The sequence below is a fragment of the Streptomyces sp. NPDC006012 genome, from assembly GCF_042871185.1.
Classification (GTDB): Bacteria; Actinomycetota; Actinomycetes; order Streptomycetales; family Streptomycetaceae; genus Streptomyces.
Genome location: NZ_JBIAIE010000023.1, coordinates 1 through 56448, shown reverse-complemented (window position 1 = coordinate 56448; position 56448 = coordinate 1). Strand labels below are relative to the sequence as shown.

Below are 56448 nucleotides of genomic sequence, written 5' to 3'. Positions count from 1 at the left end.
GCCGCCAGCGCGTCCCGCATCGTCGTCGCCGCCACATGGGAGAGGTCGACGAGCATGCCCAGGCGGTTCATCTCCCGTACGACCTCGCGGCCGAAGGCGGTCAGGCCGCCCGCGTGCGGCTCGTCCGTCGCCGAGTCCGCCCAGGGCACGTTGTCGTTGTGGGTGAGCGTCATGTAGCGCACGCCCAGCCCGTACAGGCCGCGCAGGGTGCCCAGCGAGCAGGCGATGGAGTGGCCGCCCTCCGCGCCCATGAGCGAGGCGATACGGCCCTCCGCGCGCGCCGCCGTCATGTCGGCGGCGGTCAGCGCGGGCGCCAGGTCCTGCGGGTAGCGGGCCAGCAGCTGCCGTACGCAGTCGATCTGTTCCAGGGTCGCCGGGACCGCGTCGGGCAGGTCCGAGCGGACGTACACCGACCAGTACTGCGCGCCGACCCCGCCCGCGCGCAGCCGCGGCAGGTCGGTGTGCAGATGGGCGTCCTGGTGGCCGGCGATGTCGCGGGCGCCGAGGTCGTAGCGGACCTGCTCGCGCAGGGCCCAGGGCAGGTCGTTGTGCCCGTCGACGACGGGGAAGTCACGCAGCAGCGCCCTGGCTTCGTCCAGCGAGGTCATACCTGTCACGTCCCTTTCCTCACTTGCCGAAGCCGAAGCCGCCCGCCCCGTCCACCTTGGCGCGCAGCCGTTTGCCCTTCTCGGTGGCCTGGTCGTTCAGCTCCCGCTGGAAGTCCCGCATGCGGGTCAGCAGTTCCTCGTCGTGCGCGGCGAGGATGCGGGCCGCGAGGAGGCCGGCGTTGCGGGCGCCGCCGACGGAGACGGTCGCCACCGGGACACCGGCCGGCATCTGCACGATCGACAGCAGGCTGTCCATGCCGTCGAGGTACTTCAGCGGGACCGGGACGCCGATGACCGGCAGCGGGGTCACGGAGGCGAGCATGCCGGGCAGATGGGCGGCGCCGCCCGCACCCGCGATGATCACCTTCAGCCCGCGCTCCGCAGCCTGCTCGCCGTACGCGATCATCTCGCGGGGCATCCGGTGCGCGGAGACGACGTCGACCTCGTGGTCGATCTCGAACTCGTCGAGGGCCTTGGCCGCTGCCTCCATGACGGGCCAGTCGGAGTCCGACCCCATGACGATGCCGACAAGAGGACTCATTCGGTGATCGTGCCCCTCAGATAACCGGCTGCGTGACGGGCGCGCTCCAGCACCTCGTCCAGGTCGTCGCCGTAGGTGTTGACGTGGCCCACCTTGCGGCCGGGCTTCACGTCCTTGCCGTACATGTGGATCTTGAGCTGCGGGTCGCGGGCCATGCAGTGCAGGTACGCGGAGTACATGTCGGGGTAGTCGCCGCCGAGCACGTTGACCATGACGGTCCACTTCGCGCGCGGGCGGGGGTCGCCGAGCGGGAGGTCGAGGACCGCGCGGACGTGGTTGGCGAACTGCGAGGTGATCGCGCCGTCCTGGCTCCAGTGACCGGAGTTGTGCGGGCGCATCGCCAGTTCGTTGACGAGGATGCGGCCGTCGCGGGTCTGGAACAGTTCGACGGCGAGGTGGCCGACGACGCCGAGTTCCTTGGCTATGCGCAGGGCCAGCTCCTCGGCCCGCACCGCGAGCACCTCGTCCAGACCGGGTGCCGGGGCGATCACCGTGTCGCAGACGCCGTCGACCTGCCGGGACTCCACCACCGGGTAGGCGACGGCCTGGCCGTGCGGGGAGCGTACGACGTTGGCGGCCAGCTCGCGGACGTAGTCGACCTTCTCCTCCGCGAGAACCGGCACGCCGGCCCGGAACGGGTCGGTGGCCTCCTCGGCGGTCTCCACGACCCACACGCCCTTGCCGTCGTAGCCGCCGCGCACGGTCTTCAGGACGACCGGGAAGCCGTTCCCCTCGGCGGCGAAGCGGACCACGTCCTCCTGGTCGGCCACGATCCGGTGCCGCGGGCAGGGGATGCCGATGGCGTCGAGCCTGGCCCGCATCACCCCCTTGTCCTGGGCGTGCACCAGCGCGTCCGGGCCGGGGCGGACCGGGATGCCCTCCGCCTCCAGGACGCGCAGATGCTCGGTGGGGACGTGCTCGTGATCAAAGGTGATCACGTCACAGCCCCGCGCGAACGCACGCAGCGTGTCCAGGTCGCGGTAGTCGCCGATGACGACATCGCTCACGACCTGCGCCGCGGAGTCCTGGGGGGTGTCACTGAGAAGCTTGAACCTGATGCCGAGCGGGATGCCTGCTTCGTGCGTCATACGAGCGAGCTGGCCCCCGCCGACCATGCCGACTACCGGGAATGTCACATCCCTAGGGTATCCGCCGCGCCACGGCGGCCGGATTCCGCTCCTCTTCGCCCGCCTCTCACCCGCTTTTTCCCCATCTCTTGCCGACCCATGGGCCGATACGGAGGCGATGGAGGGAGGCGCTGGTTAGCATGGCTGGGTTGACGGAAACCTACGGACAGGAGCCTGCACGACCATGGAACCCGGTTCCTCGGGGCTGCGAAGGCTTGTGCACGAGGTCGCCAAGTTCGGCGCCGTGGGCGGTGCCGGACTTCTCGTCAATCTCGGCGTGTTCAATCTGGTACGGCACGTCACCGACCTTCCGGTCGTCCGCGCCAGCATCGTCGCCACCGTCGTCGCGATCGTCTTCAACTACATCGGCTTCCGCTACTTCGCGTACCGGGACCGCGACAAGGGCGGCCGTACCCGGGAACTCACCCTGTTCCTGCTGTTCAGCGTGGTCGGCCTGGTGATCGAGAACGGCGTCCTGTACGCGGCGACGTACGGGTTCGGCTGGGACACCCCGTTGCAGAGCAACGTCTTCAAGTTCCTCGGCATCGGCGTCGCGACCCTGTTCCGCTTCTGGTCGTACCGCACCTGGGTGTTCCGGGCGCTGCCCGCCCGGGAAGCGGTCACCGGCGCGGAGTCCTACCTCGCGACGGAACCCGATTCCCAGCGGCAACGGATCTCCTGAGTCAGGATCCGCCCTGAGCCCGGATCCGTCCGGCCCCGCGGGTTCCACCCAGCACGCCTCGTCCGGCACGCGCCACGCCGCGCACGCCTCGCCCAGCAGTTCCCGCTCAGCGCGCCTCGCTCAGCGCTTCCCGCTCAGCGGAGCGAAGCGTCACCGGACAGTGGGCTCGTCCGCCCCGTCCGGCTTCTTCAGCAGCGGCGTGCGGGACAGGAACAGGCCGAACACCGGCGGCTGGGACTGGAGCAGCTCCAGCCGGCCGCCGTCCGCCTCCGCGAGGTCCCGGGCCACGGCCAGGCCGATGCCCGTCGAGTTCCGCCCGCTGATCGCCCGCTCGAAGATCCGGGCGCCGAGGTCGGCCGGGACCCCGGGGCCCTCGTCGGTGACCTCGACCACGGCCTGGTTGCCGGTTACGCGGGTGCGCAGCGCGACCGTGCCGCCGCCGTGCATCAGCGAGTTCTCGATCAGCGCCGCCAGCACCTGGGCCACCGCGCCCGGTGTGCCCACCGCCCGCAGATGCCGTTTGCCGGAGCTGACGATCGCCCGGCCCGCGCTGCGGTAGGCGGGGCGCCATTCGGCGAGCTGCTGCTGGATGACCTCGTCGAGGTCGAAGCTGACCGCGGAGCCGGTGCGCGGGTCGCGGGCGTTCGTCAGCAGCCGCTCCACCACGTCCGTCAGCCGCTCGACCTGCGCCAGCGCCACGTTCGCCTCCTCCTTCACCGTGTCCGGGTCATCGGTGAGAGTGATCTCCTCCAGGCGCATCGACAGCGCGGTCAGGGGCGTGCGCAGTTGGTGGGAGGCGTCGGCGGCGAGCCGCCGTTCGGCGGTGAGCATCCGGGCGATGCGCTCGGCCGAGGAGTCCAGCACATCGGCGACCCGGTCCAGCTCGGGCACCCCGTACCGCTTGTGCCGGGGGCGCGGGTCACCGGAGCCGAGCCGTTCCGCGGTCTCCGCGAGATCGGTCAGCGGGGAGGCGAGGCGGTTCGCCTGGCGCACCGCGAGCAGTACCGCGGCGACCACCGCGAGCAGCGCCACCGCGCCGATGATCAGCAGCGTCCGGCCGACTTCCCGGGTCACCGCCGAACGCGGCTCCTGAACCGTGACCCGCTCGCCCTCCTCGCCGTCGGCGCTGGACTGGATCACGTCGCCCTCAGGCTTGCTGCCCACCATGATCGGCGCCCGGTCGGGCAGGCGGATGATCGCGTACTGCTCCTTGCCGACCTGGTTGCGCAGTATGTCGCCGGTGACGTCCTCCGCGCCGAGGATGCGGCTGTCCACGATGCTGGCCAGCCGCAGCGCCTCGGAGTCCACCCGCTCCTGCGCGCTGTCGCTGATCGTCCGGGTCTCGACGATGACGAGGGACAGGCCGAACACGGCGATCACGACGAGCACCACGGCGAGCGTGGACTGGATCAGTCGGCGGCGCATGTCCTCTTACCCGGAGCACCCTCGGCGGGGCTCAACTCTTCTCGAAACGGAAACCGACTCCGCGGACGGTCGCGATGTACCGGGGGTTCGCCGCGTCGTCACCGAGCTTCTTGCGCAGCCAGGAGATGTGCATGTCGAGCGTCTTGGTCGACGACCACCAGGTCGTGTCCCAGACCTCGCGCATCAACTGGTCGCGGGTGACGACCCGGCCGGCGTCCCGGACCAGGACCCGCAGCAGGTCGAACTCCTTGGCGGTGAGCTGGAGTTCCTCGTCGCCCATCCAGGCGCGGTGCGACTCGACGTCGATCCGCACGCCGTGGGTGGCCGGGGGCTGCTGCGGTTCGGCTGCGCCGCGGCGCAGCAGGGCACGGACGCGGGCGAGCAGTTCGGCGAGCCGGAAGGGCTTGGTGACGTAGTCGTCGGCGCCCGCGTCCAGGCCGACGACGGTGTCCACCTCGTCGGCGCGCGCGGTCAGGATGAGGATGGGAACGGTGTGGCCTTCGGCGCGCAGCCGGCGGGCGACCTCCAGGCCGTCCATGCCGGGCAGGCCCAGGTCCAGCACCACCAGGTCGACGCCGCCCTGCATTCCGGCGTCGAGCGCGGTGGGTCCGTCCTCGCGCACCTCGACCTCGTAACCTTCCCGGCGCAGGGCACGGGCCAGCGGCTCCGAGATGGACGCGTCGTCCTCGGCGAGCAGTACACGGGTCATGGGGTGATGGTAGTCCGCCCGGCCGTCGTGCCGGGGTGTGATCGCCACCCGGAATTCTTACCTTGGGTCACAGCGGCGCGAACCAGTGGGCGCAAGGCCCCTTCGGGGGCGGGGTCTTCGAAACAGGGCGCCTGGTTCCGCCGACACTTCTGATCCAATTCGCAAATCATCCCATATACGGCATCGTCATGCCGTATTGTCACTTGAGCACTCCTGTCGGTAATGGCGACCTTTGGCGCGTATTCAACGCTGAACGTCTCTTTTGTCGCGGGACGTGGATCCCGATGGTCGCGGTCCGCCGCCCCGCGGTCCGGGGCGGACGCCCCGTGAGCGGGGGGACAGGCACCCCGTGCTCATGGGGACAGGTCCCCCGTGGCTCGGGGTCAGGTCCTCCGTGGCATGGGGCCGGATACCCCGTGGCAGTGGCATGGGTCCGGATACCCCGTGGCATGGGGGCGGGCGGCCCCGCCGCCGGGGCCGGCCGCACCCCCCACCGGGCGCGCGACGCCGTACGGCGCGTCCCGACCAGCGAGGAACGACCATGGCGTCCAGCCTGACGAAGGACCCGGTGCAACCGGACACGCCCGGCACCGGGAAGACCTTCTTCGGCCACCCCCGCGGACTGGCCACCCTCTTCATGACCGAGACGTGGGAGCGCTTCTCCTACTACGGCATGCGGGCCCTGCTCCCGCTCTACCTGGTGGCCCCGGCCGGGCTGCACCTCGACGCGGCCACCGCGACCGCGATCTACTCGGTGTACCTGTCCCTGGTGTACCTGCTCGCCCTGCCCGGCGGCTGGGTCGCGGACCGCGTCCTCGGCCCGCGCAGAACGGTCGCCGTGGCCGGTGTGGTCATCATGCTCGGCCATCTCACCCTGGCACTGCCGAGCGCGGGCACCTTCTACACGGGGCTCGGGCTGGTCGCGATCGGCTCCGGTCTGCTGAAGGCCAACATCTCGACGATGGTCGGCCACCTCTACGACCGCCCGGACGACCCGCGCCGGGACGGCGGCTTCACGATCTTCTACATCGGCATCAACCTGGGTGCCTTCGCCGCCCCGCTGGTCATCGGCACCATCGGGCAGAAGGTGAACTGGCACCTGGGCTTCGCGCTCGCCGCGGTCGGCATGGCGCTGGGCCTGGCCCAGTTCCTGATCGGCGGCCACCGGCTGAGCCCGCGCTCCAGCGTGGTGCCGACGCCGCTGTCGGCCGCGGAGAAGGCCGCCACGCTGCGCAAGGCGGGCCTGTGGGCGGCCGTCGCGGTGGTCTTCTACGCCGTCGCCGGGTTCTCCGGCGCCTTCACCCTGAACTGGGTGATGGTCCCGATCATCGCCGCCGGCCTGGTCATCCCGGTGGTGGTGCTCGCCCGGATCAAACGGGACCGGGACCTGGACGGCGCCGAGCAGTCCCGGATGTCCGCCTACATCTGGTTCTTCGTCGCCGCGGCGCTGTTCTGGATGATCTACGACCAGGGCGGTTCGACGCTGTCGATCTTCGCCTACCACAGGGCCGAGAACAGCGTCTTCGGCTGGAGTTTCCCGGTCTCCTGGTACCAGTCGGTCAACCCGGTCATGATCATGGCGCTGGCGCCGGTCTTCGCGGTCCTGTGGACCGCGCTGGCCAGGCGCGGCAGGGAACCGAGCACGGCGGCCAAGTTCGGCCTGGGCCTGATCCTGGTCGGCGCGTCCTTCTTCGTCTTCCTCGCCCCGCTGGCCATCGCCGGGAACGGCCACAAGGCGGCCGCGCTGTGGCTGGTGGCGATCTACTTCGTGCAGACCATCGGTGAGCTGCTGCTCTCTCCGGTCGGTCTGTCGGTCACCACGAAGATGGCGCCCGCGAAGTACGCCTCCCAGATGATGGGCGTCTGGTTCCTGGCCGTCACCGCCGGTGACGCCACGACCGGGCTGCTCGGCGTGGCGGGCGTCAACCTCGACCGGATGGACATCGTGGTCGCGGAGGCGGTCCTCGCCGTGGTCGCCGGTACGGCGGTGTGGACGTACCGCGGCAAGGTACGGCGGCTGATGGGCGACGTGAACTGACGGGCGGCGTGCGGTGACGGGCGACGACTGTCTCCGCCGGGTGATGGGCGAGGTTCGCTGACGGGTGGCGGGTGACGGGTGACGTGCACTGACGGGTACCGGGCGGCGTGTACAGGGGCACATCGGCATCACGCCCTAGCGTCCTCGCGCCCTCGCACCGGAGGGCCGTCGCACGCTGTGGTGCGGCAGCCCTCCGGGCGTTCCGGTGGCCCTCCGTTCAGGGCCCTTCGTTCAGGCCCGTTCAGCCGGGCCTTCCGTTCAGCTGGTGCTCCGCGCGCTCACCGGGTCCTGCGGCGGGGCATGAAGGTGAAGACCGCCGCGCCCAGCAGGATCGCCGTGCCCGCCACCAGGCCCAGCGCCTTGACGGCGCCGTGGTCCCCGGAGCCCGTCGCCGCGAGGCCCCCGCTGGTGCCGCTGCCGCCGGCCGCCGAACCGCCCGAGGACGACGAGCCGCCCGCGGCGCCGCCCGGCTGCGCGGTGGTGTCGAGGGTGAGCGAGACCGCCGTCTTGGTGGGTGTGCAGGTCGTCGTCGTACCCAGGGCCTTGACCGTCAGGACGCCCGGCGACAGCGTGGCGGTGCCGCTCGCGCCCGGCTTGTAGGTGCCCTTCAGATCGGGGATCGCGATCGGCTCACCGGACTTGATCGCGGCGGAGTTCATCGGTCCCTCCACATGCACGGTTCCCTTGTCGGAACCGCCCAGGGCCACCTCCATCGACGGCTTGACCGAGTCCTTCGGGATGTCGGCGGGGCTGTCCATGACCGACTTCTTGAACTGCACGGTCAGGTCGTAGCTCCCGCCGTTCTTCTTGGCGTTGATCTGCACCGGCGAGGTCGCGTTCTTGTCCCCGATCGGCGTCTTGCAGGCGTAGGGCACCTGGATTTCCTTGCCGGTGAAGTCGGTCTGGCCGCCACCGGTGCCGTCGCTCGCCGAGTCGGACGGAGTGGCCGTGCCGCTGGGCGGCGCCGGCGGCGAGTCCGTGTCCGACGGTGTGGGTGACGTCGTCGGCGTACCGCCGCCACCCGCCGTGACCTGGATCGTCGCCGCCTTCTGCACGGTCTGGGACGGGGTGCACTTGGTGTCCGTCGACATCGCGTTGACCGTGTACGCGTCGGGCGTCAGCGTCACCTCGCCCGGCGCCGTCAGCTTCAGCGATCCCTTCATGTCGGACAGCACCATGGCGCCGCCCTTGGGAATCGCCGGGTTCTCTCGCGGCCCCTGCATCGCGATGTCCGCGCTCTGCGCACCGGCCGCCTTGAGGGTGCCGGACGGCTGCACCGAGTTGGCGGGCAGGTCGATGATGTCGGGGTTCTTCGAGGCGGCCTGTACGAACTTCCAGCCGACGTCGATCGTGTCGCCGACCTTCGCCGTGGCCGGCGCGGTGATCTCGATCTGGGTCGTGCCGTCCACCGGGTCGATGCCGGCGGGCGGTACGCAGTGGGTGGCGAACGACACCTGGGCGGCCATCGCGGGCGTCGAGGCCACCCCCAGCAGGACACCTGCCCCGCCGAGGACCAGCGCGGCCACCGCCGCGCCCGCTCTGCGTCCGCCGACCGGTACGACCGGTGTGACTCTCCTTCGCATGCTCACGTGGGTCCCTTCGGAGTGGGAGTCGTAGGACTCGTGGGGCTGTCGTCGTGCGGTGCGGAGAGCCGGCCGGCCGGGTCCGGAACGGAGTCCGGGGTGAACCACGGCAAGGTCGGAGTCGGGGTCGGGGCCGGTGCGGGGTCTTCGGCGGGCCGCAGGACGGGCCGCGGCAGGCGGAACGCGGGCCGGGACAGCCCGCGCCGGCGTACGCCGCCCGGCCTGCGCGGCCGTACCCGGTCCACCACGGCCAGCCCGATACGGAACACACCGACCGGTACGACCAGGCAGAGCAGGATCCAGAACAGCGTCACGCCCCAGGGCCGGCCCACTCCCCAGGGCTGCTCGGCGAGCACCTTGCCGCCGTACTTCAGGGAGACGGCGTAGTCGCCATGTGCCCCGGCCGTGAGTTCGACGGGCAGCTTGACCTGCGCCTTCTTGCCGGGTCCGAGGGTGCCGCGCCACTGCTGCTCGTCCCACTGCGGGGCGAAGACGCCGTGCGCGGTGCCGACTTGGAACACCGGGTTCTGCACGGTCGTCGTCCCTAGGTTGCCCACGGTGAAGACCAGCGTGCGGGAGGGGGGCGCACCGAACCAGGTGAGCACGCCGCTCGACCCGTCGAGCCGGGTGTCGGTGAGAACGGCGAGACGTCCCGCGGCGGACTCGGCGGGCAGCGGCTCGACGGCGTGCCCGGCGACCTGGAACTCCGCGTCCGCGTCGGCCTTCGCGCCGGTCACGGTGGCCACGTGCACCACGCACGGGCAGGGCACCGGCGGTTCGGCGACCGGCAGTTCCTTGCTGAAGCCGCCCTTGGCATCCGTGGTGACCGCCCGGCCGTCGCCGTTGGCGCAGGAGTTGGTGCCGCCGATCACGCCCCGCGCGGGTGTGGCCCGCCCGCAGATCAGCAGCATCAGCAGGGTGTCCGGCCGCCAGCCGCTGCCGCTGACGGTGATCGAGCCGCCGGTGCCCGCCTGGGACTCGGACAGTTCGACGGCGGGTTGCTGCGCCGCCGACGCCGGGCCCGCGAGCGGCAGCAGGAGCAGCGCGAACACCGCCGCCAGCACCGGAATCCGCAGCCTGCCGCTCACGTCATGACTCCCGTCAACTCGACCTCTGTAGCAGGGACTTCGTCCGGTGCGCCCAGCCTTCGGCGACGACGTCGGCGACGGCGTACCGCGAGCGCGACCGCCGCGACCGCCACCAGGAACGCCCCGGCGCCCAGCGCGCCCCAGGGCACGAACCGCACCGACGTGTCCGCGGTGGCGTGCGCCCCGCCCGACGCCGTCACGGTCAGCCGCACGTCGACCGCGTCCAGCGCGGGCGGGTCCGGCCACGGCTCGCTCAGCCGCAGGCGCTGCCCCGGGGCGAGGTGGACGGCCAGGGTGCGCGGGGCACGGTCCAGGACCCGGCCGAAGACACCGTCCGCGCGCACCGCCAGACGCGGTACGAGGACGGTCGTACCGCGGTTGACCAGCTCGTACGTGATGCGGCCCGCGTGCACGGCCGGCTTCTCCACGGTCAGGGCGGACAGCACGGGGCCGCCCACGCGCAGCCGGATCGGTACGGTCTCGGTCCGGCCGCCGGCGTCCTCGGCGACGATCGTGCCGGAGCTGTCACCGGGCGCGGCCCCGGCCGGCACGGCCACCGTGAAGGGGACGTCGGCCCGGGTGCGGGCCGGGACCCGCAGGGCGGTCCCGGCGAAGGTGACGCGGACGCCGGTGCCGTGCAGCCGCAGCGTGACCGGTCCGGCGCTCCGGTTGGTCACGGACACGGTGTCCTGCTGGACCGTCCCCGGCGTGCCCTCGGCGTAGAACGACGGCCGTCCGCCGCCCGCCGGCGCGAGGGCCCAGCCCCCGGACCCCGTGGCCGCCGGGGACGGGGTCCCGGCCGCCGCCCCTGCGCCCGCAGCGGCGGTGAACAGGGACAACGGGACGAGCAGGCCCAGCCACAACGCACGGGCTGGCACGGACCTACGGCGGGCAGGAGCGGGCACCGACCGGCAGTCGGCAGGAGCGCACACGGACCGGCAGTAGGCAGGCGCGAACGCGGACCAGCTCCGCACACGGGCAAGTACGGACAGGCAGCGGACACGATCAAGCACGGACCGGCTCCGCACACGCATAACTACGGACAGGATCCGGGCGCGAACGGTCACGGACGAGCGCGGGACACGGGCGGCGGTCGGCATCGGCGGCTCCAGCGGGTCGGGCCCGGGGGTTCAGCGACGTACGGTCTGATTCCGCCGCGTCACCCACAGGACGCCGCCCAGACCGGCGAGCAGGACCGTGCCGCCGAGGGTGCCGAGGGCGATCGCGGAGTCCTCGGGGCCGGTCTGCGGGAGTTGCCCGGCGTCGCCGCCCTGGGAAGAACCCGACGAACCCGACGAACCCGACGAGCCCGAAGAACCCGAAGAGGAACCCCCGGACGAACCGCCCGAGGACCCGCCGGCCGCCGTGACGTCGAGGGTCAGCGAGGGCTTCGGGGTGTTGCTCGGCGTGCAGGTCGTCGTCGTACCGAGCGCCTTGATGGTGAGGATGCCCGCGGTGAAGGTGACCTTGCCCGACTTCTTCGGCGTGTAGGTGCCGCTCAGATCACTGATCTTGATCGGAGTGTTGGCCGGGATCGCCTCTGCGTTGGCCGGGCCGGACACCGCCATCGTGCCGCTGTCGGCACCGCCGAGCTTGACGGTGGCGCTCGGACTCATGGCACCCTTGCCCAGTTCGACCGGGCTGGAGGAGACGCCCTTCTGCCACGACATGGTGATCTTGTAGCCGCCGCCGCTCTTGACGCCCTTGATGTCGATGGGCGACACCGCGCTCTTGTCGCCGATGGGCGTCTTGCACTGGTAGTTGACATCGACGACATCCGCTCGCGCCGCGGGCGCGGCCAGCAGCACCACCGACCCGGCCAACGCCGCGGCAGACGCGAGCGCGGCGGTTCGTTTCGGGTACGACACGGTCCACCCCATTCCTGACGGCACATCAGATTGGCCGTCAAGGTACGCCCGGGGGCATGAGGAGGGAAGAGACGGTGCGCCCCGGAGTTGTGACGATCCGGCGCGCACGGGTGGCGGCTCGGGTGAGGGCTCGGCCCGGGCCGCCGGAAGGCCGGCTCCCCGTCAGGCCGGTGCGCCCAGTTCGGCCCAGACCCTCTTGCCGGACACACCCGGGCTCCGTACGACCCCCCAGTCCAGGCAGAGCCGCTGCACGATGAACATGCCGTGACCGCCGGGGCGCCCCGCGCGGTGCGGGGTGCGGGGGGCCGGCTGGCCGGCCCCGCGGTCGGAGACCTCGATGCGGATCACCTTGCTGTCGCTGGCGAGGAACAGCTCCTCAGGACCCTCCGCGTGCAGGCAGGCGTTGGTGACCAGTTCCGAGACGACGAGCAGCACGTCCTCGGCGGCGGCCCGCTGGTCGGCGGAGGAGGCGGGCAGCCAGCCCCACGCATACAGCGCCTGACGGGTGAAATCGCGGGCGAGCGGCACGACGCCGCTCTCCCCGTCCAGACGCAGTCGGCGGGTCTGTGGACCTTCCGACGGTACGGCCGCTGCCCCCGTGGACGCGCCGTCGCCCGGCGCTCCCCCCTCGGACGCCCCGGAAGCACCGCTGGGCTCCGGGCCGCGGTCGCCCGGCAGGTAAGGCCGGGTGGTGCTCATCAGCGCTTCACCTCACCGATTCACCAGTTCATGTTTGAGCAGTCAGTAGCGGTCGGCACCTGTCGACGCACCTGTCGTTACAAGGTCGCACCCAGGCGGTTCGTCGGTTCCGTATACCCCCCGGGCCGACCGGTCCAGCATGTCTCCTGCCCGGCCGGCCGAGTGGAACACCCCTCGATCCGGCACGGTCCGGAATCTCCGCGGCAGGACTCAGCCGGTCTCGTCGGCCAGAGCCGCCGCGACGGAGTCATGGAGGGTGAAGACCGCCTCCGCCCCGGTGATCTCGAACACCCTGGCGACAACCGGCTGCATGGCCGCGAGATGCACCCCGCCCCCGGCGGCCTCCGCCTTCAGGCGGGCGCCGAGCAGCACGTTGAGTCCCGTGGAGTCGCAGAACTCCAGCCGCGAGCAGTCCACGACGAGTCGTGAGAACCCTTTGTCATGGAGATCGTCGAGCGGTTCGCGCAGCAGATCGGCGGTGTGGTGATCCAACTCACCCGACACGGCCACCACCGCGCTGGAGCCCTCTTCCCGCACCTCCACCAGCAGCCGGCCCGACTGTGCGCTGCCGACCGTCCCGTGGTCCATGCCGTCTGTCTCCCGAGGTCGTGGCCGCCGAATGAACGCTCCGTCGATGCCCGCTCACGCTCTGCCACGTGCTTCCGGGGCTCGTACGGAGACTTCGAACACTACGCCTTCCGTACGCGCTCCGACACCCCAACAACCGCACACAATCGGACATATGACAACAAATGACACTTGCCAGGGGCTCGGTGAAGCGGGTAGGGCTAAGAGGACACACAAACCGACACGGCCGGCTTTGGAGGCGCCGCACACCGCAGTGCACGCACGGCTTCGGCAGCCCAATGCCGAGAACGATGGAGGACACCATGTCACCCCGGCTCGACGCATCGCATACCCCGACCGCGACGTCGACACCCCCACCGGAACAGCTGGATCCCATCGCGGGGCTCCCCGAGATCCCCCCGTACGACGAGATCGGCCCCGTCGACGCGCGGGCCCTGTCCAAGATCCTCTTCGAGCGGCTGGAGTCGCTGGAGGAAGGCACCCACGAGCACGCGTACGTACGCAACACGCTCGTCGAGCTGAACCTCGCGCTGGTCAAGTTCGCCGCCTCACGCTTCCGCTCCCGCAGCGAGCCGATGGAGGACATCATCCAGGTCGGCACGATCGGCCTGATCAAGGCGATCGACCGCTTCGAGCTGTCCCGCGGCGTCGAGTTCCCGACCTTCGCGATGCCGACCATCATCGGCGAGATCAAGCGTTTCTTCCGCGACACCTCGTGGTCCGTGCGGGTGCCGCGCCGGCTCCAGGAGCTGCGCCTCGACCTGGCCAAGGCCGGCGACGACCTGGCGCAGCAGCTGGACCGCGCGCCGACGGTGACCGAACTGGCCGAACGGCTCGGCATCTCCGGTGACGAGGTGGTCGAGGGCATGGCGGCCTCGAACGCGTACACCGCTTCCTCCCTGGACGCCCAGCCCGAGGAGGACGACGCCGAGGGCGCGCTCGCGGCCCGCATCGGCTACGAGGACCACGGGCTGGAAGGCATCGAGTACGTCGAGTCGCTGAGGCCGCTCATCGCCGAACTCCCGTCACGGGACCGCAGGATCCTCTCCCTCCGCTTCGTCGCGGGACTGACCCAGTCGGAGATCGGCGAGGAACTCGGCATCTCGCAGATGCACGTGTCGCGGCTGCTGTCACGGACGCTCGGCCGGCTGCGCGACGGCCTGACAGTGGAGGAATGACCGTCCCCGGGCCCCGGCCCCCCGCGAAGCCCGGACGCCATCCCTCGGGCTACCGGAGTTACCTGGGTTACCCGGGCCACCTGGGGTAACGCCACCCGTACCCGACAGTCCTCCTGCCCACTGCGGGCGCCCCGCCGGCCGGTACGTCGCCACGACGTACCGGCCTTCTGGTGCGAGGAGGACGAAGAGGAGAAGGGGATGAAGGGGACGAAGAGGACACGGACGGCTGGGTGAGGCGGCGGCCGGGGCCGGTTCAGAGGACTCGGGTGCCGCGGCGCCACACCCCGGTGACCAGGGGTACTCCCGGCCGGTAGGCCAGGTGCACATGGCTCGGGGCGTCCAGGAGGACCAGGTCGGCGTGGGCGCCGGGGGTGAGGCGGCCGATGTCGGTGCGGCGCAGGGCCGCGGCGCCGCCCGCCGTGGCCGACCACACCGCCTCGTCGGGGGTCATGCCCATGTCCCGCACGGCCAGCGCGATGCAGAAGGGCACCGAGGACGTGAAGGACGAACCGGGGTTGCAGTCCGTGGACAGCGCGACCGTGACGCCCGCGTCCAGCAGCCGGCGGGCGTCGGGCCACTGGGCGCGCGTGGAGAACTCGGCGCCGGGCAGCAGCGTGGCGACCGTACGGCCGCTCGCGAGGGCGTCGACGTCCGCGTCCGTGAGGTGGGTGCAGTGGTCCGCGCTCGCCGCGTCCAGTTCGACGGCCAGCTGGACGCCGGGGCCGTACGAGAGCTGGTTCGCGTGGATGCGCGGGTGCAGCCCCTTCGCCCGGCCCGCGGTGAGGATCGCCCGGGCCTGGTCGCCGTCGAAGGCGCCCTGCTCGCAGAAGACGTCGATCCATCGCGCGTACGGAGCGCAGGCGTCCAGCATCTCGCCGGTGACCAGTGCGACATATCCGGCCGGGTCGGCGGCGTGGTCCGGCGGCACGATGTGCGCGCCGAGGTAGGTGACCTCGTCGGTGTGGGCGGCGGCGATGCGCAGCGCCCGTGCCTCGTCGTCGACCGTCAGGCCGTACCCGGACTTCGTCTCGAACGTCGTCGTGCCCTGGCCCAGCGCCTCGGACAGGTAACGGGTGAGGTTCGCCTCCAGTTCCCGGTCCGTGGCGGCGCGGGTGGCCGCCACCGTGGTGCGGATGCCGCCCGCCTGGTAGGGGCGGCCGGACATGCGGGCGTTGAACTCGGCGGTGCGGTCACCCGCGAAGACCAGGTGCGAGTGCGAGTCGACGAAGCCCGGCAGCACCGCCCGGCCGCCGGCGGAGACCCGATTGTCAGTGGCGGGTGCTTTGCTGGATTCACCGGTCCAGACGACCCGGTCGCCGTCGATGACGACGGCCGCGTCCTGGATCAGACCGAGGGGGGACCCGCAGCCGAGGGAGGGGTCGTTGGTGACCAGCGTGGCGATGTCGGTGATGACGGTGCTGCTCATGGCGTCCTTGGTGGGGTCCTGGGCGGGGTTCTTGGCGGGGGCCTTCGTGCGGTCCTGGGCGGGGGCCTTCAGAAAGTCCCTGGCAGGGGCCTTGAGAAGGTCCTCGGTGGCGTCCTTGGCGGTTGCCTCGCCGGCGGGCGGACGGAGTGGACGGGGCGCGGGCGTCAGGCGCGCAGTGCTTCCACCGCCGCCGCCAGCGCCCGCGGAACATCGGGGACGAGCGTGTGCGCCCCGTCGCGCACCACGTGCCGGCCGGCGACGATCGTGTGCCGCACATCCGCCGCGCTCGCCGCGAATACGGCCGTCTCGGCGCCGAGTCTGGGCAGCGGCCCCGCGGTCCTGACCGAGTCGAGCGCGATCGTCGTGAGGTCGGCGAGCGCACCGGCCTCGATGGCGCCCGCCTCGTCCCAGCCGAGCGCGGCGTGCCCGTCGGCGGTGGCGGCCCGCAGCAGGGCGGCGGCCGTCCAGTGGCCCCGGGTGCGGGTGCGCAGGCGCTCGTTCAGTTCCATGGCGCGCGCCTCTTCGAGCAGGTCGACGACGGCGTGGCTGTCGGAGCCGAGGCTGAGCGGGGAGCCCCCGCGCTGCAGGGCCGCCGCGGGGCCGATGCCGTCCGCCAGGTCCCGTTCGGTCGTCGGGCACATGCAGGTGCCGGTGCCGGAGCCGCCGAGCAGGGCGATGTCCTCGTCGGTGACATGGGTGTTGTGCACGCCGGTGGTGCGCGGCCCGAGCACACCGTGGTCGGCGAGGAGCCGGGTGGGCGTGCAGCCGTGCGCCTGGAGGCTGGCCTCGTTCTCGGCGGTCTGCTCGGACAGATGCACATGGAGCGGGGCCCGGCGCTCCTCCGCCCAGCGCGCCACCGTCGCCAACTGCCCCGCGGGCACGGCCCGTACGGAGTGGACGGCGGCGCCGATCCGTGCGTGATCCCGCTCCTTGAGAACTGAACAGCGTGTGGCCCAGTCCTCGGCGGTGCCGTCGGAGAAACGGCGCTGATGGGCGTCGGGCGGGCTGCCGAAGCCGGCGGAGAGGTAGCAGGTGTCGAGGAGGGTGATGCGGATCCCGGCTTCGGCGGCGGCGGCGATGAGCGCTTCGCCCATGGCGTTCGGGTCGGCGTAGGGGGTGCCGCCGGGCGCGTGGTGCACGTAGTGGAACTCACCGACCGCGGTGACGCCCGCCAGCGCCATCTCCGCGTACACGGCGCGGGCCAGCGCGTGGTAGGTGTCCGGGGTCAGTCTGTCGGCGACGGAGTACATGACCTCGCGCCAGGTCCAGAAGGTGCCGGAGCCGACCTGGACGGTGCCGCGCAGGGCGCGGTGGAAGGCGTGACTGTGGGTGTTGGCCAGCCCGGGGAGGGTGAGGCCGCGCAGGATCTCGGCACCGGACGGCGGGGCGGCGACGCCGGTGCGGACGGCGGCGATCCGCCCGTCCCGCACGTCGACGGCCACCCCCGGCTCCACGTAGGTGTCGAGCCAGGCGTGCTCCAGCCAGTACGTCCGGGGGTGCCCGGTCTGCCCGGACTGCGGTTCCTGCGTCGGCGTCACCTGCGGACCAGCCCTTCCAGTACGTCGGCGAGCGCGGTCACCCCGGCCGTGCAGTCGTCCTCGGCGGCGGACTCGGCCGGGGAGTGCGAGACGCCGGTGGGGTTGCGCACGAACAGCATGGCGGTCGGAGTGCTCCCGGAGAGGATTCCCGCGTCGTGTCCCGCGCCGGTGCCCAGGACCGGCACCTTCAGTTCCGTGTCCGTGCCCAGGATGCGGGCGAGTTCGTCGCGCAGGGCCTGGTCGAACTCGACGACGGGCGTGAAGGACTCGCGGACGACGTCGAAGTCGACACCGTGGGCGGCGGCGTACTCGCGGGCGGCCTGCTCCACGCCCGTGACGACCGTGTCGAGGGCCGACTGGTCGGCGGCACGGGAGTCCAGCCAGCCGCGCACCAGGGAGGGGATGGCGTTGACCCCGTTCGGCTCGACGGCGATCTTGCCGAAGGTGGCGACGGCGCCGGCCAGCCGTGCCTCGCGACGGGCGGCGAGCACGGTCTCGGCGTACGGCAGCATCGGGTCCCGCCGGTCCGCCAGCCGGGTGGTGCCGGCGTGGTTGGCCTCGCCGCGGAAGTCGAACCGCCACCGCCCGTGCGGCCAGATCGCACCGGCGATGCCGACCGGGTCACCGGACAGGTCCAGCGCCCGGCCCTGCTCGACGTGGAGTTCGACGAACGCGCCGATCCGGGCCAGCCGCTCGGGGTCCGGGCCGATGGCGTCGGGGTCGTGTCCGGCGGCGGCCATGGCCCGGGGCAGGGTGATGCCGTCGCCGTCGGTCAGCCGGTGCGCCTGCTCGACGGTGAGCTGTCCGGCGGCCAGCCGCGAGCCGACACAGGCGAGCCCGAACCGGGCGCCCTCCTCGTCGCCGAAGTTCACGACGGCGAGCGGTCTGGTGAACCGCGTTCCCCTGTTGCGCAGTTCGTCGAGGGCGGCGAACGCGGACACCACGCCGAGGGGGCCGTCGAAGGCGCCGCCGTCGGGCACGGAGTCGAGGTGGGAGCCGGTGACCACGGCATCCGACGCGGCCGGGTCCCCCAGCCAGGCCCACTGGTTGCCGTTCCGGTCGATCTCGTGGGTGAGTCCGCGGGTCTCGGCCTGCTCACGGAACCAGGCCCGGCACTCGGCGTCGGCCGCGGTCCAGGCGTAGCGGCGGTAGCCGCCGGTACCGGGGTGCCGCCCGATGGGCAGCAGCTCGGCCCACATCTCCTGGAAGGAGGGCGTGCGCGTCTCGCCGGGGGAGGATGTCCCCCCTGCATCCGGGCCGGCCGGTGCTTCCTGGGGGCGGGTGGGCACGGCCGATCCCACGGCCGACGACGAGGCCGCCGGGCCCCTGGCCGACGCTGAAGCCGCTGGCCCCCTGGCCGACGACGCCGCCGAACCCGCGGCCGGCAGCAACGCATCGGCCCCCGCCGGAGAGCCGCCGTTCCTGCCCGGATCTCGGCTCACGCGTCGTCACCCTCGCGCATCGGCACCCGCACCCCGCGCTCGTCGGCCACCGACTCCGCGCTGTCGTAGCCCGCGTCCACGTGCCGGATGACGCCCATGCCCGGGTCGTTGGTGAGCACTCGGCGGATCTTCTCGCCGCCGAGCTTCGTGCCGTCGGCCACCGTCACCTGGCCGGCATGGATGGAGCGGCCCATGCCGACGCCGCCGCCGTGGTGGATGGACACCCAGGAGGCGCCGGAGGCCACGTTGACCATGGCGTTCAGCAGCGGCCAGTCGGCGATCGCGTCGGAGCCGTCGAGCATGGCCTCCGTCTCGCGGTACGGGGAGGCCACGGAGCCGCAGTCGAGGTGGTCGCGGCCGATGGCGAGGGGGGCCGCCAGTTCTCCGGAGGCCACCATGTCGTTGAAGCGTTCGCCGGCCTTGTCGCGCTCGCCGTAGCCGAGCCAGCAGATCCGGGCGGGCAGGCCCTGGAAGTGGACGCGCTCACCGGCCAGCTTGATCCAGCGGGCCAGGGACTCGTTCTCCGGGAACAGCTCCAGGATGGCCTTGTCGGTCTTGGCGATGTCGGACGCCTCGCCCGACAGGGCCGCCCAGCGGAAGGGTCCCTTGCCCTCGCAGAACAGCGGGCGGATGTAGGCGGGGACGAAGCCGGGGAAGGCGAACGCCCGGTCGTAGCCCGCGAGCTGGGCCTCGCCGCGGATCGAGTTGCCGTAGTCGAAGACCTCGGCGCCCGCGTCCTGGAAGCCGACCATGGCCTCCACGTGCCGGGCCATGGACTCACGGGCGAGGGTGGTGAAACCGGCCGGGTCCTTGGCGGCGGCGGAGGCCATGTCCTCGAAGGCGACGCCGAGCGGCAGGTACGCCAGCGGGTCGTGGGCCGAGGTCTGGTCGGTGACGATGTCGATGGGGGCGTTCATCGCGAGCAGCTGCGGAACCAGCTCGGCCGCGTTGCCGAGGACGCCGATGGACAGCGGACGGCGGGCGTCGCGCGCCTCGACGGCCAGCCGCAGGGCGTGGTCGAGGGAGTCGGCCCGGACGTCGAGGTAGCGGTGCTCGATGCGGCGTTCGATGGCGCGCGGGTCGCAGTCGATGCAGATCGCGACGCCGTCGTTCATGGTGACGGCGAGCGGCTGGGCGCCGCCCATGCCGCCGAGCCCCGCGGTCAGGGTGATCGTCCCGGCGAGGCTGCCGCCGAACTTCTTCGCGGCGACCGCGGCGAAGGTCTCGTAGGTGCCCTGGAGGATGCCCTGCGTGCCGATGTAGATCCAGGAACCGGCGGTCATCTGGCCGTACATCGTCAGGCCGAGGGCCTCCAGGCGGCGGAACTCCTCCCAGTTGGCCCAGTCGCCGACGAGGTTGGAGTTGGCGAGCAGGACGCGCGGGGCCCACTCGTGGGTCTGCATGACGCCGACCGGCCGGCCGGACTGGACCAGCATGGTCTCGTCCTGCTTGAGGGTCTTCAGCGTGCGGACCATGGCGTCGAAGGAGCGCCAGTCGCGGGCGGCCTTGCCGGTGCCGCCGTACACGACGAGCTTGTCGGGATGCTCGGCGACCTCGGGGTCCAGATTGTTCTGCAGCATCCGCAGGGCGGCCTCCTGCTGCCATCCCAGGGCGCTCAGTTCCGTGCCGCGCGGCGCTCGTACGGCGCGAGGTCCTGACATGGTCTGCCTCCTTGGCGGGTCGGTCACCGCGGGTTCGTGCTGCCTGTTGACACCTCTATTCACATCCTTGCCTGATGAATAGGGCTAGTCAATACGGGGGGCGGGCGGCCATGGGCGCGTCGCGGATGTTTGGCTGGATCCATGGGCTCAGGCAACGACTGGACGGGGGCGCCGTGAACACCGGCGAAGACAGACACACGGGCGGGGCGTCCGGCGAGACGCACGAGGGCACGTACGGCGACGGGGGACACGGGGACGTACGGGACGATTCGCACGGAGACGGGCGGGACGGTGCCGAGCGGGCCGCCCGGCGTGACCGGGCGGTGCGGGCCGCCGTGGCACAAGGGCTGGTCGGGCCCGCTGCTCCCGTCGTCGGGCTGCTGGACGTCACCGGCATCCGGGAGTCGGCGGCCGCGCTGCGGGCGGCGTTCGACGCGGTGGTGGCCCCCGGGACGCCGGTGCTGCACGCCTTCGCCGTGAAGGCGACCCCGCTGGTCGCGGTACTGCGGTTGCTGGACGGCGAGGGCATCGGCGTGGAGGTGGCCAGCCCGGGCGAACTCGCGCTGGCGCGGACGGCCGGGGTGCCACCCCGGCGCATCGTGCTCGACTCGCCCGCCAAGACCCCGGAGGAACTGCGCGAGGCGCTGGCGCTGGGGATCGCGGTCAATGCGGACAACCCGCAGGAACTGGACCGCGTCGACGTCCTCGTGCACGCCCACGGCGCCGCGGGCTCCGCGGCCCCGCTCGCGTCCCCGGTGGGCATCCGGGTCAATCCGCAGATCGGCGGGGGTTCCATCGGGGCCACCTCGACGGCGACGGCGACCTCGAAGTTCGGGGTGGCGCTGCGGGACGAAGGCGCGCGCGAGTGGGTCATACGGGCCTTCCTGGACCGCCCGTGGCTGACCCGGCTGCATGCGCACACCGGCTCGCAGGGCATTCCGCTGGCGCTGCTGGCGCGGGGCGTGGCGGAGACGTACGCGCTCGCCGAGGAGATCAACGCGCGGGTCGGGCGACGGCAGATCGACACCGTCGACATCGGCGGCGGGCTGCCGGTGAACTTCGACTCGGACGCGATGACGCCGACGTACGCGCAGTACGCGCGCGTGCTGCGGGAGGCCGTGCCGGGGCTGTTCGACGGGCGGTACGGGCTGGTCACCGAGTTCGGGCGGTCCTTGCTGGCCAAGCACGGCACCGTGGTGGCGCGGGTGGAGTACGCCAAGACCGCCGGCGGACGGCGGGTCGCGGTGACGCACGCGGGCGTGCAGGTGGCGACGCGCACGGTCTACGCCCCGGCGGCGTGGCCGCTCAGGATCGCCTCCTACGACGCCGAGGGGCGGCCCAAGTCCGGGCCCGGGGTGGTGCAGGACGTGGCGGGACCGGCCTGCTTCTCCGGCGACCTGCTGGCCGAGGGCCGCACGCTGCCCCCGCTCGACCAGGGGGACTACGCGGCGGCGCTGGACACGGGGGCGTACTACTTCGCCCACCACTACTCGTACAACTCCCTGACCCGGCCGGGGGTGTACGGCTTCGTGGCGGACGGCATGGACGGCGAGGCCGACGCGAGCGGCGGGGACAACGCGGACGGGGTGGCCTTCGCGACGGTGCGTTCGCCGCAGACGGTCGAGGAGGTGGTGGCCGACTCCGGCGGGGAGCACGCCGCCGCGCTCACCGCCCTCCGGGCGCCCGGGCACCCCTGACGCGTCAGTCCGAGGTGTGAGGGCCGACCCTGCCGAGGGGTGACCGGCCGCCCCTGCCGCACACCGTGCCCACGCCGCCGCCGCTCGCCCGGAGTCCGGACCGAGGAGCCGAGAGGCCGAGAGGCCGAGGAGCCGAGAGGCCGAGGAGCCGAGAGGCCGAGGAGCCGAGGGAACCGGCCCGGACAAGCCGTGGCCGACCCCGACAGGCTCGGAACAGGCCCGTACAGGCAATCGGGTGGGCGGGCGGCGGTGGCCGGCCACCGGGCCGGCACGTCACCAGGGCCGGCCCGACACCGCGCAGGCACTCCGAGCCACCGTCCTGGCCCGCGCCCCTCGGCCGCGCCGTCGCCGTCGTCCTCGCCCGAGTCCGACCTCCGTCCCCGGCGTCAGACGAGTGCCGCGGTGCTGCGGCGGGATCCGCCCGGGGCCGCGTCGCCCGCCGCGATACCCGTCCCGCGGTAGGCCCTGACCGTCTTGCCCGCCGGACGGCCGGCCCGCCCGTCGAGCCAGTCGACGCGCACCCACAGCAGCGCGTCCCCGTCCCGCTCGCGCCGTCCCAGCCAGGCGGCCTTGAGCCGCAGCCCGGTGCCCGTACCGGCCAGCAGCATGCCGCCCGCGGCGGGCACGGCGAAGGAACTGCCGAGTGCGACGAGGAAGGCGAGCAGCAGCCACCAGCGGTGGCCGCGGCGCCAGTTGCGGACCGTCACCGCCCGGTCCTGGAGCACGTCGTGCTTGCCCGCGCGGGCCGCGGCGCCGGCGAGGGCTGCGTAGCGCCTCCGCCGGGTGCAGGCCACCGCGACGGCGCCGACGACGAACAGCGCGGCCCCGCCCATGACACCGATCCGGCGTCCCGTCATCCCGGGCAGGATCACGCCGATACCCGCCGCGAACACCCCGAGCCACCACAGCGGCGCCGCTCCGGCCCGCAGGACGACGGCCACCCGGGCCAGCCCCTGTCCGCCGCGTCCCCCGCGCCCTTCCTGTCCCCCGCGTCCTCCGCGTGCCACGTCCGACCTCCCGTCGCCCGGCTCCTTCGACTGCGAGCAGGCACGTTAACGGCGCAACGTGAGACAAGTCTGAGAGCGCCCGGCCACCGCGCGCCGCACCACCTCAACGGCCCCGCGGCCCGATCACCCCGCGCGGTCACCGGCGCCCGGCACCACCCCCGGTCACCGGCGCCCGGCACCGCCCCTGGGCACCGCCCCGGCTCACTCCACGAACAGCCCGCGCGCCGCGGCCCCGGTGTCGAAGTCCTCCAGCCGCGCCTGCGCGTCCGGCAGGTCGTCGCACATCGCCTCCAGCAGCACCCGCCCCAGCAGCATCGGCGCGCACGCGGTGTCGAAGGCGAGCCCGGTGCCGACGGCGGCGGGCAGCAGCAGGTCGGAATAGCGGGCGACGGGCGCGAACGCCGAGTCGGCGACGGTGACCACGGTCAGCCCGGCCCCCTTGGCATGGGCCAGGGTGTCGACGACCTCCCGCGGGTGCCGCGGCAGCGCGAAGCACAGCAGCGCGCTCGCCCCCGCCCGGACGGCCGCGTCGATCCGGTCGTGGACCATGGTGCCGCCCTCGTTGAGGAGCCGGACGTCCGGGTGCACCTTGGCGGCGAAGTACGCGAATCCGTACGCCTGCGAGGCGGCGGCCCGCAGCCCCAGCACCGGCAGCGGCCGGGAGGCGGCCAGGGTCCGGCCTGCCTGCTGCACCGGCCGCGGGTCGGCCAGCACCTCCGCCAGATGCCGGAGGTTCTCGATCTCGGCCTCCACGGCCTGCTGGTACTCGTTGTACGACGCCGCGTCCGCGGCCGGTTCGGCGGGCACGACGTCCCGCAGGTGCTTGCGCAGGGCCGGGTAGCCGTCGAAGCCGAGGGCGACAGCGAAGCGGGTCACCGACGGCTGGCTGACCCCGGCCAGTTCGGCCAGCTCCACGCTGGACAGGAACGGCACGTCGGCGGCCCGCCGGACCATGCTGTGCGCGATGCGCCGCTGGGTCGGTGTGAGCCGGTGCCCCTCGAAAAGCGTCTGCAAACGGGTCGCAGGGCTGTCGGTCACGCTCATCACGCCTTCCCCCTCCAGATGTCCGTCAACCGGTCGAGCAGGCCGGCCGCCGCCGTCACGTCGTCCGTGAGCGGCCGGTCGGCCGGGTCCTCGTCGAGCACCTGCTCGGCGAGCGCCAGCGCCCGGCCCACCGGCAGGTCCGGGTCGAGCCTGAGGTCGCGCTGACGCAACGCCCGTACGGCGGCGACGAGTTCGCAGCCCACCACCAGACGGTACGCACGGCAGGCGCGCAGTGTCTGACGTGCGGCGAGCGAGGCGAAACTGGCCTGTTCCTCGACGCCTCGGGAGAGTACAGCGTGGCCGAGCGACGCGGGTGCGGAGAAGGCCCGCAGATCGCCGAGGGCGGCCCCGGCGGCGTACTCCAGGATCATCACTCCGGAGGAGGCGGGCTCGGGGTCGGCGAGGAAGGGACGCAGCCGGGTGTAGGCGGGCTCGTTGAGGGTGGAGAGCCGGGAGGTGGAGAGCCGGGCGACCTGGGTGAGGGCCAGCCGGAACTGGTCCAGGGCGAGAACGAGTTGGGCCTGGTAGAAGCCGCCGTGGTGGTAGGCGGTCAGGTCGGCGACCGAGATGAGCGGGTTCTCGGCGGCGGCGTTGAACTCGACGTCGAGAACCGCTTCCAGCGCGTCCGCCGCGTCGTGCGCGGGCCCGTGTATCTGGGGCAGGCAGCGGAAACCGTACGGGTCCTGGATGCGGCCGAGCGGCGGTGTCGGCCGCTCGGCCGCCCCGATCAGCTCCCGCATCCGGCGGGCGACCTCGACGCTGCCGCGGTGCGGGCGGGCGGCGTGCACGGGGGCGGCATACGCCTCGTGCGAGCCGTCGACCGCGAGCAGCGAGAGCGCGGCGACGACCTGGGTGGCGGCGACGAGGCCGCGCAGTTCGTGCAGGGCGAGCGCGGACTGTCCCAGGGTGAGCGCGTTGCTGCTGATCAGGGCGAGGGCGTCGTTGTTGTCGAGGGGCTGGGGCGCCGGGGCGCCCGAGCCCCGCCAGGGATGCTCCCCGGCCAGGGCGAGGCCGAGTTGGGCGAGCGCGGCGATGTCGCCGGTGCCGACCGAACCGAACTCGTTGACGACCGGGTGGGCGCCGTTCTCCAGCGCCTCGCACAGCGCCGTGACGACACCGGGCCGCAGTCCGGCGCCGCCGGCCAGCAGTTGATTGGCGCGGACGGCGAGCATGGCCCGTACCTGCCGGGCCGGGAGTTCGTCGCCGATGGCGCCCGCGTGACTGCGCAGCAAGCGCAGGCCGTGGCCGGCGGCGGTCTCGGTGGGTACGTCCTCGGTGCGGTTGGCGCCCACGCCGGTGGAGCGGCCGTAGACGCGTCCGGTGGCGGCGATCGTCCGGGCCACGTTCCAGGACTCCTCCGCGCGCCGCATCGCGTCGGTGCCGGGGACGGGCCGTGCGGTCCCGTCGGCGAGGCGTACGACGTCGTCGACGCCGAGGCCGACCCCGTCGAGGATCACCAGGCCGCTGTGCAGGGCCCCCGGCACATCGACGATCCGGGACGACATCACGCTCGGACTCCCCTCGGACCAGGACAGTCGTTCTCGGCCTTCGGCCATCCGCAGCGGCGGACCGCCACTGAGGCATCGACAACATATTCAGGCATCAAGAACTCTGCATGATGTTATACAGCCGAGCAAGGGGCAGCTCGCCGGAGATGCCGGAGGGGGCGCGGACACACGGCCCGACGGTGCCGCGGAAGCACTCCGGCGCCCCGCCCCGGCCCGGCGTGCGGCGCCGCGCGCCCCGTACGCCGGAGCGGGGTACGTCCGCGCCGGAGACCGGCCAAAAGCCGGTGTCGCGGTGGCGACGATGCACCGGCAGGTCGGCCAAGGATCCTCAAACTGCCACTCAGGGCCATCGTTCGCATGCATACCGTGAGGATGCGCTGCAAGCACGACCCCTGAGGAAGCGTCATGGTCCCGAACCGCAGGGCCTTCCTGACGGCCACCGCCGTCGGCGCGCTGGCCGCCGCCCCCGCGACAGCGGCGGCGACCGCGCCCGGCCCCCTGTCTCCTCCCCCGCACCCCGCGCCCACCGCCCTGGACGAACTGCTCGCGGGCAACCGGCGCTATGCCGCCGGCCGCCCCCGCCACCCGCGCGAGGACCGCCGACGGCGCCGGGTGCCGGCCGCCGAGCAGCACCCCATCGCGGTGGTCGTCGGCTGCATCGACTCCCGCGTACCGCCCGAGCTGGTCTTCGACCAGGGGCTCGGGGACCTGCTGTGCACCCGGACCGCCGGCCAGGTGCTCGACGAGGCGGTGCTCGCCTCCGTCCAGTACGGCGTGGAAGAACTGCACATCCCCCTGGTCCTGGTGCTCGGACACGAGCGCTGCGGTGCCATCGCCGCCACCCTGGAGCACCTGCGGACGGGTGCGCCGGTACCGGGGCACCTGCGGCTGCTGGTCGACGAGATCACCCCCGCGGCCCGCCGGACCCGGTCGGTGCCCGGCGACTGGGCCGAGCTGACCATGCGCGCCCACACCACCTGGGTGCGGGACGCCATCCGTGCGGACCCGGCGTTCGCCCCGGCCCACGTCGCGGCGGCCCGCTGCGACCTCGACACCGGGGTCGTCTCGCTGCTGCCCTGAGGTCGCGGGCCGGGGCTGCGCTCCGAGTTCGCGCACCGAGTCAGCGCGCTGAGGTCAGTCGCCGAGGCCGCCCGCTGAACAGCCACGGCCTCGCGGTCCGGGCCACCGCCAGTCCGGGCCACCGCCAGTCCGGGCCACCGCCAGTCCGGGCCACCGCCGGCCTGGGCCACCGCCCGGCCCCGGTCACCCCCGCGCCAAAAAAGGGGGGGCTAGCCCCCGTGCGACCGGCCGGTCCGGTCCCTACCGTGGCCGTATGACCGGAATGGACGCGCAGGACACCGACCTGAAGAAGGAACTCGACGCCACCCTGCACGCGCGCAGGGAACTCGGCGAGGAGTACGAGTCAGCCCTGGTCGACTCTTTCCTGGAGAAGGTCGACCAGCGCATCGACGGCACGGTGGAGCGGCGGGTGCGCAGGCAGCTCGCCGAGCAGCAGTTGCAGGTCGCGCGCGGTTCCCGGTCCCCGAAGGCGACCGACTCCTGGGGCGAGCGGTTCGGCTTCGGCATCGTCTCGCTGGTGCTCGCGGTCCCGCTGTCGGCGATCGGCGGCGGCGTCGCCCACCTGCCCGGTCTGATCGTCGCCTGGGCGGGCATCGTCGGCGTCAACGCGGTCCAGGCGGCACGCACCACGCCGGGCCTGTTCGGCCGGATGCGCCACGGCGCACGCTCCGGGGGCAACGACTGGGAGGAGTGACGGGCAGCGGGCCGCTCCCCACGACCGCCAGATCCGCGGCACCCGGAGAAGCCACGGTCAAAACCGCAGCACCGGGGAAATCACCGGACACCGCCGCACCGGCGATCGAAGCACCGGAAGCTGCAGCACCGCAGACATGCGCGCCCGGGAACGAGCCGCCGGAAACCACAGCCCCGGCGGACCAGCGGCCGGAACCCGCGGCGCCCGCGCACAATGCACCGGAACCCCGAGCGCGTGGAAAGAAAACGCGCGGGGACCGCCGCACCCCCGTTGCCGGGGGGCGGGACGACGGCGGTCCCCGCGAAGGACGCGGGCCGGGTCGGGGCCGGGCTTGCGCGTCCGTGGCGTCCATGGAGGTCCGGGAGCCGCTCCGGAGGTCCTAGGCGCCGTTCGGCCGTCGGCCGGGGCGGGGAGCCTCCCCCGGCGCTCAGCGCCTGGGAGGTACCTCCATCACCCTGCCGACACCCACCAATGTGCCGGACGCGTGTTAAGCGGGTGCTGCGCGCACGTGTCGCGCTCGTACCACTTCCGGGACGGCGCCGAAGGCACAGGACACCGCGAGTTCGCCGCCGCCCCGGGCGGTGCACCGGAGTTTCGCTACTGCTTTCCGCCCCTGGCGAGGAAGGCCAGCAGATCCTGCCGGCTGATCACACCGGTCGGCTTGCCCTCGACCAGGACGATCGCCGCGTCCGCCGCTTCGAGCACCGACATCAGGTCGGCGACCGGCTCACCCGAACCGACCTGGGGCAGCGGGGCGCACATGTGCTTCTCCAGCGGGTCCTCCAGCGAGGCCCGGTTGCTGAAGAGTGCGTCGAGCAGTTCCCGCTCCACCACCGAGCCCACCACCTCGGCGGCCATCACGTCGGGGTGCCCGGCGCCCGGCTTCACCACCGGCATCTGGGAGACCCCGTACTCGCGCAGCACCTCGATGGCCTGCCCGACGGTCTCGTCCGGGTGCATGTGGACGAGGGACGGGATGTGCCCGCCGACCTTGTCGTTGAGCACGTCGCCGACGCGGGCGCTGGGGCCCTCGCCCTCCAGGAAGCCGTAGTCCGCCATCCACTCGTCGTTGAAGATCTTGCTGAGGTAGCCGCGGCCGCTGTCGGGCAGCAGGACCACCACGACGTCGTCGGGGCCCAGCCGCTCGGCGACCCGCAGCGCGGCCACCACCGCCATGCCGCAGGAGCCGCCCACCAGCAGGCCCTCTTCCTTGGCCAGCCGACGGGTCATCTGGAAGGAGTCCTTGTCGGACACGGCGACGATCTCGTCGGCGACAGTGCGGTCGTACGCGGTCGGCCAGAAGTCCTCACCGACGCCCTCGACCAGGTAGGGCCGCCCGGAGCCGCCGGAGTAGACGGACCCCTCCGGGTCGGCGCCGATCACCTTGACCCGGCCGTCACTGACGTCCTTCAGATAGCGGCCGGTGCCGGAGATGGTGCCGCCCGTGCCGACGCCCGCCACGAAGTGGGTGATGCGGCCCTCGGTCTGTTCCCACAGCTCGGGCCCGGTCGAGTGATAGTGCGAGAGGGGGTTGTTGGGGTTGGAGTACTGGTCCGGCTTCCACGCGTTGGGCGTCTCGCGCACCAGCCGGTCGGAGACGTTGTAGTACGAGTCCGGGTGCTCGGGCGCCACGGCGGTCGGGCAGACGACCACTTCGGCCCCGTACGCCCGCAGCACGTTGATCTTGTCGGTGCTCACCTTGTCCGGGCACACGAAGATGCAGTGGTAGCCCTTCTGCTGGGCCACGATGGCCAGGCCCACACCGGTGTTCCCGCTGGTCGGCTCGACGATCGTGCCCCCGGGCTGCAGTTCCCCGCTCTGCTCGGCGGCCTCGATCATGCGCAGGGCGATGCGGTCCTTCACGCTTCCGCCCGGGTTGAAGTACTCGACCTTGGCCAGGACCGTCGCCTCCAGGCCCCTGGTCACGCTGTTGAGCCTCAGCAGCGGGGTGTTGCCGACGAGGCTGATCATCGAGTCGTGGAATTGCACCGTTGTCTCCGGTTGCTTGCACAAAGTGTGGTCATCGTGTGCCGCCAGCCTAAGGCCGCGGGCCCGCGCGGAACGGTCGTTCACTCGCTGTTGAGATTGGCCGACGGGCGGTACGGGGCAAGGACTGGGTGAACGGCAACGAGGAGGTGACGGCGACGTATGACGAGCATGTCGAGGGCGAGGGTGGCCCGGCGGATCGCGGCCGGCGCAGCGTACGGCGGGGGCGGAGCCGGGCTGGTCGGGGCGGCCGCCGTCGGTCTGCTGCTGGCCGAGGTGCAGATGGCCAAACGCCATGTCGGCAACGGCACGGCGGACCGGGTCCCGTCGGCGGAGGGGCTTTACGGCCGGGCCTACGCCGTCCCCGGCGAACCACCGCTGCGGCTGGTCATGCTCGGCGACTCCACGGCGGCGGGCCAGGGCGTGCACCGGGCGGGCCAGACGCCGGCCGCGCTGCTCGCCTCCGGTCTGGCGGCGGTGGCGGAGCGCCCGGTGGAACTGCGGAACGTCGCCCTGCCCGGCGCGCAGTCGGACGACCTGGACCGTCAGGTGGCGCAGGTGACGTCCGGGGGCGACCCGGTGCCGGACGTCTGCGTCATCATGATCGGCGCGAACGACGTGACCCACCGGATGCCGCCGACCCGCTCGGTGCGGCATCTGTCGGCGGCGGTCCGGCGGCTGCGTACGGCCGGCGCCGAGGTCGTCGTGGGCACCTGTCCCGACCTGGGCACCATCGAGCCGGTGCAGCAGCCGCTGCGCTGGCTGGCCCGCCGGGCCTCGCGGCAACTGGCGGCGGCCCAGACGATCGGGGTGGTGGAGCAGGGGGGCCGCACGGTGTCCCTGGGCGACCTGCTGGGCCCCGAGTTCGCGGCGAACCCGCGCGAGCTGTTCGGTCCCGACAACTACCACCCCTCGGCCGAGGGGTATGCGACGGCGGCGATGGCGGTGCTGCCGACGGTGTGCGCGGTCCTGGGCCTGTGGCCGGCGGACGAGGAACGTCCGGACGTGTCGCGGCGCGAGGGCTTCCTGCCGGTCGCCCGGGCGGCGGCGGAGGCCGCGTCCGAGGGAGGTACGGAGGTCACGGCTGCGATGCCGACGGGTCCCCGGGGACCGTGGGCGCTGCTCAAGCGGCGGCGCAGGCGCCGGGTCAACGAGCCGGAGCCGACCTCGGAACCCTCCGAACCCTCCGAACCGTCGGCGCAGCCTTCCTGACCGCAGCCGCCGCCCCCGCCGGGCGACCCCGCCGCCGTTCCTGCGGCGGACCGCCCGGCGGGCAGTGCGGCGGCCAGCCCGGCAGACAGTCCGGCGGACAGCCGGCAGCCGCCCCGGGACAGCCCAGGGGCGGTCGAGGACGACGCGACAGGACAATCCAGGGGCGGCCCGGACTCCTAAAAGCAAGCGCTTAGGAAACTGCGGTCAGCGTCACATCACGCCACCCGTGACCGCGACAATACGTACGGGTAGCTTCACAGGAGAGCCCTGCCCCCGTCCGATCGCCCTGGAGCCGTGATGCCCGAAGCCGTCATCGTCTCGACCGCCCGCTCCCCCATCGGCCGTGCCCGCAAGGGCTCCCTGACCGAACTGCGCGCGGACGACCTCACCGCCACGGTCATCCAGGCCGCCCTGGCGAAGGTCCCCGCGCTGGACCCGAAGGACATCGACGACCTCATGCTCGGCTGCGGCCTGCCCGGCGGCGAGCAGGGCAACAACCTCGGCCGGATCGTCGCCGTACAGATGGGCATGGACCACCTGCCGGGCTGCACGATCACCCGCTACTGCTCCTCGTCCCTGCAGACCAGCCGGATGGCCCTGCACGCCATCAGGGCCGGGGAGGGCGACGTCTTCATCTCGGCCGGGGTCGAGATGGTGTCCCGCTTCGACAAGGGCAGCTCCGACAGCTGGCCGGACACCCACAACGCGGTCTTCGCCGAGGCCGAGACCCGCACCGCCGAGGTCGCCGCCCGGGAGGGCACCACCTGGCACGACCCGCGCGAGGACGGCCTCGTCCCGGACGCGTACATCGCGATGGGGCAGACCGCCGAGAACCTGGCCCGCTGGAAGGGCATCACCCGGCAGGACATGGACGAGTTCGGCGTCCGGTCGCAGAATCTCGCCGAGACGGCCATCAAGAACGGCTTCTGGGAGCGCGAGATCACACCGGTGACGCTCCCCGACGGCACGGTGGTCGGCAAGGACGACGGTCCCCGCCCCGGTGTCACCCTGGAGGGCGTCCAGGGCCTCAAGCCGGTCTTCCGCCCGGACGGGCTGGTCACCGCGGGCAACTGCTGCCCGCTGAACGACGGGGCCGCCGCGGTGATCATCATGTCCGACACCAAGGCGCGCGAGCTGGGCCTCACCCCGCTCGCCCGGATCGTGTCGACCGGGGTGTCCGCGCTGTCCCCGGAGATCATGGGGCTCGGCCCCGTGGAGGCGTCCCGGCAGGCGCTGCGCCGGGCCGGCCTGACCATCGACGACATCGATCTGGTCGAGATCAACGAGGCGTTCGCCGCCCAGGTGATCCCCTCCTACCGCGAACTCGGCATCGACCTCGACAAGCTGAACGTCAACGGCGGCGCCATCGCGGTCGGCCACCCCTTCGGGATGACCGGCGCCCGCATCACCGGCACGCTCATCAACTCGCTCCAGTGGCACGACAAGCAGTTCGGCCTGGAGACGATGTGCGTCGGCGGCGGCCAGGGCATGGCGATGGTCCTCGAACGCCTGAGCTGACGGCATCCGTCCCGGGGTGTGGCGGCAAAGCGTCGCCCCCGGAACCGTGGCGCTCGGTCGTCGCCGACGGGCGCCGCGGTCACCGCACGGCGACCGCCTCGGCCCCGCACGGTGACCGCCTCGGGACCCGACGTGACCGCACCGGCCCGGCGTTCGCCAATGAACCGAACACCGGGTCGATTTGTGATCCAATCTCCCCCAGGATGTGACCTATCTCCCTTCCGGGAGATATCCCGCAGGTCAGAGCGGTTACGGAGGTAACCCCCGGGCCCAAAGTCCTGTCCGTTTCGTGACGTTACGCACTGACAGCTGGTTAGTCCGCCCTTCAAGCTGATGTAGGAAGTCGGGGGTCGACTTTGAACCGGGAGTACGTCAGTGAGCGCCATGCCGATCACTTTGCTGCTCACCACGGCCGCCACGGGCGCCGTGGGCGTCGCCGTCCTGCGCACCGTTCTCGTGCTGCGGCGCCAGGTCGCGGCCCTGCACACCCAGCTCGCGGAGAGCCAGGCGGCTGCCGCACGCGCCCTGCTGCCCGCCGCCCGCACCGCCACCGACACCGAACAGATACGCGCCGCCGTCGCCGAGGCACTCGCCGAGGAACGGGAGCGTGAGCTGGCCGAGGCGCGCGCGTTCTGGGCCGCGCAGGAGGCCCGGGACGCCTCCGACGCGCCCTCGCTGCTGGGCCTCGGCGACAATGAGCCGTTCCTGCCCCGGCAGACCGACTTCGTGGGCCTGGAGCCGGTCGCCGAACCGCTGGCCGAGCCGGCGGCGGAGGCCGACGAGTTCTCCGGCGGAGACTCCCCCGAGCTGGCCGCGGCCCGCCGCCGGCACCCCTCGCACCCGGACTTCGTGCCGATGCAGTCGCCGGTCGTGGGCGACCACGAGCGCACCCTGTCCGCCCTGGAGGAGCTGGCCGAGTCCAGCGTGGAACTGACCGACGTCCGGCCCGGCCCGCTCGGCACCCTCGACGTCTACGTGTTCGCCGACGGTACGACCCTGTGCATGACCCCCAGCCACCGCGAGACCGCGGAACGCCTGGCGGCGGCCCTGCGCTCCGGCGAGGCACCGGTCCTGCTGGGCGGCTCGGGCGTTTCGGGCGCGTACACGCTGACGTTCGCGTGCGGCGAGGAGACCGTGTACCTCCTGGCCGACCGGGTCATCGCGTCCCTCTAGAACCGTCCGCTCTCCCGCCCGGTCACGCTCCGGTACGTCCGCTCACACGCCCGCGCGCTGCCGGGCCTCGTTCACCAGGAGCACCGCCTCCGCCACCTCGGTGTCGCTCCTGAGGACGAGGGCGAGATCGTGTCCGGCCACGGTGATCTGGTCCGCGGCGGCGAACATGCCGGCGTCCGGCATCTGCCGCGGCTCCACCGTGGGGTCCTCGATCTGCTGGGCGCGCACGGCCAACTCCCTGGCCAGGCCCAGCGCCTCCGCGGCGGCGCTGCGCTGCAACCGGCTCTGCGGGGCCGCCCGCAGCCGGTCGGCGAAGTGATCCACGGCATGAGTGAGGGGCGTCGTATCTACCACGCGGTGAGCGTAACGCCTCCTACCAGGAGTGTTGCCAATATGCCAACACTCAGGCACGGTGGCGTGAAGGACTGGCTTCGAATGCGTCCGGAGGCGCCGATGTCCGAAGTCTTCTCGGAAGAGACCCACCGAAATCTGCTCGCCCGCATCCCCCGCTGCACCGGTCGTGAAGTCTCCGACTGGTTGCGGACCGTCGCCGAAGGCCCCGCCCTCTTCCGCTTCGAGGAGAAGGTCAGTTGGCTCCGCCACGAGCACAATCTCGCGTACGGCCACGCCAAGGCGCTTGTTCATGAGTACGACTTGAGGAGGGCCGCGCGCAAACTCCTCTAGCGCGTGTGTCCATCACGTCGAAGGGCCCCGGGAGATCCCCAGGGCCCTTCGCGCTGTCACCGGCCGGCCGTCACGACCGGCAGTCGGACGAATCCCCGGCTACCGGCTACCGGCTACCGGCTAATCGTTGCTGCTGAAGATCGCCACGAGCCGCAGCATCTCCACGTAGATCCACACGAGGGTCAGGGTCAGGCCGAACGCGGCGAGCCATGCCTCCTTGCGCGGGGCGCCGTAGGCGATGCCGTCTTCGATCTGCTTGAAGTCGAGGGTCAGGAAGAACGCGCCGAGGAGGATCGCGATGATGCCCACGATCGCGCCGAGCGGGCCGAAGCTGCGCAGCCCGCCGTCACCGGCGACGCCGAACGCCACCAGCAGCAGGTTGACCACCATGACCAGCAGGAACGCCATCGCGATGGCCAGGCCGATACGGGCGTAGCGCGCGGTGACGCGGATCCAGCCGGCCTTGTAGACGACCAGGGTCGCGGCGGAGACCGCCAGGGTGCCGAGCACCGCCTGGAACGGGGCACCGCTCCACCGGCTGTTGTACATCTCGCTGATCACGCCGAGGAAGACGCCCTCGAAGGCGGCGTATCCCAGGATCAGGGCGGGGGACGGGGTGCGCTTGAAGCTCTGCACCAGGGCCAGGACCGCCGCGATCAGCGCGGAGCCGATGGCCAGGCCGAAGCTGCTGGACGAGACCGGAAGCAGGGCCCAGGCGAGGACGGCGCCGAGGGCGACCACGCCCAGCGTGGTGGCCGTGCGCATGACGACGTCGTCCATCGTCATCCGGTCGGCGGTGGCCGGGGCCTGCGGCGGGGCGCCGTGCTGCTGGGTCTGCTGGGCGTAGGGATTCGTCGCGTACGGGTTGCCGCCCTGGGCGTACGGGTTGCCCGTCGCGTACCCGGCCTGCGGCGCGGTGTTGAAGCTCGCGTAGCCGTTGTCGCGGCTGAACCCCCGTCGCGAGAAGACCGGGTTGCTGCTCCTCATTTCACTCCTCCATGGCCGCCCTGCGCGGCCTTGGCTCAAGAGTAATAGGTTGGCAAAGGATAGACCCTAGTACCTGGGGAGGATCTTTTCCCAGCTGTGCTCGGAACACGCTACGCGGAAGCCTCATTCCCGGCCATGGAGAGCGGCATTCCATGACAGAACCGCTACGCCGCCGCTCGGCCGTCCGGCGGAACCGGCCGCCGCAGGCGCGTCAGTCGAGCGGGAATCCCGTGTAGCCCTCGGCCAGGTCGGTCCGGGCCGCCCGGTTGGCGGCGATGCGCTCCAGCCGGGCGATGTGGAGGCGGTGCTCGAAGGCGGTGGCGTCCGGGGCCGGGTGCAGCAGGGTCGTCATGTCGTAGGAGAAGCGCTCCGCCTGCCAGACGCGGCGCAGGCAGGTGGCGGAGTAGTCGTCCAGGAGCCCGTCCGAGCCGGTCTCCGTGCGGTGGGTCAGCGCGCGGGCGAAGGTGACGACGTCCCCGACGGCGAGGTTCAGCCCTTTGGCGCCGGTGGGCGGCACGATGTGGGCGGCGTCCCCGGCGAGGAAGAGACGGCCGTACCGCATGGGCTCGTGCACGTAGGAGCGCATCGGCGTGACCGACTTCTGGGTGATCGGGCCGCGCTCCAGCCGCCAGCCGTCGGTCGTCTCGAAACGCCGCTCCAGTTCCGCCCAGACGGCGTCGTCGCTCCAGTCGGCGGCGTCCGTGTCCGCCGGCACCTGGAGGTAGAGGCGGGAGACCTGCGGGGAGCGCATGGACAGCAGGGCGAAGCCGCGGTCGTGGCGGGCGTAGACGAGTTCGTCGTGGGAGGGGGCGACGTCGGCGAGGATGCCGAGCCACCCGTAAGGGTACGTACGTTCGAATGCCTGGGAGAGTTCGGTGGGGAACGCCGTGCGGGCCACGCCCCAGAAGCCGTCGCAGCCGACGACGTAGTCGCACTCCAGGACGTCCGCGCGGCCGTCGCGCCGGAACGGAACGCGCGGGCGGGTCGTGTCCGCGTCCTCCACGGCCAGTGCCTCCGCCTCGAACAGCAGCGGTCCGCTTTCCCTCAACTGGAGGGCGATGAGGTCCTTGCAGACCTCCGTCTGGGCGTACACCAGCACGGACCGCCCGTCGGTCAGCCCGGGGAAGTCGACGCGGTGGCGCTGCCGGGCAAACCGCAGCTCGATCCCGTCGTGTCGCAGCCCCTCCCGGTCCATGCGCTCACCGGCACCCGCCGCCCGCAGCACGTCGACCGTGCCCTGCTCCAGGATTCCGGCCCGCTGGCGGTGCTCGACGTAGGCGCGGTCGCGGCTCTCCAGGACGACCGAGTCGATGCCGGCGACGTGCAGCAGCCGGGCGAGGAGGAGTCCGGCGGGACCGGCTCCGATGATGCCGACGGTGGTACGCATCGGTCGTTTCCCTTTCCACGGCGTCACGGTGCACGGTGTTCGCCCGCACGGTTCGCGGATGCGTGTGTTCGTTTGCGGTGGTTGTCGTCCGCGGTCCGCGGATGCACGGATGCGTGGCTCGCATGACCCTGGGAAGGCTCGGTTCCGCCGTGTCCCGCTGCGTTCGACCGGTGAAGCTTCCTTCGCCGGATTTCCGTGAGTCTCCGACCCCGCTCGCCGGGTGTCAACGGGCTGCGCCTACGACGCGTCTCGCGTCCCGCCGCGGCCCGGTCTCCCCTCTCGCCGGGCCGCCGGCGGCCCCTGCCGGGGACGAGATGCCGGGACCCGCGCTGATGCCGGCGGGGCTCGCCCGTACCGGATCGGCGGCCGCGGCGGCGGCCCTGCTCGCGGGCAGCACCGTCGCCGCGGCCGTGGGCGGTCGGTTGCTCGGCGCGTTCCTGGACCGGCCTGTCTGGTACTGCGATGCATAGGCAAATCTGTCCCTGCCACGCCGCGCCCGCTCCCGCAACAATTGCTGTGCACCGCCCCGGGAAGCCATCAGGGCGTGCACCCCCGGATCATTCGCATGCGCAATCCGATCCCCCCACCCGTATCACGCGGTGCCACGCACTCACGTACCCCGGGCAGTACGGCAAGCACGGACCGCACACACGTAAGGAACGACATGCGCCTCGACGACTACCGCACCCTCGGCCACAGCGGTCTGCGGGTCAGTCCCCTCACTCTCGGTACGATGCTGTTCGACGACCCGCAGCACGGCTGCGACCGCGAAACCGCGTTCGAGATCATGTCGCGCTACGTCGAAGCCGGCGGCAACGTGATCGACACGGCGAACGTCTACGCGGGCGGCCGCTCCGAAGAAACGATCGGCGCCTTCCTCGCCGCCCGCCCCGGGACGCGTGACCGGCTGGTCATCTCGACCAAGTTCGCCTGCAACCTCTTCCCCGGCGACCCCAACGGCGGCGGCGCGGGCCGCAAGGCCCTGATGGAACAGCTGGACGGCTCGCTGCGCCGGCTGGGCACCGACTACATCGACCTGTACTGGCTGCACGGCCACGACCCGCACACCCCGCTGGCGGAGACGGTCTGCGCGCTCGACGACGCGGTGCGCTCGGGCAAGGTCCGCTACGTCGGCTTCTCCGACGTACCCGGCTGGGCCATCGGCCGGGCCGCGACCATCGCCGAGTTCCGCGGCTGGGCACCGATCGTGGCCCTGCAACCCGAGTACTCCCTGCTGGCCCGCAGCGCCGAGAGCGAGATCTTCGACGTCGCCCGTGAGCTGCGGCTCGGCGTCACTCCCTGGAGCCCGCTCGCCGCGGGCGTCCTGTCCGGCCGCTACACCCGGGACGACCGCGCCCCGCAGGACACCGCCCGGGGCCAGACGGCCCAGGCACGCCTGTCGGAAGCCGTCTTCCAGGTGCTGGACGCCCTCGGCGCGATCGCGGAGCGGCAGGACAGCTCCGTCGCCTCGGTCGCACTCGCCTGGGTGCTCCAGCAGCCGCTGATCACCTCACCCATCATCGGCACCCGCCGCACCGCCCATCTCGACAGCGCGCTGGCGGCCCTCTCGGTCACCTTCACTCCCGCCGAACTCACCGCCCTCGACGAGCTGACCACGCCCACCCTCGCCTTCCCCTACCCGCACTTGGCGGGCATGGTGCAGCTCCAGCAGGCCGGCGCCACGATCAACGACGTGCCGTCCCAGCCCTTCCAGTTCTGAGCGGCGGCGCCCCAGGAACCACGCGACGCGGTGCCGTCAGGGACAGGAACGCCGCACGCGGCCGGCAGGCCGAGGACAGAGCCGGCCGCCGGTGCGTGGACGCGCGCCGGCACAGCACGGCGCCGCACGGCGCCGGCTCCTACCACCAGTTCGCCGAGCCGGCCCGCCGCGCACCGAGGCGCGACGGGCCGGACCACGGGGCCGCCGGGGGTCAGCGGCGCAGGAACTCCAGCAGGTCGGCGTTGAACCTCTCCTTGTAGCCGGGCACCATCGCGATACCGTGGCTGCCGCCCTCGTACACCTTCAACTCGGCGTCCGGGACAATGTTCACGGACTTGCGGGCGGTGGCGTCGATGGGGACGACCTGGTCGTCGTCGCCGTGCACGATCAGCGTGGGCACGTCGAAATGCTTCAGGTCGTCGGTGAAGTCGGTGTACGCGAAGGCGTCCACGCACTTCACCCCGCCCTCGATGGTCTCGGCCATGGCCATGTGCCAGAACGCGTCGCGGTTGCCCTGGGTGACCTTGTTGCCGGGCCGGTTCGCGGAGAAGAACCCTTCCGAGGTGTCCTTCCAGAACTGCGAGCGCTCCGCGAGGATGCCCTGCTTGAGCTGCTGGAAGACCTCGTCAGGGACGCCCTCGGGGTTGGCCGCGGACTGGATCATCAGCGGCGGGACGGCCGACAGCAGGACCGCCGAACGGATCCGGCCGGTGCCGTGACGGCCGATGTAGCGGGCCAGTTCGCCACCGCCCATGGAATGCGCGACCAAGGTGACGTCGCGCAGGTCCAAGGTGGTGATCAGGTCGTTGAGATCGTCGGCGAAGGTGTCGAAGTCGTAGCCGCCCCACACCGGGGTGGAGCGCCCGTGGCCGCGCCGGTCGTGCGCGATGCCGCGGTAGCCGGCATCGGCGACCGCCTTCAACTGGTCCTGCCAGGCATCGCCGTTGAGCGGCCAGCCATGGATGAAGACCACGGGCTGACCGTGGCCCCAGTCCATGTAGAAGATCTCGACTCCGTCGCGGGTGGTACACGTGGGCATGGTCAGTGCCTCCGGTCTTCCTGGACGTACCCCCCTTCTCCACCACCCTGCACGCGCCACCGACGGTGCGCACCTCGGCCACCCCGGCGGGAACCGGACCCGGACGCCCGAGCACACCGCACGCACCCGGACGGACACGGAGAGCACGGAGGGCACGAAGGGCACGGAGAGTACGGAGAGTACGGAGGGCACGAAGAGTACGACGAGCCCGGCGGGGCTTCATGGGGCTTTCACGGAGGGAGGCCCCAGGAGTCCTCGCCGGGCGGGGTGACCTGCCGGACCGCGCTAGGGGCGGAAGTTCGGCTGCTTCTCCTTGCGGAGCGAGTTCATCACGGTGTCGTTGAGGTTGAGGTGGTGGCGGACCAGTTCGCTGGGGGTGAGCGCCATCCACTGGGCCAGGCTGACGTCCTCGAAGCGGGGCGCCAGGAACATTTCGAGCAGCTTCAGCGGGGTGTCGCCGGTGTTCTCGATGTAGTGGCCCATGGCGAACGGGACGTAGCCCACGTCCCCGGCCTGGTAGTCGAACGTCCTGTTGCGCCCCGAGTCGGCGAAGACGCCCATCCTTCCCTGCCCGGAGAGGTAGTACTGCCACTCGTCGTTGGTGGGGTGCCAGTGCAGTTCCCGGATGGCGCCGGGCTCGATCTCCACCAGCGCGGCCGACGTCGTCGTCGACGCCTCGAAGTTGCGTGAGTCGACGATCCGGGCCGTGCCCCCGCTGGTGGCCACCGGCGTCTGGGAGTCCAGGCTGTGCTTGAAGCTGCGGGGTACGTCACCGCTCGGGCTGAGAATCCGGTCGGATTCGAGCGACGGCGGGACCTGACCGTTGAACATGTACAGCTCAGAGGTCGGGAGCGAGGAGAAGTCCTCCTCGCGGACGCCGAAGTTCTTCGCCAGCACCGACCGCGGCGTGTGGGCGAACCAGTCGCTGATGAGGAACGTGTTGTTCTCGGAGAATCCGCCGTCGTTGAAGACGAGAAGGAACTCGACGCCCTCGTCCAACGCCTGGATGTGGTGCGGTATGCCCTGCGGGAAGAACCAGAGGTCGCCGGCCGAGACGTCTTCGAGGAAGTTCCGGCCTTCCTGGTCGACGGCGCTGATCCGGCACTTGCCCTCCAGGACGTAGGCCCACTCGGACTGCTTGTGCCAGTGCAGTTCCCGGATCGCTCCGGGCTTGAGCCGCATGTTCACGCCGGCGAGGGTGGTGGCGATCGGCAGTTCGCGCTGGGTCACCTCGCGGGCCCAACCGCCGTCGTCGAGTCGCATGTGTGCCTGGCTGAAGGAGAACTTCAGGTTCGGCACGGTGCCCGAGTCGGTCTCGGGCGGGACGAGGATGTTGGGGTTCTGCAGGTCGATCTGCGTGTTGCGCGGGCCGTCGTCGGTAGCCCCCTGGCCGTCCCGGATGGGCTGCGGCACCTCGCGCGTGGGGGTCTCGGTCATGGCGGAACCCTGCCTTTCTGATGTGGGGGGTGGACTGGCCGACCATTTCTGACGGTCTGCCATGCCAGGAGGTCGGAGCCTGTGGCGGTCGCGGTGGTCCGGGTCCGCGGCGGTCCGGAGCGATCGGTCGAAACGGTCGGTCGGAGCCGTCCGTCGGGTCGGTCGCAGCGGTTGCGGCGGTCGGGCCGGGTATCAGCCGCCTTTCACCATGGTGACGATGAGGAAGGCGTTCAGGCAGATCACCAGAGCGCACACGAGAGCGCCGGCCGCGGTGGTGACGGGCCGGTTGGCCAGCGGGCCCATGAGGTCCTTGCGCCGCGTGATAACGACGAGCGGCAGCAGGGCGAAGGGGATGCCGAACGCGAGGACGACCTGGCTGAAGACGAGAGTGGAGGTGACGGGAAGCCCGACGCACAGCACGAGCAGCGCCGGTGCCATGGTCACCAGGCGCCGTGCGAGGAGCGGGACACGACGCCGCAGGAACCCCTGCATCACCACCTGCCCGGCACACGTCCCCACGCTGGCGGAGGAAATGCCGGACGCGAGCAGCGCCACCGCGAAGGCCATCGCCGCTCCGCCGCCGACGGTCCGGCCCAGGTCGTCGTGTGCGGCGGTGATGGCGTCCAGACTCCCCAGGGCCGTGTCCTGGAAGAGAGCCGCGGAGAGGCAGAGCATGCCGAGGTTGACGGCGCCCGCGAGGGTGAATCCCACAGCACAGTCGATCCGCAGATAACGCAGCAGGAAACGCCGGTCGTTCGGCCCGTCCGCCCGCACCCGGCGCTGGGTGAGCGCGGAATGCAGGTAGACCGCGTGCGGCATCACGGTGGCCCCGACGATGGCCGCGGCGAGCAGCCCGGTGTCCGCACCCCGGAGGTCGGGCACCAGACCGGCCGCGACGCCGGTCGCGGAGTGCCGGCCGACGGTCAGCAGGTCGTAGGCGAATCCGCACAGGACCAGGAGCAGCAGGGCGGACACTGCGAGCTCGAAGGTGCGGCAGCCTCTTCGCTGACAGGCCAGGACGGCGAACGACACCAGCGCCGTCACCAGCGCGGCGAGCGGGATCGGCATGCCGAACAGCAGGCTCAGCCCGAGCGCGGCCCCGGCGAACTCCGCCAGGTCCGTGGCCATCGCGACCAACTCCGCCTGCGCCCACAGCAGTCGGCTCAGCCACCGCGGTGCCAGCTCGCGGCACTGTTCGGGAAGGTTCCTGCCGGTGGCCAGCCCGAGCTTCGCCGACAGGTACTGCACGAGCAGCGCCATGGCGTTGGCGAGTACGACGACCCAGACGAGCAGGTAGCCGGTGCGTGCGCCCGCCTCGACATTGGTCGCCACGTTGCCCGGGTCGACGTATGCGACCGCCACGACGAAGGCCGGACCGAGCAGCGCCAGCCGGAACCGCCACCGGCCCCGGACGCGGATCTCGGAGAGGTCTCCGAGGACCTGCGCGGTGTCGGCCGGGCCGGCGGGACGTGCCGGGCGCGCGGTGGCCGGAGCGCTCATCGCTGCCGCCCGGGATCCGGGCGGCCGGGCACGGAAGGTGCCGGCCGGTTACGGACCAGGCGGCGGCTGGTGAGCCGGAACACGAGGAAGGCGGCGAGCAGCAGCCCTCGGCCGGGCATGTGGTGGGTCGCGGCCAGGACGACGAGGAACATCAGCAGCGCGTCGTAGGTCCAGGCCGGAATTCCGGTGCGCCGAGGACGGACGGGGCCGGCGCCCGGCAGGCGGCCCGCGTACCAGGGGGACGGAGGTGAGGATGTGGAGCGGTGCGTGAACACGGTGTCTCCTCTCGTCTCATGGCCGGTCCCCGATACCGGGTCACACGGAGAGCCTGGAGAAATCGGATCACCGGGTCGTCACCACGGCGTCACCCGCGCGGCGAGGCACCTTCGACGGGCCGGAGGGGGCGGGAAGGCGCCTGTCCGTGCGCCGTGTGCACGGTCGGGACGGGGACTTCCGGGCCCAGATGTGCGGACGGACCCACGGTGTTCCAATGGGAGGTGCGGCCCACCCGCACCGCCGCACCACCGGCCGGCGACGATCCGACGGTGCCCACGGCAAAGCCGCACAGCATGTGTCACCACGAACTCCGCGGACGCCAGGCACTCCGCTGACGCCATGAACTCCGCGGACCTGCCGCAGTCCGCGAACTCCCCGGACACCGCCGGGGCCACCGGACGTGCCACACGGAGATTCCTCTTTCCGCCGGCGACGGCTTCTTCGCGGTCCGAGGAGACGCAATGGACGAGCACTCCGCCGAACAGCGATCGCGTGACCTTCCGCAGATGACGCTCATGGGCGGTTTCGACCTGCGGTACGCGGGACGGTCCGTGCCGGTCGCGCCCGCGGGCCGGCGATTGCTGAGCCTCCTCGTGCTGAGTCGCCGCACGCTCACCCGGGAACACGTCGCCGGGAGACTGTGGCCCGACACCTGTGGCGACCGAGCGGCCGGCTGCCTGCGCTCGGCCCTGTGGCGGTTGCCCAGACCGGAACGGCCGCTGGTCGTCGCGACGGTGAGCACCCTTCAGCTGTCACCGGACATCACAACGGATCTGGCGGCCGTCGAGGACACCCTGCAACGGGTGATGGCCTGGTCGGAACGGTCAGTGCCGCCGGGACCGTCCGAGCCGCCGTGGCGGCACGACGGGTACGACACGGCGCCGCCCCCGGACTTGGCGCAGGCGGACCACGCCCTGAGCAGTGACCTCCTGCCGGAGGCGTGGGACGAGTGGGTGATCGTCGAGCGGGAGCGGCTGCACCAAATGCGTCTGCACGCCCTGGAATCGCTCGCCCGGGGCCACCGGTCCGCCGGCCGGTTCGGCCGGGCACTGGACGCGGCCCTCCGGGCGGTCGCCGGTGAACCACTGCGTGAGAGCGCGCACCGGCAAGTCATCGAGACCTACCTCGCCGAGGGGAACACCGGCGCGGCCCTCCGGCACTTCGGCGAGCTGCGGGAGCTGCTCCGTACCGAACTCGGGCTGGAACCCTCCCCGGCGCTGTGCCGCCGCATGGACAGCGCGGTCGCCGCCCTGCGCACGCGACGGTGACGTTCGGGTGGCGGCGGCCCGCGACGCTGGAGACATGACTGTTCCTGACACTCGCACCGGCGTACTCGTCATCCGTGTCTGGTGGGAGCCGGGACAGACCCCGGCTCTGCGGGCCCGGCTGCTGGTCGCCGACAGCGCCCTGCACGCCCCTGTCGTCCATGCGACCGCCGCAGGTCCGGACGACGTCTGCCGAGAGGTGGCCGCATGGCTCCAGAGGTGGACCGAGAGCATCACGGCCCCGGGCGAGTGACCTCGCCCGGTCTCCGGCCGCACCGGCGCATCCACCGGTGTTCCCGTCGTGTTTCCGCGGCACGGCAGAAGTGCGCCGCCGACCAACCGTTTCAGCAGCTCAGGCGCTATACAGCGGGTGGTGCCCGGAACCGGACTTGAACCGGTACGCCCGCGAGGGCAGCGAGGTTTAAGCTCGCCGTGTCTGCATTCCACCATCCGGGCAGGCCTTGGCTCCGCTTTCGGGGTCCCGAGCCTATCGGGGCGGCCCTCCTGAACAGCGGGCACGCGGACCGATGTTGTCTTATTTTATTGATGTCTGAGGGTGCATCAGACCACGGTACGGTCCATCCGCACTTGCCAATAGCGTGACGGCCGGTCGGTTCGCACGTACGCGGAATGACGGAATTTCACCGTCCCTACCAGGGCGCTCCACCTGTTCTCGGCAAGCCGCCGGGCCGGTCCCGGCGGGCGGTGGCGTCTCCTGCTTTCGGGTCGTCCCCCCGTCATCCCCAGGTATGACACGGCCCGCTCCCCTCAGACCGAGGTCGCCCCCGAGAACGGGAACAGCGGCTGACTCCCGAGCCCCGGACGGCCGCGACGATGGACGCAGTCCCATGAAGCCGTCGTCCGTCCCGACAGGAGCAGCCTCCCGTGACCACCACCCCCATCGCCGCACCCCAGGCCACCGCCGTGGCCGCTCGCGCCACGGAGCTGTCGAAGATCTACGGGCAGGGCGAGACCCAGGTGGTCGCCCTGGACCGGGTCTCCGTCGACTTCCAGCAGGCCCAGTTCACCGCGATCATGGGGCCGTCGGGCTCCGGCAAGTCCACGCTGATGCACTGCGTCGCGGGCCTCGACACCTTCTCCTCCGGCTCCGTGCGGATCGGCGACACGGAGCTGGGCTCCCTGAAGGACAAGCAGCTCACCAAGTTGCGCCGGGACAAGATCGGGTTCATCTTCCAGGCGTTCAACCTGCTGCCGACGCTGTCGGCACTGGAGAACATCACGCTCCCGATGGACATCGCCGGCCGCAAGCCGGACAAGGAGTGGCTGAACACGGTGATCGAGATGGTCGGCCTGTCGGGACGGCTCAGCCACCGGCCCTCCCAGCTCTCCGGCGGCCAGCAGCAGCGCGTCGCCGTCGCCCGCGCCCTGGCCGCCAGGCCGGACATCGTCTTCGGTGACGAGCCGACCGGAAACCTGGACTCCCGCTCCGGCGCCGAGGTGCTGGGCTTCCTGCGCAACTCGGTGCGCCAGCTGGGGCAGACGGTGGTGATGGTGACCCACGACCCGATGGCGGCGGGCTACGCGGACCGGGTGGTGTTCCTCGCCGACGGACACATCGTCGACGAGTTGTACGGGCCGACCGCGGACTCCGTCCTGGACCGCATGAAGCGGTTCGACACCAAGGGCCGCACCAGCTGATCCCCGACCCCACCACGGACTGAAGAGAACCCCATGTTCCGCACCGCCCTGCGCAACGTACTCGCGCACAAGGCCCGGCTCCTGATGACCGTGCTCGCCGTGATGCTCGGCGTGGCTTTCGTGTCGGGGACCCTGGTCTTCACCAACACCATCTCCGACGCCTACCAGAACAGTTCCGCGCAGGGCTTCGACGGCGTCGACGTCGCCGTACAGCCCAAGCACCAGGCCGCCGAGGGCGACCGGACCGGCAAGATGCCCGAGCTGACGCAGTCGGTGCTCGACGCGAGCGCCAAGGTCCCGGGCGCCGCCTCCGCCACCGGCGTCGTCATCGGCTTCACCGCGATCGCCGACAAGGACGGCAAGCTCATCGGCGACGGCTGGCAGTCCCAGGGCGGCAACTACTGGGGCGCCAAGGACACCCGGTACCCGCTCACCGGCGGCCACGCCCCCAGCGGCCCCGACCAGGTGCTCATCGACTCCAAGACCGCCGAGCGGGGCGGCTACGAGGTCGGCGACACCGTGCGCATCTCGGTCGACGGCCCGGTCCTCACGCCGAAGATCGCCGGCGTCTTCACCACCGACGACGGCAACGTGTCCGCGGGCGGCAGCCTCGCCCTGTTCGACACGGCGACCGCGCAGAAGCTGTTCGGCAAGCCGGGCACGTACGACGAGATCGACGTGCGGGCCAAGCCGGGCACCAGCCAGGCGGCCCTGAAGACGCAGTTGGACGGGGCCCTGCCCAAGGGACTGACCGAGACCACCACGGGCAAGAAGCTCGCCGACGACCAGGCCGAGCAGATCGCCTCCGGCATGAACGGACTGCGGCAGGGGCTGCTGGTCTTCGCCGGCATCGCGCTGTTCGTCGGCACGTTCATCATCGCCAACACCTTCACCATGCTGGTCGCCCAGCGCACCAAGGAGCTGGCGCTGCTGCGGGCCGTCGGCGCCTCCCGCCGCCAGGTCACCCGGTCGGTGCTGATCGAGGCGTTCGTGGTCGGCGCGGTTGCCGGTGTGACCGGCCTGCTCGCCGGCATCGGCATCGGCGCGGGGCTGCGCACGCTGATGGGTTCGTTCGGCGAGACGATGCCCGACGGGCCGCTGGTCGTCACGCCCGGCACGGTGGCCGCCGCCCTCGTGGTCGGCATCGTCATCACCATGCTGGCGGCGTGGCTGCCCGGCCGCCGGGCGGCGAAGATCCCGCCGGTCGCCGCGATGAGCAGCCTGCACGCGCAGGCCACCACCAAGTCGCTGGTGCTGCGCAACACGATCGGCGCGCTGTTCTCCGCGGCGGGTGTCGCGGTGATCCTGGCGGCCACGAACATGGAGGGCTCCGACGGCCAGGCGCCGATGGGCCTGGGCGCCGTCCTGCTGATCATCGGCGTGTTCGTCCTGACGCCGCTGCTGTCCCGCCCGCTGATCGCGGCGGCCGCCCCGGTGCTGCGCGTCTTCGGGGTGGCGGGCAAGCTCGCCCGGCAGAACTCGGTGCGCAACCCTCGCCGTACCGCCGCCACCGCGTCCGCGCTGATGATCGGCCTGACCCTGATCACCGGCATGACGGTGATGGCGGGCAGCCTGCAGACGGCGATCGACAAGATGGCCAGTTCGGCGCTGCGCGCGGACTACGTCGTGTCGATGGCGAACGGCAACCAGCTCTCCCCCGACGTCGCCCGCAAGCTCGCGGCCACGGACGGCGTCACCGCCAGCAGTCCGCTGCGCAACGCGCCCTCGCGGATCGACGGGCAGACCGAGTTCCTGACCGGCGTCAACGGCTCGGCCATCGGCAAGCTGACCGACCTGAAGGTCGACGCGGGCGCGTTCACGGTGGCCGGCACCCGGGTCGTGGTCGACAAGGACACTGCCAAGTCCCATGACTGGAAGGCCGGTTCGGACTTCGCCGTGCACTACGAGGACGGCAAGCAGCAGCGGCTGACGGTGGCGGGCGTCTACGAGGGCAACGACATGATCCGCGGGATCATGCTCGATACCGCGACCCTCGCCCCGCACCAGTCGGACGCGGCCGACATGCAGGTCATGGTCAAGACCGCGGACGGCGCGTCGGGCGCGACCAAGGACCGGCTGGAGAAGGCCCTCGGCTCCAACCCGGCGATCAAGGTCCAGGACAAGAAGGACCTGTCCGACTCCCTCGCCCAGATGTTCACCATCGTGCTGAACATGGTCTACGGCCTGCTCGCGATGGCGGTGATCGTCGCGGTCCTCGGGGTCGTCAACACCCTGGCCATGTCGGTGTTCGAGCGCTCCCAGGAGATCGGCATGCTCCGCGCGATCGGCCTGGACCGCAAGGCCGTCAAGCGGATGGTCCGCCTGGAGTCCCTGGTCATCTCCCTCTTCGGCGGCATCCTCGGCCTCGGCCTCGGGGTGTTCTTCGGCTGGGCCGCCGGACAGCTGATCGGTGCCCGGCTGGCCACCTACGAGCTGGTTCTGCCGTGGACCCGGATGGGCATCTTCCTGCTGCTCGCTGCGGTGGTCGGCATCCTGGCCGCGCTGTGGCCGGCCCGGCGGGCGGCCCGGCTGAACATGCTGGCGGCGATCAAGTCGGAGTAGCCGCCGGTCGACCGGCACGGACGGTACGGATGTGCGCGGGCCCCTTCGGTGCGGAAGGGGCCCGCGCTTCTGTCGCCGGTCCGGTCGGTCTCCGGTCGGTCTTCGGCCGGTTTCCGGTCGGCCTCGGTCAACCTCCGATCGGTCTTCGGTCAGCCTTCGGTCAGTTCCAGGTGCGGGTGCGCAGGGGCAGCCCGGACTTTCCGGACTCGGGAGAGCGCACCGCGAGGACCTGGTTCACGCCGATGCGGTTGGTCTCGAAGGCCAGCGCGGAGGCCGCCATGTACAGGCGCCAGACGCGGGCACGGCCGGGCCCGGCGAGGCGGACCGCGCGGTTCCAGTCGGCCTCCAGACGGGCCACCCAGCGGCGCAGGGTGAGCGCGTAGTGCTCGCGGATCGACTCCACGTCCCGGACCTCGAAACCGGCCCGCTCAAGCTGCGTCACGGTGCTGCCGACCGGGGCCAGCTCCCCGTCGGGGAAGACATAGGAGTCGATGAACTCGTCGACCCGGTAGGCCGATTCGTCCCCCTGCGGGCGGCGGGCGATCTGGTGGTTGAGGAGCCGCCCGCCGGGCTTCAGCAGGGCGTACAGGTCGGTCGCGTACTCCAGGTACCGCTCGGCGCCGACGTGCTCGGCCATGCCGATGGAGGAGATCGCGTCGTAGGGGCCGTCGACGACGTCCCGGTAGTCCTGCACCCGGATCTCCACCCGGTCGGTCAGCCCCTGCTCGGCGACCCGCTTGCGGGCGAAGGCGGCCTGCTCCTGGGAGAGGGTCACGCCGACGACGTGTACGCCGTGCTCGCGGGCGGCGTGGATCGCCATCGAGCCCCAGCCGCAGCCGACGTCGAGGAGCCGCTGGCCGGCGGTCAGGCCCAGCTTGCGGCAGACGAGTTCGAGCTTGTCGCGCTGCGCGGACTCCAGGGTCCCAGCCTCCTCCCAGTAGGCGCAGGAGTACACCATGGACGGGCCGAGGACGATCTCGTAGAAGTCGTTGCCGACGTCGTAGTGGTGGCTGATGGCCTGCTTGTCGCTGCGCCTGGTGTGCAGGTGCCGGTGCCGGCGGACCTCCTCGCGGGGCGGGGCGGGCGGGATCGGCGGGCCGGCCATCTTCAGCAGCTCAGCGGCGGCGGCGAGCACCCCGGGCTCGCGCAGCCTGCGGCCGAGCGGACGGCTGTCCTCGCCGCGCTCCCACACCAGTGGGGACATCAGCGCAAGTGCCGAGTACAGGTCGCCCTCGACGGTCAGGTCGCCGGAGACCCAGGCGCGGGCCAGACCCAGCTCGCCCGGCTTGAACAGCAGCCGGCGCAACGCGCGCCGGTTGCGGACGACCAGGACCGGCGCGTCCGGCGGGCCGGCCTGTGAACCGTCCCAGGCACGGATGCGAACCGGGAGCGGGACCCCCAGCAGCTGCTCGGCAAGACTCTTCAGCCGCGACGCGGCGTCGGCCATGATGCACACCTCCGGAAGAGGAATCGGGTGAGACGGAATCTGCGGAGTCTGCGGAATCTTCCACTGGATTCGGTCACCTCAGGCAACGATCGCACCGGGCGACGTCATTCCCCAACGCTGTTCCCGGCGCCACCATGCCCGTACCGTCACGCCATCGCCACACTGACGCCACCGTTTGTCCACAGGACACCCGATAGTTCGTCCACGGACACCCGATAGGCGGATCGGGGCGCCCCGCGGCCGCCGGGACGAGGTCCGCGAACACACCGTCCGGGCCCGGCATTCGAGAAGCGTCCTACGAACGCGTAAGGCACCGTCCCCCCTGCATTCCGAAGCGCCGGCGGGGAAAGCCGAAGTCGACGCCGGGCCCTGGCACCCCGACATGAACGACATGGCCCTCGCGCCGGCCCCCGATCGTCCTGCTGCGGGGCGGCCACCGTTCGGGGTCCGGGGTGCGGCCACCACACGCCGAAGGGGCCGCCCGCACCACGGATGGCGGGCGGCCCCTTCGGGCGGCTGGACGAACCGGACGGGAGCCTCGGTCAGGGGCTCGGCCGGTTCGATCGACTCGTTCGACTCGTTCGATTCGTTCGACTCGGCCGGTCAGGATGCCTTGGCCTTGGCCCCGGCCTTGTCGGCCCCGGCAGCGGCGGCGACCGGCGCCGGCTTGGCGGCCTCGTAGAACTCCTCGCGGGGGTGCTCCATCGCGCCGAGGGAGACGACCTCGCGCTTGAGGAACATGCCGAGGGTCCAGTCGGCGAAGATGCGGATCTTGCGGTTCCAGGTCGGCATGGCCATGCCGTGGTAGCCACGGTGCATGTACCAGGCGAGCCGGCCCTTGACCTTGATCTTCATCTTGCCCATGACGATCATCGCGACGCCCTTGTGCAGGCCGAGGCCGGCCACCGCGCCCTTGTTGGCGTGCGAGTAGGGCTTCTGCGGGAAGCCCCGCATGCCGGAGATGACGTTGTCGCCGAGCGCCTTGGCCTGGCGCAGCGCGTGCTGGGCGTTGGGCGGGCACCAGGCGTTCGGGTTGCCTGCCTTGCGGCCGACGAGGTCCGGCACCTGGGCGTTGTCACCGGCGGCCCAGATGTAGTCCGTGCCCTGCACCTGGAGGGTCTCCCCCGTGTCCACGTGGCCGCGCGGACCGAGCGGCAGGCCGTAGCGGGACAGGACCGGGTTCGGCTTGACGCCCGCGGTCCACACGATCGTGTTGGAGTCGACCTCCAGCCCGTTCTTCAGCACCACGTGGCCGTCGACGCAGGAGTCCATGGAGGTGGAGAGGTAGATCTCCACGCCGCGGCTCTCCAGGTGCTCCTTGCCGTACAGGCCGAGCTTGGGGCCGACCTCCGGGAGGATCTTGTCGGCGGCGTCGACGAGGACGAACCGCATGTCCTCGCGGGAGACGTTGTTGTAGTACTTGGCCGCGTCCCTGGCCATGTCCTCGACCTCGCCGATGGTCTCCGCGCCTGCGAAGCCACCGCCGACGAAGACGAAGGTGAGCGCCTTGCGGCGGATCCCCTCATCGGTCGTGGAGTCGGCCTTGTCGAGCTGTTCGAGGACGTGGTTGCGCAGGCCGATGGACTCCTCGATGCCCTTCATGCCGATGCCCTGCTCGGCGAGGCCGGGGATCGGGAAGGTACGGGAGACCGCGCCGAGCGCGATCACCAGGTAGTCGAAGGGCAGCTCGTACGCCTCGCCGACGAGCGGGGCGACGGTCGCGACCTTGCGGTCCTGGTCGATGGTGGTGACCCGGCCGGTGAGGACCTCCGCCTTCGGCAGCACGCGTCGCAGGGGGACGACGACATGGCGAGGGGAGATGCTGCCGGCGGCGGCTTCGGGGAGGAAGGGCTGGTAGGTCATGTACGACCGGGGGTCGACGACCGTGACGGTCGCCTCGCCGTAGCGCATCTTCTTGAGGATGCGCCGAGCCGCGTACAGGCCTACGTACCCACCGCCTACTACGAGGATCCTGGGACGCTCCGTGGTGCTCATGGCATCGAGTATCCACCTGCCCCAGGGGGGTGCCTCGTGCGCCCCTTCACAAGGTTTGCAGGTGCCTGTGTTAAACTCCGCGACTCACGCGGATCAGGAGATGCCGGGACCACGGGACCCGTGTCCGGTACCGACCCTTGTCAAGGGCACGTGAGCTGCCCGTCCGGACTCCCGGGAGAGGCAGAAACCCCCTCCCGGCACCGCCGTACGACCCCTGCGAAACCGCTCCCTTGAGCATGCCCGCGGAGCCGCTGAGCCCCCGGAAAAGAGGCCCCGACCCGTACGGCCCGGCACCCGGCAGGAAATCCTTGTGAAGAACTTCACGAAGTTTTCCGAGGGCACGTCGTGGCACGGCGTGCCAGGGCCCCCATAAGCCGCTCATGCGTTACCCGGATTGCTCAGCAGAGCGCCTTGACGGGTGAAAGGTGCGTGGAGGGCGGATGGAGAAGGACACGGTCCCGCCGGCCGCGGCGGGGCCGTGGGACAGGCGCCAGGACAGGGCGAACGTGAGCTACGCAAGCCCCTCCGCCGCCTTGAACGCGATGCGGTCGCGAATGCCCCACGAACGCGAATCCCCGAAGCACCCACGTGTACACGAGAGTGCGTACACTGGGCTCATGACCGATAACAGCGTGACGGTGCGGGAAGCCCGCGCACACCTTGCGGACCACATCAACCGCGCCGAGGAAGGCACTCCGACCGTCATCACACGCAACGGCGCTCCGGTGGCCGCGGTGGTGCCGATCGCTGACTTCGAAGCGCTGGAGGCGGCGGCCGACGTGATGTTGGCCCGAGAGGCGGAAGCGGTCCTGGCCCAGGGCGGCCCCACCGTGACGATGGCCGAACTCCTGGCGGATCTCTTCACCGAGCACGGTGACGACGCGGCGTGAAGTACGCGTTCCGATTCACCACAGCGGCGCAGCGGCAACTCCGGACCATCAGCCGGCCCGACGCCATGCGCATCCTGACCGCGCTGACCGCGCTCGGCGACGACCCGTACCGCGAGGACGCCGACGTCAAGAAACTCACCGGCCCGCCGGGGCTCTACCGGCTCCGGATCGGGAGCTATCGGGTCGCTTACCAGATCAACGACGGTGAACTGATCATCCTCGTCATCAAGGTGGGCAACCGGCGGGACGTCTACCGCAACCTGTGACGCCCCGCCTCGCCTCGCACCACCGTCACCGTCATCGGCAACACCACGGCACGCAACTCGGCCACCGCCTCGGCATCCGACGCCGAAGCCCGCCGGATGGCCCAGTCCGCCATGGTCGTCAGTTGCCTTGCTTGCCTTCCTCGGTCTCTTCTGCCACAGCGAACGCGATCCCGTCGAGGATGTCGTGCTCGCTCACGACCACCTCGTGGGCGCCGGTGCGTTCCATGATCGCCAGTAGTACGAGCGACCCCGCGCCGATGACGTCGACGCGCCCGGGGTGCATGGACGGGATCGCGGCCCGTTCCGCGTGCGTGGAGCGCAGCAGCCGCTCGGTGATCTCGCGGACCCGGTCACGGGAGATACGGGAGTGGTGGATGCGGGCGGAGTCGTAGGCGGGCAGTTCCTGGGCGATCGCCGACACGGTGGTCACGGACCCCGCGAGCCCCACCAGCGTGCGCGCCTCGCGCAGCGGGACCGTCTCCTCGGCGAGGTCCAGCGCGGCTTCGATGTCGGCCCGCATGGCGGCGATCTGCTGCTCGGTCGGCGGGTCGCTCACCACACCGCCGCTGACCAGGTGGCGCTCGGTCATCCGTACGCAGCCCACGTCGACCGAGCGCGCCGCGCGCACCCGGTCGTCGCCGACCACGAACTCGGTCGAGCCGCCGCCGATGTCCACGACCAGGTAGGGCCGGGCGAGGTCGTCGCGGCCCTGGAGTTCCGCGGTGGCCCCGGTGAAGGAGAGCGCGGCCTCCTGGTCCCCGGTGATCACCTCGGGCTCCACGCCGAGGATGTCCAGCACGCCCCGTACGAACTCGTCGCGGTTCTCCGCGTCCCGGGACGCGGAGGTGGCCACGAACCGCAGCCGTTCGGCGCCCTGCTCCTTGATGACCGCGGCGTACTCGCGGCAGGCGGCGAAGGTCCGTTCCAGGGCCTCGGGGGCGAGCCGGCCGGTGCGGTCGACGTCCTGGCCGAGCCGCACGATGGTCATCCGGCGGTCCAGGTCGACGAGTTCGCCCGTCGAGGGGTCGGCGTCGGCGACGAGCAGCCGGATCGAGTTCGTACCGCAGTCCACGGCGGCCACGCGGGTCACTGGTCGTCCCCCTCCGGGGTGTGCCGCACACCGTCGGTGTCTCCGGTGCGGGCGAGGTGTTCGATGTCGGTGGTGCCAGTGGGGCCGGCGCTGTCGGCTTCGGCGTCGGCGGAGGGGACCGTAACGCACGGTCCCTTGCGCCACCACTCGGGCAGCAGCGCTATCGCCTCGTCGCCCAGCGGGTTCACCCCGGGGCCGGCGGCCAGCGCGTGGGCGACCAGGACGTGCAGGCACTTCACCCGGTCCGGCATGCCGCCCGCGCTCGGGAAGCCGGTCAGCTCCTCTATCTCGTCCCGGCGCCGGAGGTAGTCCTCGTGCGCGGCACGGTAGGCGGCGGCCAGGTCGGGGTCGGTGGCGAGACGGTCCGTCATCTCCTTCATGACGCCGTTCGCCTCCAGCGTGCCGATCGCCGAGGCGGCGCGCGGGCACGTCAGGTAGTACAGCGTCGGGAAGGGGGTGCCGTCCGGCAGCCGCGGAGCCGTCTCCACGACGTCCGGCTGCCCGCACGGGCAGCGGTGGGCGATCGCGCGCAGCCCGCGGGGCGGACGCCCGAGCTGTTGCTTGAATGCCTCGATGTCGGCGGCGGTCGGCTCGGTGCGCGGAGTGGGCGGCGGAGGCGTGTCCATGACTGTGTTCAGGGTGTCTCTCTGTCGGTTCACTGGTCGGAGGCGTCGGACTTGTCGACGCCGTCCCAGACGTTCGCGTACCAGGGGCGGTGGGCCGCACCGAGGTCGGCGCGGGCCTGCTTGGCCGCGTTCGGGTCGATCATCATGTAGCCGGTCTCGCCGGGCATCACATAGTGCAGCCGCTCCCGGATCTGCTGCTCCGCGTACGCGTCGTCCTGCCAGCGCGCCTTGAGGTCGCGCAGCTGCTCGACCCGCTCCTGGGCCTGCTGCCGCTGACGTTCCAGGTCGGCGATCTGACCCTGCTGGGAGACGTACTGCCGTATCGGATAGGCGAGCGCCACCACCATCGTGCACAGGACCAGGGCGAGCAGCGCGGCCCGTCCGGTGAGCCGGGAGCGGCGGTCCTGTCGCCGGCTCTGGGAACGGTACACCCGGGCCGCCGTCTGCTCCCCGAGCAGCCGCAGCCGGGTCGTGGTGGAGAACCGGTCCCGGTCCTTCGCGGCCATCTCCGCCTCCCCTTTCCCTGCCTGCTTCCCGCACACTCCGCGCACGCTTCCGTCGTGCTCGCGCCGTGCCCGCGCGTGCGTGCTCCGTCCGCGTCATATGCGCGTACGTCCCCGGACACGGTACGGGACCGGGTACGGGGACGTACGTACGACTGGCTGAGCCTCGGTCTTCGGCGGGTCAGCCCTTGAAACGCGGGAAGGCGCTGCGGCCGGCGTACACCGCGGCGTCGTCGAGGATCTCCTCGATGCGCAGCAGCTGGTTGTACTTGGCGACGCGCTCGGAGCGGGCCGGGGCGCCGGTCTTGATCTGGCCGCAGTTGGTGGCGACGGCCAGGTCGGCGATGGTGACGTCCTCGGTCTCACCGGAACGGTGCGACATCATGCACTTGAAGCCGCTGCGCTGGGCCAGCTCGACGGCGTCCAGGGTCTCGGTCAGCGAGCCGATCTGGTTGACCTTGACCAGCAGGGCGTTGGCGGTGCCCTCCTCGATGCCGCGGGCCAGGCGCTCCGGGTTGGTGACGAACAGGTCGTCGCCGACCAGCTGCACCTTGTCACCGAGCTTGTCCGTGATGACCTTCCAGCCCGCCCAGTCGTCCTCGAACAGCGGGTCCTCGATCGAGACCAGCGGGTAGGCGGCGACCAGCTCCTCGTAGTACTCCGTCATCTCGGCGGCGGAGCGCTCCTTGCCCTCGAAGACGTACTTGCCTTCCTTGTAGAACTCGGAGGCGGCGACGTCGAGGGCGAGGGCGATCTGCTCCCCGGGGACGTACCCGGCCTGCTTGATCGCTTCGAGGATCAGGTCGAGGGCGTCGCGGTTGGAGCCCAGGTTCGGGGCGAAGCCGCCCTCGTCGCCGAGACCGGTGGACAGGCCCTTGGTCTTCAGGACGGACTTCAGGGTGTGGTAGACCTCGGTGCCCCAGCGCAGAGCCTCGGAGAAGGACTCCGCACCGATCGGGGCGATCATGAACTCCTGGATGTCCACGTTGGAGTCGGCGTGCGAGCCGCCGTTCAGGATGTTCATCATCGGCACCGGCAGCAGGTGCGCGTTCGGGCCGCCCAGGTAGCGGAAGAGGGGGAGGTCGCTGGCCTCGGAGGCCGCGTGGGCGACGGCGAGGGAGACACCGAGGATGGCGTTGGCGCCGAGCGAGCCCTTGTTGTCGGTGGCGTCCAGGTCGAACATGGCCTGGTCGATCAGGCGCTGCTCGGTGGCGTCGTAGCCGACCAGCTCCGGGCCGATCTGCTCGATGACGGCGAGGACGGCCTTCTCGACGCCCTTGCCCTGGTAACGGTTGGGGTCACCGTCGCGCAGCTCGATGGCCTCGAAGGCGCCGGTGGAAGCGCCGGACGGGACGGCGGCACGACCCGTGCTGCCGTCGTCGAGGCCGACCTCGACCTCGACCGTGGGATTGCCTCGGGAGTCCAGGATTTCCCGGGCTACGACGACGTCGATGGACGGCACGAGCATCTCCTTCATGGAATGTGACGCTGGAAGTGCGGGGCTGTGCGCCTTGCGACTAGAGCCTAACCGGCCCAGGTGCCTCGGCCGGTCGCCGACCGCCCCATGGACAGGGTGACGACAGCTGACGGTACCCATTGTTTCCGAACGGAACAAAGGGGGAAGCGAAAACTGCCGGTGCCGGCCGGGGGTGCGCGAAGTAAAGGGCGGTGCGGACGTACGGGAATGCACGGGAAACACGGAGAGCGGGCGGACCCGGCGCCAAGGGCGAGCGGCACGGAAAGCGACGGAACGGGAACGGAACTGGCAGAGGAGAAACGTCAGATGAGAAAGGTCAGATAAGGAGGGGCAGAACAGAAAGAACCCGCCCCGGCGCGCACGGGGGAAAGCGCGCCGGGGCGGGAGCCCGTGGGGACGGGGGCTACCCCCAGGCGTCCTCCACGGGGGGGGTGCCTCTATGTCCTTCGTCAAGGCACCCCTGTCGGGTTTGGGGTGATTCGGTCTTGCTGGGGTCATGCGGCGAGCTCGACGTCCGT

50 protein-coding genes and 1 tRNA gene (1 of these 51 only partly in view) are annotated in these 56448 nt (G+C 71.6%); 18 read left to right on the top strand and 33 right to left on the bottom strand.

Translation table 11 applies throughout. From position 1 onward, the window contains the following. The 3 genes in view from ACFYPJ_RS30115 to ACFYPJ_RS30105 are tightly spaced (at most 19 nt apart) and all read right to left on the bottom strand, a layout consistent with a single transcriptional unit that may run on beyond the window. Nucleotides 1-608, bottom strand: the 5' portion of a protein-coding gene (locus ACFYPJ_RS30115; protein WP_389024027.1) for a dipeptidase. Its footprint begins 571 nt before the window's first position; only the first 608 of its 1179 coding nucleotides appear in the window; its start codon is at nt 606-608; the stop codon falls past the left edge of the window. Nucleotides 609-627: 19 nt separating this feature from the next. Continuing rightward, nucleotides 628-1149, bottom strand: a complete 522-nt coding sequence (gene purE, locus ACFYPJ_RS30110) for a 5-(carboxyamino)imidazole ribonucleotide mutase (RefSeq protein WP_389023868.1) — start codon at nt 1147-1149, stop codon at nt 628-630. Further along, nucleotides 1146-2285 (bottom strand): 5-(carboxyamino)imidazole ribonucleotide synthase, encoded by a 1140-nt coding sequence (locus tag ACFYPJ_RS30105; RefSeq protein WP_389023865.1) that lies wholly within the window; start codon nt 2283-2285, stop codon nt 1146-1148. The genes purE and ACFYPJ_RS30105 overlap by 4 nt, the downstream gene beginning before the upstream one ends. A 175-nt stretch (nt 2286-2460) precedes the next feature. Here ACFYPJ_RS30105 and ACFYPJ_RS30100 point away from each other — a divergent pair, with 175 nt between their 5' ends. Continuing rightward, a complete protein-coding gene (locus ACFYPJ_RS30100) occupies nt 2461-2958 on the top strand; it encodes a GtrA family protein (RefSeq protein ID WP_389023862.1) in 498 nt (165 codons plus the stop codon). 150 nt (nt 2959-3108) lie between these two features. Here the strand turns inward: ACFYPJ_RS30100 and ACFYPJ_RS30095 are convergent, their stop codons facing one another. Next, nucleotides 3109-4383 (bottom strand): ATP-binding protein, encoded by a 1275-nt coding sequence (locus tag ACFYPJ_RS30095; RefSeq protein ID WP_389023859.1) that lies wholly within the window; start codon nt 4381-4383, stop codon nt 3109-3111. A gap of 31 nt (nt 4384-4414) precedes the next feature. Further along, nucleotides 4415-5092, bottom strand: a complete 678-nt coding sequence (locus ACFYPJ_RS30090; RefSeq protein ID WP_018566970.1) for a response regulator transcription factor — start codon at nt 5090-5092, stop codon at nt 4415-4417. Between the two features lie 541 nt (nt 5093-5633). On the opposite strand from ACFYPJ_RS30090, the gene ACFYPJ_RS30085 reads away from it, so the two are divergent. Next, complete coding sequence (locus ACFYPJ_RS30085; RefSeq protein ID WP_389023856.1) at nt 5634-7130, top strand: peptide MFS transporter; 1497 nt, start codon at nt 5634-5636, stop codon at nt 7128-7130. Between the two features lie 278 nt (nt 7131-7408). Here ACFYPJ_RS30085 and ACFYPJ_RS30080 read toward each other — a convergent pair whose 3' ends face one another. From ACFYPJ_RS30080 to ACFYPJ_RS30055, 6 genes are all read right to left on the bottom strand, one after another. After that, the gene (locus tag ACFYPJ_RS30080; RefSeq protein ID WP_389023853.1) at nt 7409-8719 is read right to left on the bottom strand and encodes a hypothetical protein; all 1311 of its coding nucleotides are present in this window, start codon (nt 8717-8719) and stop codon (nt 7409-7411) included. Continuing rightward, nucleotides 8716-9801 (bottom strand): hypothetical protein, encoded by a 1086-nt coding sequence (locus tag ACFYPJ_RS30075; RefSeq protein ID WP_389023850.1) that lies wholly within the window; start codon nt 9799-9801, stop codon nt 8716-8718. The genes ACFYPJ_RS30080 and ACFYPJ_RS30075 overlap by 4 nt, the downstream gene beginning before the upstream one ends. Next, nucleotides 9798-10640 carry a hypothetical protein gene (locus ACFYPJ_RS30070; RefSeq protein WP_389024024.1) on the bottom strand — a complete coding sequence of 281 codons (843 nt, stop codon included), beginning with the start codon at nt 10638-10640 and terminating at the stop codon, nt 9798-9800. The genes ACFYPJ_RS30075 and ACFYPJ_RS30070 overlap by 4 nt, the downstream gene beginning before the upstream one ends. 291 nt (nt 10641-10931) lie before the next feature. Beyond that, on the bottom strand, nt 10932-11669 hold the full coding sequence (locus ACFYPJ_RS30065; RefSeq protein WP_389023847.1) for an LPXTG cell wall anchor domain-containing protein: 738 nt from the start codon (nt 11667-11669) through the stop codon (nt 10932-10934). Nucleotides 11670-11831: 162 nt separating this feature from the next. Then, entirely contained in the window at nt 11832-12368 is a 537-nt protein-coding gene (locus tag ACFYPJ_RS30060) for an ATP-binding protein (protein WP_389023845.1), read from the bottom strand. Between the two features lie 210 nt (nt 12369-12578). Further along, the gene (locus ACFYPJ_RS30055; RefSeq protein WP_389023842.1) at nt 12579-12956 is read right to left on the bottom strand and encodes an STAS domain-containing protein; all 378 of its coding nucleotides are present in this window, start codon (nt 12954-12956) and stop codon (nt 12579-12581) included. A 302-nt stretch (nt 12957-13258) separates the two neighbouring features. Here ACFYPJ_RS30055 and ACFYPJ_RS30050 point away from each other — a divergent pair, with 302 nt between their 5' ends. Further along, nucleotides 13259-14134: an RNA polymerase sigma factor SigF gene (locus tag ACFYPJ_RS30050; RefSeq protein WP_389023839.1), complete on the top strand. Its 876-nt coding sequence runs from the start codon at nt 13259-13261 to the stop codon at nt 14132-14134. A gap of 253 nt (nt 14135-14387) precedes the next feature. Here the strand turns inward: ACFYPJ_RS30050 and hutI are convergent, their stop codons facing one another. From hutI to hutU, 4 genes are all read right to left on the bottom strand, one after another. Next, nucleotides 14388-15560 (bottom strand): imidazolonepropionase, encoded by a 1173-nt coding sequence (gene hutI / locus ACFYPJ_RS30045; protein ID WP_389023836.1) that lies wholly within the window; start codon nt 15558-15560, stop codon nt 14388-14390. Between the two features lie 164 nt (nt 15561-15724). Beyond that, complete coding sequence (locus tag ACFYPJ_RS30040; RefSeq protein WP_389023833.1) at nt 15725-17098, bottom strand: formimidoylglutamate deiminase; 1374 nt, start codon at nt 17096-17098, stop codon at nt 15725-15727. Beyond that, a complete protein-coding gene (locus ACFYPJ_RS30035; RefSeq protein ID WP_389024021.1) occupies nt 17095-18297 on the bottom strand; it encodes an allantoate amidohydrolase in 1203 nt (400 codons plus the stop codon). The genes ACFYPJ_RS30040 and ACFYPJ_RS30035 overlap by 4 nt, the downstream gene beginning before the upstream one ends. Nucleotides 18298-18536: 239 nt before the next feature. Continuing rightward, the gene (gene hutU / locus ACFYPJ_RS30030; RefSeq protein WP_389023830.1) at nt 18537-20201 is read right to left on the bottom strand and encodes a urocanate hydratase; all 1665 of its coding nucleotides are present in this window, start codon (nt 20199-20201) and stop codon (nt 18537-18539) included. A 125-nt stretch (nt 20202-20326) separates the two neighbouring features. Between hutU and ACFYPJ_RS30025 the strand changes: the two genes are divergently transcribed. Further along, a complete protein-coding gene (locus tag ACFYPJ_RS30025; protein WP_389023827.1) occupies nt 20327-21898 on the top strand; it encodes a diaminopimelate decarboxylase in 1572 nt (523 codons plus the stop codon). Nucleotides 21899-22284: 386 nt separating this feature from the next. Here the strand turns inward: ACFYPJ_RS30025 and ACFYPJ_RS30020 are convergent, their stop codons facing one another. From ACFYPJ_RS30020 to ACFYPJ_RS30010, 3 genes are all read right to left on the bottom strand, one after another. Further along, nucleotides 22285-22905, bottom strand: a complete 621-nt coding sequence (locus tag ACFYPJ_RS30020) for a hypothetical protein (protein ID WP_389023824.1) — start codon at nt 22903-22905, stop codon at nt 22285-22287. Nucleotides 22906-23106: 201 nt separating this feature from the next. Further along, nucleotides 23107-23949: a MurR/RpiR family transcriptional regulator gene (locus ACFYPJ_RS30015; protein ID WP_389023821.1), complete on the bottom strand. Its 843-nt coding sequence runs from the start codon at nt 23947-23949 to the stop codon at nt 23107-23109. Further along, a complete protein-coding gene (locus ACFYPJ_RS30010) occupies nt 23949-25454 on the bottom strand; it encodes an aromatic amino acid ammonia-lyase (RefSeq protein ID WP_389023818.1) in 1506 nt (501 codons plus the stop codon). Before ACFYPJ_RS30010 ends, ACFYPJ_RS30015 begins: the two co-directional genes overlap by 1 nt. Nucleotides 25455-25862: 408 nt before the next feature. On the opposite strand from ACFYPJ_RS30010, the gene ACFYPJ_RS30005 reads away from it, so the two are divergent. Both ACFYPJ_RS30005 and ACFYPJ_RS30000 read left to right on the top strand, forming a co-directional pair. Next, nucleotides 25863-26537 carry a carbonic anhydrase gene (locus ACFYPJ_RS30005; protein ID WP_389023815.1) on the top strand — a complete coding sequence of 225 codons (675 nt, stop codon included), beginning with the start codon at nt 25863-25865 and terminating at the stop codon, nt 26535-26537. A 262-nt stretch (nt 26538-26799) separates the two neighbouring features. Next, nucleotides 26800-27231, top strand: a complete 432-nt coding sequence (locus ACFYPJ_RS30000) for a hypothetical protein (protein WP_389024017.1) — start codon at nt 26800-26802, stop codon at nt 27229-27231. A 597-nt stretch (nt 27232-27828) separates the two neighbouring features. Here the strand turns inward: ACFYPJ_RS30000 and ACFYPJ_RS29995 are convergent. Then, on the bottom strand, nt 27829-29220 hold the full coding sequence (locus tag ACFYPJ_RS29995) for a cystathionine beta-synthase (protein WP_389023812.1): 1392 nt from the start codon (nt 29218-29220) through the stop codon (nt 27829-27831). A 159-nt stretch (nt 29221-29379) separates the two neighbouring features. Between ACFYPJ_RS29995 and ACFYPJ_RS29990 the strand changes: the two genes are divergently transcribed. The 3 genes from ACFYPJ_RS29990 to ACFYPJ_RS29980 all read left to right on the top strand — a co-directional run bounded on the left by ACFYPJ_RS29990 (nt 29380) and on the right by ACFYPJ_RS29980 (nt 33120). Beyond that, the gene (locus ACFYPJ_RS29990; protein ID WP_389023809.1) at nt 29380-30429 is read left to right on the top strand and encodes an SGNH/GDSL hydrolase family protein; all 1050 of its coding nucleotides are present in this window, start codon (nt 29380-29382) and stop codon (nt 30427-30429) included. A 297-nt stretch (nt 30430-30726) separates the two neighbouring features. Continuing rightward, entirely contained in the window at nt 30727-31947 is a 1221-nt protein-coding gene (locus ACFYPJ_RS29985) for an acetyl-CoA C-acetyltransferase (protein ID WP_389023806.1), read from the top strand. Between the two features lie 375 nt (nt 31948-32322). Then, nucleotides 32323-33120, top strand: coding sequence for a hypothetical protein (locus tag ACFYPJ_RS29980; RefSeq protein WP_389023803.1), 798 nt, complete (start codon nt 32323-32325; stop codon nt 33118-33120). 42 nt (nt 33121-33162) lie between these two features. Here ACFYPJ_RS29980 and ACFYPJ_RS29975 read toward each other — a convergent pair whose 3' ends face one another. Beyond that, on the bottom strand, nt 33163-33474 hold the full coding sequence (locus tag ACFYPJ_RS29975) for a hypothetical protein (RefSeq protein ID WP_389023801.1): 312 nt from the start codon (nt 33472-33474) through the stop codon (nt 33163-33165). 99 nt (nt 33475-33573) lie between these two features. Here ACFYPJ_RS29975 and ACFYPJ_RS29970 point away from each other — a divergent pair, with 99 nt between their 5' ends. After that, entirely contained in the window at nt 33574-33804 is a 231-nt protein-coding gene (locus ACFYPJ_RS29970) for a DUF4287 domain-containing protein (RefSeq protein ID WP_389023798.1), read from the top strand. 120 nt (nt 33805-33924) lie between these two features. Here the strand turns inward: ACFYPJ_RS29970 and ACFYPJ_RS29965 are convergent, their stop codons facing one another. Further along, entirely contained in the window at nt 33925-34791 is an 867-nt protein-coding gene (locus tag ACFYPJ_RS29965; protein WP_389023795.1) for a Bax inhibitor-1/YccA family protein, read from the bottom strand. A gap of 211 nt (nt 34792-35002) precedes the next feature. Next, nucleotides 35003-36178 carry a 4-hydroxybenzoate 3-monooxygenase gene (locus ACFYPJ_RS29960; RefSeq protein ID WP_389023792.1) on the bottom strand — a complete coding sequence of 392 codons (1176 nt, stop codon included), beginning with the start codon at nt 36176-36178 and terminating at the stop codon, nt 35003-35005. Nucleotides 36179-36492: 314 nt separating this feature from the next. On the opposite strand from ACFYPJ_RS29960, the gene ACFYPJ_RS29955 reads away from it, so the two are divergent. Then, a complete protein-coding gene (locus ACFYPJ_RS29955) occupies nt 36493-36648 on the top strand; it encodes a hypothetical protein (protein WP_389023789.1) in 156 nt (51 codons plus the stop codon). A gap of 194 nt (nt 36649-36842) precedes the next feature. Beyond that, nucleotides 36843-37898 carry an aldo/keto reductase gene (locus ACFYPJ_RS29950; protein WP_389023786.1) on the top strand — a complete coding sequence of 352 codons (1056 nt, stop codon included), beginning with the start codon at nt 36843-36845 and terminating at the stop codon, nt 37896-37898. 211 nt (nt 37899-38109) lie between these two features. Here the strand turns inward: ACFYPJ_RS29950 and ACFYPJ_RS29945 are convergent, their stop codons facing one another. The 4 genes from ACFYPJ_RS29945 to ACFYPJ_RS29930 all read right to left on the bottom strand — a co-directional run bounded on the left by ACFYPJ_RS29945 (nt 38110) and on the right by ACFYPJ_RS29930 (nt 42149). Further along, nucleotides 38110-38937 (bottom strand): alpha/beta fold hydrolase, encoded by an 828-nt coding sequence (locus tag ACFYPJ_RS29945; RefSeq protein ID WP_389023783.1) that lies wholly within the window; start codon nt 38935-38937, stop codon nt 38110-38112. Between the two features lie 285 nt (nt 38938-39222). Beyond that, on the bottom strand, nt 39223-40374 hold the full coding sequence (locus ACFYPJ_RS29940; protein ID WP_389023780.1) for an oxalate decarboxylase family bicupin: 1152 nt from the start codon (nt 40372-40374) through the stop codon (nt 39223-39225). A 192-nt stretch (nt 40375-40566) separates the two neighbouring features. Next, nucleotides 40567-41874, bottom strand: a complete 1308-nt coding sequence (locus ACFYPJ_RS29935; RefSeq protein ID WP_389023777.1) for an Nramp family divalent metal transporter — start codon at nt 41872-41874, stop codon at nt 40567-40569. Continuing rightward, a complete protein-coding gene (locus ACFYPJ_RS29930) occupies nt 41871-42149 on the bottom strand; it encodes a hypothetical protein (protein WP_389023774.1) in 279 nt (92 codons plus the stop codon). The genes ACFYPJ_RS29935 and ACFYPJ_RS29930 overlap by 4 nt, the downstream gene beginning before the upstream one ends. Before the next feature lie 462 nt (nt 42150-42611). Between ACFYPJ_RS29930 and ACFYPJ_RS29925 the strand changes: the two genes are divergently transcribed. Together ACFYPJ_RS29925 and ACFYPJ_RS29920 are read left to right on the top strand one after the other, a co-directional pair. Next, complete coding sequence (locus ACFYPJ_RS29925) at nt 42612-43418, top strand: BTAD domain-containing putative transcriptional regulator (RefSeq protein WP_389023771.1); 807 nt, start codon at nt 42612-42614, stop codon at nt 43416-43418. Nucleotides 43419-43452: 34 nt separating this feature from the next. Further along, nucleotides 43453-43668: a hypothetical protein gene (locus ACFYPJ_RS29920; protein WP_389023768.1), complete on the top strand. Its 216-nt coding sequence runs from the start codon at nt 43453-43455 to the stop codon at nt 43666-43668. Nucleotides 43669-43786: 118 nt separating this feature from the next. Here the strand turns inward: ACFYPJ_RS29920 and ACFYPJ_RS29915 are convergent. Next, nucleotides 43787-43871: transfer RNA gene (locus ACFYPJ_RS29915), tRNA-Leu, on the bottom strand. Nucleotides 43872-44300: 429 nt separating this feature from the next. Between ACFYPJ_RS29915 and ACFYPJ_RS29910 the strand changes: the two genes are divergently transcribed. After that, nucleotides 44301-45074, top strand: coding sequence for an ABC transporter ATP-binding protein (locus ACFYPJ_RS29910; protein ID WP_389023765.1), 774 nt, complete (start codon nt 44301-44303; stop codon nt 45072-45074). Nucleotides 45075-45107: 33 nt separating this feature from the next. Next, nucleotides 45108-47636, top strand: a complete 2529-nt coding sequence (locus ACFYPJ_RS29905) for an ABC transporter permease (protein WP_389023763.1) — start codon at nt 45108-45110, stop codon at nt 47634-47636. A 160-nt stretch (nt 47637-47796) separates the two neighbouring features. Here ACFYPJ_RS29905 and ACFYPJ_RS29900 read toward each other — a convergent pair whose 3' ends face one another. After that, nucleotides 47797-49083: a class I SAM-dependent methyltransferase gene (locus tag ACFYPJ_RS29900; RefSeq protein ID WP_389023760.1), complete on the bottom strand. Its 1287-nt coding sequence runs from the start codon at nt 49081-49083 to the stop codon at nt 47797-47799. 603 nt (nt 49084-49686) lie between these two features. Then, nucleotides 49687-51078: an NAD(P)/FAD-dependent oxidoreductase gene (locus tag ACFYPJ_RS29895; RefSeq protein WP_389023757.1), complete on the bottom strand. Its 1392-nt coding sequence runs from the start codon at nt 51076-51078 to the stop codon at nt 49687-49689. A 617-nt stretch (nt 51079-51695) separates the two neighbouring features. Between ACFYPJ_RS29895 and ACFYPJ_RS29890 the strand changes: the two genes are divergently transcribed. Together ACFYPJ_RS29890 and ACFYPJ_RS29885 are read left to right on the top strand one after the other, a co-directional pair. Then, nucleotides 51696-51968 carry a type II toxin-antitoxin system Phd/YefM family antitoxin gene (locus ACFYPJ_RS29890; RefSeq protein ID WP_389023754.1) on the top strand — a complete coding sequence of 91 codons (273 nt, stop codon included), beginning with the start codon at nt 51696-51698 and terminating at the stop codon, nt 51966-51968. Then, on the top strand, nt 51965-52234 hold the full coding sequence (locus ACFYPJ_RS29885) for a type II toxin-antitoxin system RelE/ParE family toxin (RefSeq protein ID WP_389023751.1): 270 nt from the start codon (nt 51965-51967) through the stop codon (nt 52232-52234). Before ACFYPJ_RS29890 ends, ACFYPJ_RS29885 begins: the two co-directional genes overlap by 4 nt. A gap of 118 nt (nt 52235-52352) precedes the next feature. On the opposite strand, the gene ACFYPJ_RS29880 is transcribed toward ACFYPJ_RS29885, so the two are convergent. From ACFYPJ_RS29880 to eno, 4 genes are all read right to left on the bottom strand, one after another. After that, entirely contained in the window at nt 52353-53324 is a 972-nt protein-coding gene (locus ACFYPJ_RS29880; protein ID WP_389023749.1) for an exopolyphosphatase, read from the bottom strand. Beyond that, the gene (locus ACFYPJ_RS29875; RefSeq protein WP_389023746.1) at nt 53321-53950 is read right to left on the bottom strand and encodes a DUF501 domain-containing protein; all 630 of its coding nucleotides are present in this window, start codon (nt 53948-53950) and stop codon (nt 53321-53323) included. Before ACFYPJ_RS29875 ends, ACFYPJ_RS29880 begins: the two co-directional genes overlap by 4 nt. A gap of 29 nt (nt 53951-53979) precedes the next feature. Next, a complete protein-coding gene (locus ACFYPJ_RS29870) occupies nt 53980-54456 on the bottom strand; it encodes a septum formation initiator family protein (RefSeq protein WP_389023744.1) in 477 nt (158 codons plus the stop codon). A gap of 178 nt (nt 54457-54634) precedes the next feature. Beyond that, nucleotides 54635-55921, bottom strand: coding sequence for a phosphopyruvate hydratase (gene eno / locus ACFYPJ_RS29865; protein WP_389024014.1), 1287 nt, complete (start codon nt 55919-55921; stop codon nt 54635-54637). Nucleotides 55922-56448: the final 527 nt, after the last annotated feature.

Excerpts from the sequence above, each read along its gene's own strand:
- ACFYPJ_RS29960 (WP_389023792.1), bottom strand. The coding sequence starts at position 36,178 with ATGCGTACCACCGTCGGCATCATCGGAGCCGGTCCCGCCGGACTCCTC.
- purE (WP_389023868.1), bottom strand. The coding sequence starts at position 1,149 with ATGAGTCCTCTTGTCGGCATCGTCATGGGGTCGGACTCCGACTGGCCC.
- hutU (WP_389023830.1), bottom strand. The coding sequence starts at position 20,201 with ATGTCAGGACCTCGCGCCGTACGAGCGCCGCGCGGCACGGAACTGAGC.
- ACFYPJ_RS29965 (WP_389023795.1), bottom strand. The coding sequence starts at position 34,791 with ATGAGGAGCAGCAACCCGGTCTTCTCGCGACGGGGGTTCAGCCGCGAC.
- ACFYPJ_RS30090 (WP_018566970.1), bottom strand. The coding sequence starts at position 5,092 with ATGACCCGTGTACTGCTCGCCGAGGACGACGCGTCCATCTCGGAGCCG.
- ACFYPJ_RS30015 (WP_389023821.1), bottom strand. The coding sequence starts at position 23,949 with ATGAGCGTGACCGACAGCCCTGCGACCCGTTTGCAGACGCTTTTCGAG.
- ACFYPJ_RS29990 (WP_389023809.1), top strand. The coding sequence starts at position 29,380 with ATGACGAGCATGTCGAGGGCGAGGGTGGCCCGGCGGATCGCGGCCGGC.
- ACFYPJ_RS30035 (WP_389024021.1), bottom strand. The coding sequence starts at position 18,297 with ATGTGGGCCGAGCTGCTGCCCATCGGGCGGCACCCCGGTACCGGCGGC.
- ACFYPJ_RS29870 (WP_389023744.1), bottom strand. The coding sequence starts at position 54,456 with ATGGCCGCGAAGGACCGGGACCGGTTCTCCACCACGACCCGGCTGCGG.
- ACFYPJ_RS30085 (WP_389023856.1), top strand. The coding sequence starts at position 5,634 with ATGGCGTCCAGCCTGACGAAGGACCCGGTGCAACCGGACACGCCCGGC.
- ACFYPJ_RS29920 (WP_389023768.1), top strand. The coding sequence starts at position 43,453 with ATGACTGTTCCTGACACTCGCACCGGCGTACTCGTCATCCGTGTCTGG.
- ACFYPJ_RS30095 (WP_389023859.1), bottom strand. The coding sequence starts at position 4,383 with ATGCGCCGCCGACTGATCCAGTCCACGCTCGCCGTGGTGCTCGTCGTG.
- ACFYPJ_RS29875 (WP_389023746.1), bottom strand. The coding sequence starts at position 53,950 with ATGGACACGCCTCCGCCGCCCACTCCGCGCACCGAGCCGACCGCCGCC.
- ACFYPJ_RS29945 (WP_389023783.1), bottom strand. The coding sequence starts at position 38,937 with ATGCCCACGTGTACCACCCGCGACGGAGTCGAGATCTTCTACATGGAC.
- ACFYPJ_RS29925 (WP_389023771.1), top strand. The coding sequence starts at position 42,612 with ATGGACGAGCACTCCGCCGAACAGCGATCGCGTGACCTTCCGCAGATG.
- ACFYPJ_RS29890 (WP_389023754.1), top strand. The coding sequence starts at position 51,696 with ATGACCGATAACAGCGTGACGGTGCGGGAAGCCCGCGCACACCTTGCG.
- ACFYPJ_RS29955 (WP_389023789.1), top strand. The coding sequence starts at position 36,493 with ATGCCGGGACCCGCGCTGATGCCGGCGGGGCTCGCCCGTACCGGATCG.
- ACFYPJ_RS30025 (WP_389023827.1), top strand. The coding sequence starts at position 20,327 with ATGTTTGGCTGGATCCATGGGCTCAGGCAACGACTGGACGGGGGCGCC.
- ACFYPJ_RS29905 (WP_389023763.1), top strand. The coding sequence starts at position 45,108 with ATGTTCCGCACCGCCCTGCGCAACGTACTCGCGCACAAGGCCCGGCTC.
- ACFYPJ_RS30050 (WP_389023839.1), top strand. The coding sequence starts at position 13,259 with ATGTCACCCCGGCTCGACGCATCGCATACCCCGACCGCGACGTCGACA.
- ACFYPJ_RS29950 (WP_389023786.1), top strand. The coding sequence starts at position 36,843 with ATGCGCCTCGACGACTACCGCACCCTCGGCCACAGCGGTCTGCGGGTC.
- ACFYPJ_RS30010 (WP_389023818.1), bottom strand. The coding sequence starts at position 25,454 with ATGTCGTCCCGGATCGTCGATGTGCCGGGGGCCCTGCACAGCGGCCTG.
- ACFYPJ_RS29970 (WP_389023798.1), top strand. The coding sequence starts at position 33,574 with ATGTCCGAAGTCTTCTCGGAAGAGACCCACCGAAATCTGCTCGCCCGC.
- hutI (WP_389023836.1), bottom strand. The coding sequence starts at position 15,560 with ATGAGCAGCACCGTCATCACCGACATCGCCACGCTGGTCACCAACGAC.
- ACFYPJ_RS30000 (WP_389024017.1), top strand. The coding sequence starts at position 26,800 with ATGGACGCGCAGGACACCGACCTGAAGAAGGAACTCGACGCCACCCTG.
- ACFYPJ_RS29900 (WP_389023760.1), bottom strand. The coding sequence starts at position 49,083 with ATGGCCGACGCCGCGTCGCGGCTGAAGAGTCTTGCCGAGCAGCTGCTG.
- ACFYPJ_RS30055 (WP_389023842.1), bottom strand. The coding sequence starts at position 12,956 with ATGGACCACGGGACGGTCGGCAGCGCACAGTCGGGCCGGCTGCTGGTG.
- eno (WP_389024014.1), bottom strand. The coding sequence starts at position 55,921 with ATGCTCGTGCCGTCCATCGACGTCGTCGTAGCCCGGGAAATCCTGGAC.
- ACFYPJ_RS29935 (WP_389023777.1), bottom strand. The coding sequence starts at position 41,874 with ATGAGCGCTCCGGCCACCGCGCGCCCGGCACGTCCCGCCGGCCCGGCC.
- ACFYPJ_RS29985 (WP_389023806.1), top strand. The coding sequence starts at position 30,727 with ATGCCCGAAGCCGTCATCGTCTCGACCGCCCGCTCCCCCATCGGCCGT.
- ACFYPJ_RS29940 (WP_389023780.1), bottom strand. The coding sequence starts at position 40,374 with ATGACCGAGACCCCCACGCGCGAGGTGCCGCAGCCCATCCGGGACGGC.
- ACFYPJ_RS30005 (WP_389023815.1), top strand. The coding sequence starts at position 25,863 with ATGGTCCCGAACCGCAGGGCCTTCCTGACGGCCACCGCCGTCGGCGCG.
- ACFYPJ_RS30100 (WP_389023862.1), top strand. The coding sequence starts at position 2,461 with ATGGAACCCGGTTCCTCGGGGCTGCGAAGGCTTGTGCACGAGGTCGCC.
- ACFYPJ_RS29895 (WP_389023757.1), bottom strand. The coding sequence starts at position 51,078 with ATGAGCACCACGGAGCGTCCCAGGATCCTCGTAGTAGGCGGTGGGTAC.
- ACFYPJ_RS30060 (WP_389023845.1), bottom strand. The coding sequence starts at position 12,368 with ATGAGCACCACCCGGCCTTACCTGCCGGGCGACCGCGGCCCGGAGCCC.